Source organism: Mycobacterium neumannii (genome assembly GCF_002245615.1).
Taxonomy (GTDB): domain Bacteria; phylum Actinomycetota; class Actinomycetes; order Mycobacteriales; family Mycobacteriaceae; genus Mycobacterium; species Mycobacterium neumannii_A.
This window is the reverse complement of record NZ_NKCO01000001.1, coordinates 56,764-113,286: the sequence shown is the minus strand read 5'-3', so window position 1 is coordinate 113,286 and position 56,523 is coordinate 56,764. Positions and strand designations below refer to the sequence as shown.

Below are 56,523 nucleotides of genomic sequence, written 5' to 3'. Positions count from 1 at the left end.
CGCGCTTGGTCTCGCCGGCGACGTCGCCACCGATCTCTGGTGCCGGAGCCGCTTCGGCGGGCTGAATGCGGTGGATCGGCACCACGCCGCCGGTGCGCTGCACCCAGTCGACCAAGCCTTCGCGAACCGTGCACTGCAGGTCGTACAGCGCACCGGCGTTGTGTGCGCTGACCACGACGCGCACCCGGACCACACCGCCGACCGCGTCGGTCACCTGCAGGACGCCGCGCCGGCCGTCCCAGAGGTCGCTTTCGGACAGCAGCCGGTCCAACTCGGCGCGCATGTCGTTGAACGGCACGTTGAAGTCGACGTCGAACTCGACGGTGCCCATGATCTCGGTGGCGCTGCGGGTCCAGTTCTCGAACGGCTCGGTGGTGAAATAGGTGGACGGCAACACGAGCCGGCGCTCGTCCCAGATCCGCACGACGACGTAGGTCAGCGTGATCTCCTCGATGCGGCCCCACCACTGACCGTTCTCGAGCTGGACGATGTCGCCCACGCGGATCGCCCCGGAGAACGCGATCTGCATTCCGGCGAACACCGCGCCCAGCGACGTCTGCGCGGCCAGGCCCGCGACCACCGACAACACACCGGCGGAGGCGAACACCGTGGTGCCGATGTCGGAGAACGACGGGAACGTCATCAGAATCGCGGCACCGCCGAGGATGACGACGACCGCGATCGCCAGCCTGCGCAGCACGGTCACCTGCGTCCGAACCCGGCGCCACAGCCGGTCGGCGTCCGAGATCTCCTCACCGCCCCCGCCGTACCGGGCGATCATGCGCCGCTCGGCGACGCGGACAAAGCCCGTGACCAGCCAGGTGATGGAGACGATCATCAGGATCAGCAGCCAGTGGTCCACCCACCCGCGCCACGAGTCCGTGGTCTCCGACGTCCGTCGCACCGCGACCGTCGCCGCGATCACCATCAGCAGCATGCGCACGGGTTTGCGCGTGAGCACCTCGATGTCCTTGATCAGCGCGCTGCGGCGACTGACGCGTGCCATCACCCAGGTCAGCACCACCCCGAACACGTACACGGCGGCGATCGCTCCGGCCGCCCAGGCAAGGGTGACGGCGAGGTTGCTTGCGGTCTGCAGTTCGGTCTCGTCGGGCATGGGAATGAGGTCAACTCCACGAATCGGGATCAGGTCCTCAATCGACGGTAGCCCTGTTGCCGCGTGAGGAAACATCGGCTTCGGGGCGTCGAACGCGGATTCTGCCTTCTCACAAGCACAATTGGCGGGTGGCAGTGGTACGCGACACATTCGGCACCGAGTGGCAGATCAGCAGACGGTGGTGGCCGTTCCCGGGCGACGCCCTCGACCTGATGTTCGGCTGGCTGGAGATTCTCGTCGGCGCACTGTTTGTGGTGCTGTGGCCGTTCTGGTTGCTCGGCAAGGTCTGTGGTGTGCGCTGGGTGATCACCGTCGAGCGCGACGGGCATCAGGTGGGCCGCGAACTCGTCCGCGGGTGGAGCAGGTCGAAGCGCCGTATGAGCGAGATCGCGCTGGAGATCACCGCGGGCGGCCGCGGCGGTCAGTTCGTGATCTGAGCGGGCGTGTCCCTGCCGAGTGGCGAGCCTCCGGGCGGCTAAGCTCTCGAACAAGTGTTCACAGAAGGGCCGGACGTGCGGGTGATGGGAGTCGACCCCGGGTTGACGCGCTGCGGCCTGTCGGTCATCGAGGGCGGTACGGGTCGGCAGGTCACCGCGCTCGATGTCGACGTCGTCCGCACCCCGTCGGGCGATCCGCTGCACCGGCGGCTGTTGGCGATCAGCGAGGCCGTGGAGTATTGGATGGACACCCACAGACCCGACGTGATCGCGATCGAACGGGTCTTTTCCCAGCAGAACGTCTCCACGGTGATGGGCACCGCGCAGGCCGGCGGAGTGATCGCGCTCGCGGCCGCGCGCCGCGACATCGACGTGCACTTCCACACACCCAGCGAGGTGAAGGCGGCGGTCACCGGCAACGGCAACGCCGACAAGGCGCAGGTGACCGCGATGGTGACCAGAATCCTTGCGCTGCAGGCCAAGCCGACACCCGCCGACGCGGCCGACGCGTTGGCCCTTGCGATCTGCCATTGTTGGCGAGCACCGATGATCGCCCGGATGGCGGCGGCCGAGGCGCTGGCCGCCGAACAACAACGCAAGTACAAGGCCACGCTCAAGGCGAAAGCGAGGGCGGCACGATGATCGCATCCGTTCGCGGTGAGGTTCTCGACATCGCACTCGACCACGTCGTGATCGAGGCGGGCGGGGTCGGTTACAAGGTGATGGCCACCCCGTCGACGCTGGCCACCCTGCGCCGCGGGGCCGAGGCGCGGCTGATCACCGCGATGATCGTGCGCGAAGACTCCCAGACGCTCTACGGCTTCGCCGACGGCGACGCCCGCGACCTGTTCCTCACCCTGCTCGGGGTGTCCGGAATCGGTCCCAGCATCGCGCTGGGCGCGCTGGCGATGTACGACGGGCCGACCTTGCGCCAGGCCATCGGCGACGCCGACATCACCGCGCTGACCCGGATTCCCAAGGTGGGCAAGAAGACCGCCGAGTTGATGGCGTTGAGCCTGCGCGACAAGGTGGGCGCCGTCTCGCCGTCCGGTGCGGCGACCGCGACGGGCCATACGGTGCGTGGCCCGGTGGTGGAAGCGCTCATTGGACTTGGATTCGCGGCCAAACAGGCCGAAGAAGCCACCGACAAGGTGTTGGCCAACGACCCCGAAGCCAATCAGTCGACCGCGTTGCGGGCGGCGTTGTCGATGCTGGGTAACAAATGAGCCGATTCACCGACGACGACGACGCCGACGAGCGCGAGGTCTCGCCCGCGCTGACGGTCGGCGAGGGCGACATCGACGCAAGCCTGCGGCCGCGGTCGCTTCACGAGTTCATCGGGCAACCGCGCGTCCGCGAGCAACTGCAACTGGTCATCGAGGGCGCCAAGAACCGCGGCGGCACACCGGATCACATCCTGCTGTCGGGGCCGCCCGGGTTGGGCAAGACATCGCTGGCCATGATCATCGCGGCCGAACTCGGCTCCTCGCTGCGGGTGACGTCCGGGCCGGCGCTCGAGCGTGCCGGTGATCTCGCCGCGATGCTGTCGAACCTCGTCGAGCACGACGTGCTGTTCATCGACGAGATCCACCGCATCGCCCGGCCTGCCGAAGAGATGCTGTACCTGGCGATGGAGGACTTCCGCGTTGACGTCGTGGTCGGGAAGGGCCCGGGCGCGACGTCGATTCCGCTGGATGTCGCTCCGTTCACGCTCGTGGGGGCGACCACCCGCTCGGGTGCGCTGACGGGGCCGTTGCGTGACCGGTTCGGTTTCACCGCCCACATGGACTTCTACGAGCCCGCCGAACTTGAGCGGGTGTTGGCGCGTTCGGCGGGGATACTCGGTATCGAGTTGGGCGCCGACGCGGGTGCAGAGATCGCGCGCCGGTCGCGGGGCACACCGCGCATCGCCAACCGGCTGCTGCGCCGGGTCCGCGACTACGCCGAGGTCCGCGCCGACGGCGTGATCACCCGCGATATCGCCAAGGCGGCGCTGGAGGTCTACGACGTCGACGAACTCGGCCTCGACCGCCTCGACCGCGCGGTGTTGTCCGCGCTGACACGTAGTTTCGGCGGGGGACCGGTCGGTGTCTCCACGCTGGCGGTCGCGGTCGGCGAGGAGGCGACGACCGTCGAAGAGGTGTGTGAGCCGTTCCTTGTGCGCGCTGGGATGATCGCGCGCACGCCGAGGGGACGGGTGGCCACCGCGCAGGCCTGGACGCACCTCGGCCTGACCCCGCCGAGCGGAGTCACCGGTCTGGGGCAGGTGGGACTTTTCGACTGAGGAGGCGGCAATGGGCAGCGGCACGATCAGGCTGGGCGGGTTGCTCGGCGTGGCCTGCGCTGGTGTGGTGGTACCGGCGTATCTGGTCGGCTCGCCGGAGACGCCGAACGACGCCGACGGGCTGGGCGCCTATTTCGACAGCGCGGCAACGTTTCTCACGCTGAACGGCACGCTTCCGCTACTGCATCTGCTGTTCGGCCTGCTTTTCCTCGCCGTGCTCGTGTCGACGCTCCGGTCGGCCGCCGGGCCGACGGGTGCGGTGTACACCGCGGCGATCGGTGGGACGGTGTTTTTCGCACTGACCGCGGCCGGTCTGGCCGCCGAGGTGGCCGTGCCCGCCGCCATCGTGCGGTTCGACGACCTCACCGTGACGTCGTACTCGCAGCCGTTCCTCGGCCTGGCGGTATGGCTTTATCACTACAGCCATATCGGTTCGGCCGCACTGATATTCGCCACCGCCTACATCGTGTGGCGCACCGGCGTGCTGCCGAAGTGGTCGGCGTTTCTTGCGGTGCTCGGGATCCCACCACTGCTGCACACCTGGATCGGTCTGCCCGGTGCATACAGCGCGGTGGTTTGGATCGCGTTGACCGGTCTGGTGATGTTGGCCGTTCCGCCGGTGGTACGAGTGGAAAGCGTGGTCGCGTAATGGGTTTCGTCGGATTGTTCTTCGCGGGACTGGCCGCCCTCCTGCACATCTACATCTGGGTGATGGAGTCGCTGACATGGACGTCGGCGCGCACCAGAGCGACGTTCGGTCTCACCGAGGAAGAAGCGCTGGCCACCAAAAAGTTGGCCTTCAACCAGGGCTTCTACAACCTCTTTCTGGCCATCATCACGCTCGCTGGAATCGTGATCGGCGGCATCGGCTACAACTGGGTAGGCATCGCGTTGATCTTCGCCGGTGTCGGATCGATGCTGGCGGCGGCGCTGGTGCTGTTGCTGTCGTCACCGGACAAGGCGAAAGCCGCCCTCACCCAGGGCATCTTCCCGCTGATCGCGATCGTGCTGTTGGCGGTGGCCGTCACGCTGTAGCGCGCGTAGCGTCGAACGCACGCTCACCGTCGTCTTACAGCAGCCCCAACAGCTCCAGGTCGGTGGCGTACTTGACGATGACCTCGCGCGTCACATGCGGAATGTCCTTGTCCGGACCGATCTTCGCATCCTGCACCGCCGTGCGGAACCGCTCCGTGGGGGCAATCGAACCCTGGATCGGGGTCTCCGGCCGCTGGTAGTTGTGCAGCAGCGGGAGCAGCGATGCCTGTCGCTGCCGCTCGGGCAACCCGCGCATCGCGGTGTCGAATCGCGGCAGCCACGTGGCGTAGTCACCGACGCGTTCGACCGGATACCCCGCATCGATCAGCCAGTCGACGAACTCGTCGAGCCCGATGCCGTCGTCATAGGGGTTCATGACGTGGTACGTCTCGAAACCCGGTCCGCCGTCGTGGCCGACCTGCGCACCCAGCGTCGAGATGGCCTCGGCGATGAACTCGACGGGAAGCCCGTCGTAGTGCGCACGTTGGCGGTTGCCGTCCTCGTCGACCTCGTAGAACGAGAGCGGCGCGATGCCGGTCGCGACGAGGCTCAGGATCAAGCGCGTGAACATGTCCGGCACGTTGAGCTGACCGGCGTGTGTCGTGTCGGCCAAAATCATGTCGCACCGGAACACCGCGACCGGCAGCTCGCACAGATCGTGGGCCTCGCGCAGCAACACCTCACCGGCCCACTTGCTGTTGCCGTAGCCGTTGGCGTAGCTGTCGTCGAGCCTGCGTACCGGGCTGATCTGCCGGATGTCGCCGTCCTCGGTGAACTGTCCGGACGCGATGCCCGCACCGACGCCGATCGTCGACACATAGACGAACGGCTTGATCCTCGTGGTCAGGGCGATACGGATCAGCTCGGCGGTGCCGACGGCGTTCGGCCCGAACAGCTGGCTGTAGGGCAGCACGTGGTTGACCAATGCGGCCGGATCGACGATCAGGTCCACGGTGTCGGCGAGCCGCTGCCACGTCTGACGATCCAGCCCGAGGTCGGCCTCACCCTTGTCCCCGGCGATGACCTCGAGATGATCGGCGGCCAATCCCCGGTAGTGCCGCAGCAATTCGGGGTCTCCCGAGTCGAACGTCCGGTCCAACCGGTCCCTCGCCGACCGATCGTCCTTCGCACGGACCAGGCAGATCACCGTGCCGCCGACCATGGCCATCCGCTCGAGCCATTCCAGCGCCAGATAGCGGCCCAGGAAGCCGGTCGCGCCTGTCAGCAGCACCGTGCGCACCTCGGTGCTCGGCCCCGGTAGGGCGGGCGCTGCGGCCACGGTGCTGTCGTCGATGAACTTGTCCAACGTCAAGTCACTCGCATGGACCTCGGTGACATCGCGGCCGTGCACCGACGCGAATGTCGGCCTCTTGGAACCCGGTTCACGCGCGGATTCGATGTAGGCGGCGAGCGCGGCCAGGTCGGTGGCCGGGCTGACGATGACGCCGACGGGCACCTCGATGTCGTAGATCTCGTTCAGCAGGTTGCCGAAGGTCAACGCCGACAAGGAATCACCGCCGAGGTCGGTGAAGTGCGCGTCGGGCTGCAGATCGGTCGCGGTGGCGCCGAGCAGGGCACCCGCGGCCCTGCTGATCGTCTCGATGACGGGCCGTTCGGCGCCGTGCTGACGCAGTCCCCGCAATTCGGCGGCCTGGCTGTCAGCGAGTTCGGTGTAGAGCGCTTCGAGTCGATCGCCGTAGTGCTTCTTGAGCGTCGGGCGCGCGAGTTTGCGGATCCCGGTGAGCAGACCGTTCTCGAGCGTGAACGGCGTCGTCTCCACGATGAAGTCGCGGGGGATCTCATAGGACTGCAGCCCGGCGGTCCTGGCGACCTCCTGCAGGGATTCAGTGATCGCGGGCTTCAGGTCAGCACCGCCGTAACGCGCCAGCGCATCCTCGGTCGGCACGATCACCGCCAGCAGATAGGAACGAGCGCTGTTGCCGTACACGAAGATCTGGCGAATCAGCGGGCTGGTACCGAACGCCGCTTCGAGTTTGGCGACCGTGACGAATTCACCCTGGGACAGCTTGAGCACATTGTTGCGCCGGTCGAGGTAGACTAACTGGTCCGGTCCGACCTCGGCGACGATGTCGCCGGTCTTGTAGTAGCCGTCGGCGTCGAACACCGACGCGGTGATCTCCCGACGCTTGTAGTAACCCGGGAACATCGTCTCCGATTTGACCAGCAGTTCGCCGCGCGGATACGGGCGGTCGGTGCGGTAGTAGCCGAGGTCGGGAACGTCGACCAGTCGGTAGTCGATGACGGGCGGGCGGGTGACCTGACCGTCGGCGAATATCGAACCGGCTTCAGTGGATCCGTAACCGTCGGTCAGGTGGAGGTCCAGACGCGATTCGACGAACTCCTTCATCTCCGGCGAGATGGGGGCCGACCCCGTCATCGCGGAAATGAACCGCCCGCCCAGCAGGTGCCGCCGGAACTCGGCCAACACGTCGGTCTCGGCAACCCAGCGATCGACACCGTCCGCCGTGCGGCGGTCGACGTCACTTTGGAATCGCTGGAACATCATGTCCCAGATCCGCGGGACGAAGCTCAGCTGGGTGGGACGCACCAGCGACAGGTCCTCGAGCAGTGTCGACAGATCGCTTTTGGCAACGAAGTACCCGGTACCGCCGGCGCCCAGCGTGGCGTAAAGGACGCCGCGGCCCATCACGTGGCTCATCGGCATGAAGTTCAACGTGATCGACGGAAGCGCCGGGCCGCCACCCCACATGGCCATGCTCGAGCGACGCCAGGAGTTCGCCACCATCTCGCGCAGGTACATCGCGCCTTTGGGTGCGCCCGTGCTGCCCGAGGTGTAGATCAGCAGCGCGAGGTCGTCGGGGGCCAGGTCGGCGGGCCGAGGAACGGGCAGCGCACGGCCGCGAGCGAGGACGTCGGTCAATGTCTCGATGTGCACGCCGGTTCCGTCGAGGCGAGCCGTCGCGGCATCGATCGCCGCGCGGTGGCCGTCGTCCTCGCGGTGGTAGTCGAACACGATCAGGCGTTGTGGGACATGGCCGTCGGCGATCACCTCGACCGCGTCGTCGAGGAAGTCGACACTCGACGCCATGGCGACAGGTTCGGTTTCGGCGACGATGGGCCGCAACTGCGCCACCGCCGCGCTGGTCTGAAGCGGCACCGAGACCGCTCCCAGGTGGATCAGCGCCAAGTCGACGGTCACGTAGTCGACGCTGGTGAAGCCCACGATGGCCACGCGGTCACCGGGCTGGACCGGAGCCTGGTTCAGCGCGGCGGCGACGGCTGCGGCACGCTCGGACAGCTCGCGGTAGGTGATGGTGTCGAAGCGCGGAAGGAGCTGTGCGGAGGTGCGGCCGGTCACCGGGTCGGTGACGAACTCGACGGCGCGCTCACCGAGCGCGGGCCGGTCCGCGTAGCCGTCGAAGATCGTCTGGACCAGTTGGGGGAGAGGCAGACCGGGCTCTTCGATCGCGTTCGCGATCTTCACCAGAGGGCGCGCAGCGGCGAATTGCGGGTCGGTGTCGAACAAATGAGAGATACGGCGCTCGAGTCGCGCCTCACGGGTATCAGTCGTCATAAGAAATCCTTCGGACGAACGTGGACTGCAGGGCGCGCCATTGCGTCCACCAAAAACATCGATAAGCGATATAAAAACTATTCCCGGCGTGGCTGGGAGCTCGCTGTGAAAACCGGCAGCGCTTCCTGTGCGGGTTCGACGTGCCTGGTCAGCGAATCGCCGGTATCGCCCTCTCGGGGGCGGCGCGGCCGGAAAGCACCTCGACCGCTGACAGCGCATCGGGCACGCAGATCAAGAGGTCCCGGGCGGCGCACAACGCCGCCGCCGAGGGTTCGACACCGCCGACCGCATCGGCGAGGTCGAGCAGATGCACCGTCGCCTCCATCAGGGCGGTCTCGGCGACGACTGCCAGCGTCGTGCTGCCGACGACCGGATACGCGATCGTCGTCTCGGCGGACATCGGCGTGTCACGCAGAACCCGGGCACTTTCGACGAACCGCTGGGCGGCCGTGCGCGGGGTCAGCGCCGCAGCCTCCGAAACCGCTTGCTCGGCAACGCTTCCGGCGTCGGTGTTGGCGACACCGTCGGGTTCGTTGAAGCGGCGCAGCATTGTCGCCGCATCTGTGACGGCAGCGGGTCCGTCGACGACTGCTCCCGTGAGACGGTCGAACATCGACGGTTCGGGACAGACGTGGGCGAGCAGCGCGGCCACATTCCAACCCTCACAGCGCGTCGATGTCGACCACTCTTGCGCCGTCAACTGTTCGCACCGTCGTGCCCAGCGCTCCCACGCGTCGGCCAGGACGCGGCGGGCCGAGTCACCGTCGAAGTCACCGTCGAGTCGCATGGCGCCAACCTAGCCAACGACGGGTTACAGATCGCCAGCCTGGGTAATCACGCAGTACAACCAAGGAGGCATCATGACCGATACGCGTGTACACCCCCGCGGTGGCCGTCTGCGGATGCCGCGCAGTCGCGGCGCCACGAGTGGATTCCTGCTGATCCTGCTGGGCGCGTGGGGCGCACTGGCTCCCTTCATCGGGCCCCTGTTCAACTTCGCCTACAGCCCCGACCAGGCCTGGACGTGGACCACCGGCCGAGGCTGGCTGGAGGTACTGCCGGGCGTGGTGACCGTATTGGGCGGCCTGCTCCTGCTGATGTCACGAAACCGTGCGACGGCCTCGCTCGGCGGCTGGCTCGCCGTGGCAGGTGGCGTGTGGTTCATCATCGGCCGCGCTATGGCCGGCCCGCTGGGTATGGGTGACGCGGGTGTACCGGTCGCCGCCACCGAGGGCAAGCGCATCGCGCTGGAGCTGACGTATTTCTACGGTCTGGGCGCGCTGATCGTGTTCCTGGGCGCAGCGGCGCTTGGCCGCATCTCGGTGCGAAGCGTGCGCGACGTGGAGTGGGCGGATCGTCCAGTGGCCGCACACACCGTCGCCGACGAACACGCGCCGGCCACTGCCGCTCCGGTTGCTGCGGCCGACCCCGCTCCGGTCGCCGGTCACACTCCCCACACCGCCGGGCAGCCGGCAATGGCGGAGCAGCGAACCGAGGTCATCGGACCCACGGCCGAGGCCGCACAACAACCGCGTCGCCGCGGCTTGCTCGACAGGTTCCGCTCTCGCGGCCACCGTGGCGGCAAGCTCGCACACCGGTAAGCGTTAGCGGATCGCAAAGCGCCCCACACAGGTTGTGGGGCGTTTCGCGTGCCATGGGCTATGCGGGTGACGTAGATCCCAAATGTCCGCTCAAGCGATGAGTTTCACCGCCTCCCTGTGACGTGCATGACTGCCCGCGGCCTGGCCAGAAGCTAGCCTGACTATGTAATCCGCTCAACGTGCGCCTCCCGGTGATTCCGCGCAACGGCGTTCGATAGTGACTTGAAATCTTGTCAGGAGACCAACCATGTCCGACAGGCCTGGTATCACCGATTCCATTGGCGCGCGCCAGAATTCGGCCACCGCAGTCTGCGAGGCGTTCGGCTTCCCGCAAGAGGACTGGCCGCTGTTCGCGCGGTTGGCCAGCGGTCCGATGACGCCCCACGACGAAGAGGCGCTGTATCAGTACATCGACGTCAAGATCGGCGAGCGTTGCTGGAAGCCGACCGACGACCTGTTGTCCAACCTGATCGACGTCGAGGTCGACGGCACCGAACTGACCGTCGACGACATCTACCGATTCGTCTCCACGTTGATCGGCGTCAGGGTTTTCTAATCCTCCGCGATTTGTGGAGCCGCACCGGCGGTCAGCGCGCGGCTGCTCCACAAATCGCACGGACTGTCAGCCCGTGTAGGCCATGACGTGCTTGATGCGGGTGTACTCGTCGAACCCGTACATCGACAGGTCTTTCCCGTGGCCCGACGACTTGAACCCGCCATGCGGCATCTCGGCCACCAGCGGAATGTGGGTGTTGATCCAGACACAGCCGAAATCAAGGGCAGCCGAAACCCGTAGTGCTCGTGACACATCGCGGGTCCACACTGACGACGCCAACCCGTATTCGGTGCCGTTGGCCCACGCGATCGCCTCGTCCTCGTCGGTGAACGCCTGGACGGTGATGACCGGCCCGAAGATCTCCTGCTGAACCAGCCTGTCGTCCTGCCGAAGCCCGCCGATCACCGTCGGTTCGACGTAGAAGCCCTGGTCGCCCTGCCGTCCTCCACCGACCGCGACGGAGGCATGTGCCGGGACGTCTCCCAGGAACCCCAGCACCCGCTCCATCTGAGTGGAGTTGTTCACAGGCGGCACCCACGCGTCCTCGTCATCGACCGGCTTGCCGTACGTCGTGGTGGCAGCGCGCGCCTGCTCGGCCAGCGCCTCGGTCAGGTCCGAGGCCACCCGGGCCGTCGCGAGCACGCGCGTTGCCGCCGTGCAGTCCTGTCCGGCGTTGAAATAGCCCGCCGTGGCGATGCCTTCGGCCGCCGACGCGATGTCGCTGTCGTCGAACACGATCACCGGCGCCTTGCCGCCCAACTCGAGGTGCGTGCGCTTGAGATGTCCGCCCGCGCTGACCGCCACCGCACGGCCCGCCGCGACGGAACCGGTGATCGACACCATCTGCGGAGTCGGATGTGCCACGACCGCTGCGCCCGTTTCCCGGTCTCCGCAAACGACATTCAGCACTCCGGGCGGAAAATGCCTGGCCGCGATCTCGGCCAGCATCACTGTCGTCACCGGCGTGGTGTCGCTGGGCTTGATGACGACGGTGTTTCCCGCCGCGACCGCGGGCACGAACTTCCAGATCGCCATCATCATCGGGTAGTTCCACGGCGCCACCTGCCCGATGACGCCGACCGGTTCGCGACGGATCCACGAGGTGTGGTTCTCCATGTATTCGCCGGCCGACTTGCCCTCCAGCATCCGCGCGGCACCCGCGAAGAAGCGGATCTGGTCCACCATCGGGGGAATTTCTTCGGCCATCGTGACGTGGTTGGCCTTACCCGTATTGCGTCCCTCTGCCGCGACGAGCGCCTGGGCGCTTCGCTCGACGTCGTCAGCGAAGTAGAGCAGTGCCTTCTGCCGCACCGACGGCGTGGTGCGCTTCCAGTCAGCGAACGCTTTCGACGCGGCCGTGTACGCGTTGTCGATGTCGGCCTCGGTGGAGATCGGCGCGGTGCCGTACCGCTCACCGGTCGATGGATCGACGAGCGCCATGGTGGCGCCGCTGACCGAGTCGACGCTTTCACCGCCGATGAAGTTCTGGACCTTGAAGTCGCTGGCCATTCGATCCTCTCTTCGTCAGGAATGGGAGGCAGCGCAGCGCGTCGCCGACTATCCGCCGAACTCCGCGATACGCCGGGTCTGCTCGACGGTGATCATCGAGCAAGAGCCTAACCAAGACAGCACCGATCCGGTCGATAACTACGGGGGAGTGGGTTGTGATCCGCGGTCATCCGATGCAACGACGACGAAATCCGTTGACCACCGCAGCTCGGGCGTGTCCCGGCGTGCTCGCGACCCAACGATTTCGCGATCTCATTGCGGTGGGCTGGTCGCTGCCGAAGCCCGCAATGGCACACTGGTCACTTATGGGTGCGCGCCCCAACCGCGCTGCGCCGTGACCACATGACCTAACGAAAGACTTTGTCGCCATGGACTTGGTTGTCTTCCTTCCCCTGCTCATCGTGCTGGGCGCATTCATGTTCTTCGCGTCCCGCCGACAGAAGAAAGCCATGCAGGCCACCATCGACCTGCATGAATCTCTTCAGATCGACGACCGTGTGCACACCACGTCCGGTCTGGTCGGGACCATCAAGGGCATCACCGACGATGAGGTGGAGCTCGAGATCGCCCCGGGCGTCGTCACCACCTGGATGAAGCTCGCGGTGCGTGACCGCATCACCGACGATGACGAGTTCGAAGACGACGAGCCCGAGTCGACCGCGACCGAACTCACTGAAAGCCCGAACACCAAGACCGACGGCTGAGTCCGCGGGCGATCTTCACAGCTGAAGCCCGTAGTCTCTGCGGTGCTGACGAACCGATCCCGAGGAGACCTGACAAAACGTGGCATCGTCTTCGACGCCGGTGCACCCTGCCCGCTACCTCTCGCTGTTTCTGGTGTTGCTGGTCGGCGCCTACTGCCTGGTCTTCCTGACCGGAGACAAGAAGCCCGAACCCAAACTCGGCATTGATCTGCAGGGCGGTACCCGCGTCACCCTCACCGCCCGCACGCCCGACGGGTCGCCGCCCACCCGCGACGCGTTGAGCCAGGCGCAGCAGATCATCAACGACCGGGTCAACGGTCTCGGCGTGTCCGGCTCCGAGGTGATCATCGACGGCAACAACCTCGTCATCACGGTGCCGGGCAGCGAGAGCAGCGACGCCCGCAACCTCGGCCAGACGGCACGCCTTTACATCCGCCCCGTCGTGCATGTGATGCCCGCCGAGGTGCCCGGCCAGCAGCCGCCGACGGAGGGACCGGCCGGTATGCCTCCTGGTGGTCCGATTCCGGGGATGCCGGGCGGGATGATGCCGGGGATGCCGGGAACCGAGGCGCCCGCCGGCCAGCAGCCTCCCGCCGGCCAGCAGCCTCCCGCCGGTCAGCAGCCGCCTGCCGAGCCCGCCGCCCCTCCGGCCCCGCAGCCGCGTCCCTATCCCCAGGAACCGCCTGCCCAACCCGCACCGGAGCCGCCTCCGACGCCGGCACCGGGTAGCCCCGCACCGTCACCGGACGCTCCCGAGCCGACGCCGACTACACCCGCGTCACCGGAAAACGTTCCGCTGGCGCAGCGCATCGCCGACGAGAAGCAGTTGCGGCAGAGCACCGATCAGCAGATCCAGATCCTGGCGTTGCAGTTCCAGGCCACGCGCTGCGGCGAGGAGGACGTCCTCGCGGGCAACGACGACCCGAATCTTCCGCTCATCACCTGCTCGGCGGACGGCAACGAGGTGTACCTGCTGGATAAGGCGATCATCAACGGCGAGCAGATCCAGGACGCCACCTCCGGTCTCGACCAGCAGCGCGGTGAGTACGTCGTCGACGTCCAGTTCAAAAGCGATGGCGCGAAGACCTGGGCGGATTTCACCGCCGCCAACGTCGGAACGCAGACCGCGTTCGTGCTCGACACGAAGGTGATGAGCGCACCCGAGATCCGCGAGCCGATCCCGGGCGGGCGCACGCAGATCAGCGGCCAGTTCACCCAGCAGACGGCCCGCGAGTTGGCCAACGTGCTGAAGTACGGATCGCTGCCGTTGTCCTTCGAGTCGTCGGAGGCTGAAACCGTCTCGGCCACACTGGGTCTGTCGTCGCTGCGCGCGGGTTTGATCGCCGGGGCGGTCGGCCTGGCGCTGGTGCTGGCCTATTCGCTGCTCTATTACCGGATGCTGGGCGTGTTGACCGCCCTGTCGCTGGTCGCTTCCGGCGCAATGGTTTACGCGATCCTGGTGCTTCTGGGCAGATGGATCGGTTACACGCTGGACCTGGCCGGTATCGCCGGTCTGATAATCGGTATCGGTATGACGGCCGACTCGTTCGTGGTGTTCTTCGAACGCATCAAAGACGAGATACGCGAAGGGCGTTCATTCCGGTCGGCGGTGCCGCGCGGTTGGGCGAGGGCCCGCAAGACGATCGTGTCCGGCAACGCGGTGACGCTGCTCGCCGCGGCGGTGCTCTACGTCCTCGCCGTCGGACAGGTAAAGGGCTTCGCGTTCACCCTGGGCCTGACCACGATCCTCGACGTGGTCGTGGTCTTCCTGGTGACGTGGCCGCTGGTGTACCTGGCGTCGAAGTCGCCGACACTGGCCAAGCCTTCGTTGAACGGACTCGGTGCGGTGCAACAGATCGCCAGGGAGCGACGAGCGGCCGCGCACGCGACGGGACGGGACTGACATATGGCGCCCAAACAGTCATCGGAAGAACAGCAGAGCAGCGCCGTGGAGGCGCCGAACCTCGAGTCGACCGCGCCTCAGCACGGCTTCTTCGTCCGCCTCTACACCGGCACCGGCGCCTTCGAGGTCATCGGCAAGCGCAAGCTGTGGTACGCGGTCAGCGGTGCGATCGTGCTGGTGTGCCTGCTCAGCATGCTGCTGCGCGGCTTCACCTTCGGCATCGACTTCGAGGGCGGCACCAAGGTGTCGATGCCGACCGCGACCGAATCGGGCACCGTGACCGTCCAGCAGGTCGAGGACGTGTTCAGCAAGACGCTCGGTAAGAGCCCCGAGTCGGTGGTCGTGGTCGGCAGCGGCGGATCGGCCACCGTGCAGATCCGGTCCGAGACGCTGACCAACGAGGAGACCGAGGAGCTGCGCACCGCGCTGTTCGACGCGTTCAAGCCGAGGGGGGCGAACGGAGCGCCCAGCAAGCAGGCCATCAGCGATTCCGCGGTGTCGGAGACGTGGGGCGGCCAGATCACCCAGAAGGCGCTGATCGCGCTGGTGGTGTTCATCGTGCTGGCGACGGTCTACATCATGCTGCGCTATGAGCGCTACATGTCGATCGCCGCGATGGCGACGCTGGTGTTCGACCTTGTGGTGACCGCCGGTGTGTACTCGCTCGTCGGCTTCGAGGTCACCCCGGCCACGGTGATCGGCCTGCTCACGATTCTCGGCTTCTCGCTCTATGACACCGTCATCGTGTTCGACAAGGTCGAGGAGAACACCCACGGCTTCGAGCACACCACGAGACGCACCTTCGCCGAACACGCCAACCTCGCGGTCAACCAGACCTTCATGCGGTCCATCAACACCAGCCTCATTTCCGTGTTGCCGATCGTGGCGCTGATGGTCGTGGCGGTGTGGCTGCTGGGTGTGGGCACGCTGATGGACTTGGCGCTGGTGCAGTTGGTCGGCGTCATCGTCGGCACCTACTCGTCGATCTTCTTCGCGACCCCTCTGCTGGTCACGCTGCGCGAGCGCACCGACCTCGTGCGCAACCACACCCGCCGGGTGATGAACCGCCGCAAGAACGCGACCGCACGCGCTTCCCAAGCCGACGAGGATTCCGACGAACCCGAAACGGTCGGCGCGGCCGCGACGCCGCGCGCCGACGCTGCGACGCGAACCACTCCGCCGCCGGACAAGCCCGCACCGGGGGCACGTCCGGTGCGCCCGACCAGCAGCCGGACCGGACGCCCGTCGGGTAAGCGCGACACGCGGCGGCGGTAAGGGGATGAGCGCCGGTAAGCGGGCGGGCACACAGCCCGCGAGGGCAGTGAACCCGATCCGGCGTTGCGGGGTCCTGGCGGGCGTACTCGTGCTCGCCGCGTCGTTGGCGTCGGCGTGCACGCGCAGCCCCGCCGACAGCATCGACTACGCCGTCGACGGCACGCTGATCACCTACAACACCAACACCGTTGCGGGCGCCGCCTCGGCCGGTCCGCAGGCGTTCGCGCGGGTGCTGACGGGCTTCAACTACCACGGACCCGACGGCCAGATCGTCGGCGATCACGACTTCGGAACCATCTCGGTCGTCGGCAGGCAACCGCTGGTCCTCGACTACGAGGTCAACGCGAACGCGGTGTACTCCGACGGTAAACCGATCACCTGCGACGACGTCGTGTTGGCGTGGGCGTCACAGTCCGGGCGGTTCCCGAACTTCGACGCCGTCAGCCGCGCGGGTTACAGCGATATCGCCACGGTGGACTGCACGCCGGGGCAGAAGAAGGCGCGGGTGTCGTTCGCGCCCGATCGTGGGTTCGTCGACTTCGGACAGCTGTTCTCCGCGACGTCGATGATGCCGTCGCACGTCATCGCCGACCAGTTGGGTCTCGGCGACGGCGGAGTCACGCGGGCCATCCTCGAGAACGACGGCGCCGCGGTGGAGCGCATCGCCGCGGTCTGGAACACCGGTTGGGAACTCAAACCCGATCTCGACCTGAAGCGGTTCCCTTCGTCGGGGCCCTACAAGCTGGAATCGGTGACCGAGGACGGGGCCGTCGTGCTGGTCGCCAACGACAAATGGTGGGGCGCCGAGCCGGTCACCAAGAAGGTCACCGTGTGGCCGCGCGGCGCCGACATCCAGGAGCGCGTCAATCAGGGCGCCTACGACGTCGTCGACATCGCCACCGGATCGTCGGGCACGCTGAACATGCCCGACGACTACGTGCGAACCGATGCCCCGTCGGCCGGCATCCAACAGCTGATCTTCGCGCCGGAGGGGCCCTTGGCTGCCCCGCCGGCCCGCCGCGCGCTGGCCCTCTGCACACCGCGCGACGTGATCGCCCGCAACGCCGAGCAGCCCATCGCCAACTCGCGGCTCAATCCCGCCACCGAGGATGCCTACAGCGGGGCCGAGGCCGGTCCGGAGCCGGGACAGTTCGTCGCCGCCAACCCCGACGCCGCCCGCGCCGCGCTCAACGCGCGCCCCCTGACCGTCCGCATGGGGTATCAGACCCCCAACGCGCGGCTGGCGGCCACCGTCGGCGCCATCGCCAAGTCGTGTGCGCCCGCCGGCATCACCATCGAAGAGGCCGCAGGCGACGCGGTGGGCCCACTGTCGTTGCGCAACAACGAGATCGACGTGCTGATCGCCAGCACGGGTGGTGCCGCCGGCAGCGGGTCGTCCGGCTCGTCGGCGATGGACGCCTACCAGTTCCACACCGGAAACGGCAACAACCTGCCGCGCTACTCCAACCCGCAGGTGGACCGGGTCATCTCGGCGATCGCGATCACCAACGACCCCAAGGAAATGGCCCGGCTGCTCAGCGAGGGCAGCCCGGTGCTGTGGGCCGACATGCCGACGCTGCCGCTGTACCGGCAGCAGCGGACGGTGCTGACATCGAAGAAGATGTTCGCCGTGAGCACCAACCCGACGCGGTGGGGCGCGGGATGGAACATGGACCGTTGGGTGTTGGACCGGTGAGTGGCGGTGGCGAAGACATCTCGTCGCTGATCGCGAGGATGATGCGCGAGGTGCCCGACTTTCCAGAGCCTGGCGTCGCGTTCAAAGACCTCACCCCATTGTTGGCCGACGCGCACGGATTGGCCGCGGTGACCGACGCGTTCGCCGAGGTCGCCCGCGGCGCGGACCTGGTCGCGGGGATCGACGCGCGCGGCTTCCTGCTCGGTGCGGCGGTCGCATTGCGGCTGGGCACGGGCGTGTTGGCGATCCGCAAGGGCGGCAAGCTGCCGCCGCCGGTGTTCAGTGAGACCTATGCGCTCGAATACGGCACGGCCACGCTGGAAATTCCGGCCGACGGGATCGACCTCGGCGGCCGCAGTGTGCTCATCATCGACGATGTGCTGGCCACCGGCGGCACCGCGGCCGCGGCGGTCAAACTGCTGCAGAACGCGGGTGCCTCCGTGCCGGGCGCCGCGGTGCTGCTCGAGTTGACCGCGCTGGGTGGCCGCGGAGCGCTCGAACCGCTGCCGGTCACCTCGCTGTACACCGTCTGAGGGATATCCTCGAAAGCGCGTGTTGTGACGCAGCCGTACCAGACCGATGCGCGCTTTGCGTGAGGACCAGACCGGGAGGTGACCATGGCTGAAGAACCCGGCACGGGCCAGGCCGTGCAGTCAGCGCCGCCCGGCGCCCAGATCCCCGAGACGCAGCCGCTGGAGATGCCGAAGCCCTCCGCGAGCGCGTCGCGCCGCGTGCGAGCCCGGTTGGCGCGCCGGATGACGTCGCAGCGCAGTGCGATCAACCCGGTGCTCGAGCCGCTGGTGGCCGTCCACAAGGAGATCTACCCGAAGGCCAATCTGCAATTGCTGCAGCGGGCCTACGAGGTGGCCGAGCGGCGGCACGCCGATCAGCTTCGCCGCTCGGGTGATCCCTACATCACGCATCCGTTGGCGGTGGCCAACATCTTGGCCGAGCTCGGCATGGACACCACCACGCTGATCGCGGCGCTGCTTCACGACACGGTCGAGGACACGGGATACACCCTGGAAGCGCTGACCGAGGAGTTCGGCACCGAGGTCGGCCATCTGGTCGACGGCGTCACCAAGCTGGACAAGGTCGCGCTGGGCACTGCCGCGGAGGGCGAGACCATCCGCAAAATGATCATCGCGATGGCACGCGATGCTCGCGTGCTGGTGATCAAGGTCGCCGACCGGCTGCACAACATGCGCACGATGCGGTTCCTGCCACCCGAGAAGCAGCAACGCAAGGCGCGCGAGACACTGGAAGTCATTGCGCCGCTTGCGCATCGGCTGGGCATGGCGACGGTCAAGTGGGAACTGGAGGATCTCGCCTTCGCGATCCTGCACCCCAAGAAGTACGAGGAGATCGTGCGACTGGTCGCCGACCGTGCGCCGTCACGCGACACCTACCTGGCCAAGGTGCGCGCCGAGATCACCGCGACGCTGAACGCGTCGAAGATCACCGCGATCGTGGAGGGCCGGCCCAAGCACTACTGGTCGATCTACCAGAAGATGATCGTCAAGGGCCGCGACTTCGACGACATCCACGACCTCGTCGGGGTGCGCATCCTCTGCGACGAGATCCGGGACTGCTACGCGGCTTTGGGTGTGGTCCACTCGCTGTGGCAGCCGATGGCCGGGCGCTTCAAGGACTACATCGCCCAGCCGCGCTACGGCGTGTACCAGTCGTTGCACACCACCGTCGTCGGGCCCGAGGGCAAGCCCCTGGAAGTGCAGATCCGCACCCACGACATGCATAAGACGGCCGAGCTGGGGATCGCCGCGCACTGGCGTTACAAGGAAACCAAGGGCCGCAACGCCGTTCCCAACCAACACTCGTCGGCCGAGATCGACGACATGGCATGGATGCGACAGCTTCTGGACTGGCAGCGGGAGGCCGCCGACCCCGGCGAGTTCCTCGAGTCGCTGCGTTACGACCTTGCGGTGCAGGAGATCTTCGTGTTCACCCCCAAGGGTGATGTCATCACGCTGCCCACCGGGTCGACGCCGGTCGACTTCGCCTACGCGGTGCACACCGAGGTCGGTCACCGCTGTATCGGTGCACGGGTGAACGGCCGCCTCGTCGCATTGGAACGCAAGCTCGAAAACGGCGAAGTGGTCGAGGTTTTCACGTCCAAGGCACTCAACGCCGGGCCGTCGCGCGACTGGCAGACCTTCGTGGTCTCACCGCGCGCGAAGGCGAAGATCCGGCAGTGGTTCGCCAAGGAGCGCCGCGAGGAGGCGCTGGAAGCCGGTAAGGACGCCATCGCCCGCGAGGTTCGGCGGGGCGGACTTCCGTTGCAGCGCTTGATGAACGCCGAGTCGATGGGCGCGCTGGCCCGCGAACTGCGGTACGTCGACGTCTCGGCGCTCTACACCGCGGTCGGTGAGGGCCACGTCTCGGCGCGGCATGTGGTGCAGCGGCTGGTCGCTCAGGTCGGTGGCGACGAGGAGGCCTCCGACGAACTCGCCGAGCGGTCGACGCCTGCGACGATGCCGGTGCGCCAACGCACCAGCGACGACGTCGGGGTGGCCGTGCCGGGTGCTCCCGGTGTGCTGACCAAGCTCGCCAAGTGCTGCACGCCGGTGCCCGGCGACAACATCATGGGTTTCGTCACCCGCGGCGGCGGGGTCAGCGTGCACCGCACCGACTGCACGAACGCCGGGTCGCTGCAGCAGCAGTCGGAGCGGATCATCGACGTGAAGTGGGCGCCGTCGCCGTCGTCGGTGTTCCTGGTCGCCATCCAGGTCGAGGCGCTCGACCGGCACCGGTTGCTGTCGGACGTCACGCGGGTGTTGGCCGACGAGAAGGTGAACATCCTGAGCGCGTCGGTGACGACGTCCAACGACCGGGTGGCCGTCAGTCGGTTCACCTTCGAGATGGGCGACCCCAAGCATCTGGGCCACGTGCTCAACGTGGTGCGCAATGTGGAGGGTGTCTACGACGTCTACCGGGTCACTTCCGCGGCGTGAGCCGCAATTGGGCAGAAGCGGCGTGAGCCGCAATTGGGCAGAAGCGGCGTGAGCCGCAATTGGGCAGAAGCGGCGTGAGCCGGCGCAGTGGCAAATTTCGCTGAAGCGCGTCAATTTTTGCTCGTTCTGGGATACTGCGACGATGCGGCCCGCCGTCGTCGTCCTTCTCGTCTCCCTCGGAGTCGCCGTCGTCGGTTGCGGGTCGACGATCAAGCCCGAAGCAGCTGCGCAGTCCGTCGTCGACCTGGTCTCCGAGCAGACGGGGTTCACACCGACCGACGTGAAGTGCCCCGAGGACGTCGAGGCAGAAGAGGGCGCGAAGTTCGAGTGCACGTTCACTGGACCCGAAGGTGTGGCGTACACCGCGAACATGCGGGTGACCAAGGTCGAGGGCGAGGACGTCGAGTTCTACATCGAGACCGCCCCGGCCGAGTAGTCGCTCAATCCAGTCGGATCGACTCGACGACGACGTCGGCGACGGGCTTGCCGTCCTCGCTGCCGTCGGCCACACCCTCGGCCGCGATCTTGCCCAGTGTCGTCAGACCGGTCTGGTCGATCGTGCCGAACACCGTGTACGTCGGCGGCAGCTGCGAGTCCTCGTAAACGAGGAAGAACTGGCTGCCGTTGGTGCCGACGCCGGCGTTGGCCATCGCCAGCGTCCCGCGCGGATAGCGCACCGGCGATCGCAGCGCCGGATCGCTCAACCGGTACTGGTTGGTCGGGTATTCGTTCGGGAACTGATACCCGGGGCCGCCGATGCCGGTTCCGCTGGGGTCGCCGCACTGCAACACCCCGAGATGCACTGCCGTCGTCAGCCGGTGGCAGGGGGTGTCGTCGAAGAAGCCCTGCTGGGCCAGGTTGGCGAAGTTGTTGACCGTGCAGGGGGCCTTGGCGTTGTCCAACTGCAGGCCGATGTCGCCCTTGCTGGTGGTCATGCTGGCGCTGACCTCGGCGGGGTCCGTGGGTACGCGTCCGGTGCGCGGCGGCTTGGCCGGCTTGCTCGACGGCTCTGCGGTGCGGGGGTACTGGCAGTTCGAGCCGAGCGTCGCGGGCCGATCGAACTTCGGCAGTTCGTCGACCGCCAGACCGCCGGTCGCGGTGTCGTCGGGAACCGCGCCGTCAAACCTCTCGAGTTCACGGCCCAACGCCGCCAGGAAGACGACGCTGATGACGACCACCAGCACCGTCAACACCGACACCAGGTATCCGATGACCAGACCCGCGATGGCCAGCCCGCGACCCTCCTCGCCGGACTTCTTGATCTGCGACAGCGACACGTGGCCGAACACGATGCCCAGCGGCGCGAAGACGAACGCGCACACCAGCGCCGCGACGGCCAGCGTGTTGGTCTGCCTGGGTGGCGGATATCCGAACGAGGACTGCTGCGCGGGATAGCCGTAAGGCGGTGGAGGACCGCCGTAGGGCGGGGGCGCGCCCACGGCATTAGTCCAACAGGATCGACTTCACGGTGACCGGGGTGGCCGGCGCACCGTCCTGGCCACCGCCGGCAACGCCTCCCTGCGCGATCTTGTCCAACGTGGCCAGGCCGGTGTCGTCGACCCTGCCGAACACCGTGTAGTTCGGCGGGAGCTTGGAGTCCTGGTAGACGAGGAAGAACTGGCTGCCGTTGGTGTTCGGGCCGGCGTTGGCCATGGCCAGGGTGCCGCGGGGATAGGTGACGGGCTCTTGCAGCTTGGGGTCGTCGGGCTGGAACTGATTGGTCGGGTACTCGTTGGCGAACGAGTAACCCGGCCCGCCGGAGCCCTTGCCGGTCGGGTCGCCGCACTGCAGCACCTTGAGCTGTTCGGCGGTGGTCAACCGGTGGCACGGGGTGTTGTCGAAGTAGCCCTGCTGGGCGAGGCTCGCGAAGCTGTTCACCGTGCACGGCGCCTTGCCGTTGTCGAGCAGCAGGCCGAGGTTGCCCTGGTCGGTGGACATGCTGGCGCTGATCTCGGCGGGTTCGGTGGGCACCTTGCCTGCGCGGGGCGGATCAACGGGCTTGCTGGCCTGCTCGGCGGACACCGGGTACTGGCAGTTCTCGCCGAGTCCGGCCGGTGCTACGAACGCCGGAAGCGATCCTGCCGCCGACGGGGCCGCCGACGTGGGGGAGGTCTCGGTGGCGGCCGCGGTCTGGCTGTCGGAGTCGCGGTTGGTGACGACGAGCGCGACCACCGCGGCGACTACGACGATCGCGCCTGCGACCGAGCCGATGATCGTGTACTGGCGCCGCCTGCGTGCCTTCTCCGCGCGACGCTCCAATTGCCGCTCGAGCTTGCGCTTGGCCGTCGCCCGCCGCTGTTCGTTGGTCGGCACCGCTGATGTCCTCCTGTTGTCGGTCGATCGGCAACGAGTGTGCCAGGCATTGCTGAGTGTGGCGCCGCGACCCACGCCATCGGGTGGTGGGAAACTGGACGTCGTGTTCATCACCGGGTTTGCCGCCGGCATGCTGGCGTGCAACTGCTACGTGCTGGCCCCACGGGCCGGGGGCGACGCCATCGTCGTCGACCCCGGCCAGCGGGCGATGGGGCCGTTGCGCCGGATCCTGGACGAGAACCGGCTGACACCTGCGGCGGTGCTGCTCACCCACGGCCACATCGACCACATCTGGTCGGCCCAGAAGGTGGCCGACATGTACGGCTGCCCGGCCTACATCCATCCCGAGGACCGCTTCATGCTGACCGACCCGATCAAGGACTTTGGGCGGGGGTTCCTCGGGGGGCTGGCCAGCTCGGCGTTCGGCGCGTTGTTCCGCGAGCCCAAGCAGGTCGTCGAACTGGACAAGGACGGCGACAAGGTGGAGTTGGGCGGTGTGACGGTCACCGTCGACCACACGCCCGGACACACCCGCGGGTCGGTGGTGTTCCGCGTCGACGAGGCCATCGGGTCGGGGCCGGGTGCGGTCGCGTTCACGGGCGATACCCTGTTCCGGCAGTCGGTGGGCCGGACGGACCTGCCGGGCGGCAGTGGTCGGGACCTGCTCGGCTCGATCGTCAACAAACTGTTGGTGCTCGACGACGACACCGTGGTACTACCGGGGCACGGCCCGAAGTCCACGATCGGTCTCGAACGCCGCACCAACCCGTTTCTCGAAGGCTTGATCTAGTGAGTTCCAGTGAGTGAATTTCAGGCGCCCAAGGGCGTCCCGGACTACCTGCCGCCCGACTCGGCGCAGTTCGTCGGTGTGCGCGACGGTCTGCTCGACACCGCCCGGCGGGCGGGCTACGGCGATGTCGAACTGCCCATCTTCGAGGACACCGCGTTGTTCGCGCGGGGGGTCGGGGAGTCGACCGATGTGGTGTCGAAGGAGATGTACACGTTCTCCGACCGCGGTGACCGCTCGGTCACGTTGCGGCCGGAGGGCACGGCGGGGGTGATGCGCGCAGTCATCGAGCACGGCCTGGACCGTGGGCCGCTTCCGGTGAAGCTGTGCTACTCGGGGCCCTTCTTCCGGTACGAGCGACCGCAGGCCGGCCGCTACCGTCAGCTGCAGCAGGTCGGGGTGGAGGCCATCGGCGTCGACGACCCGGCCCTGGACGCCGAGGTGATCGCGGTCGCCGATGCGGGTTTTCGATCGTTGGGGCTCGACGGTTTCCGGCTGGAGATCACCTCGCTGGGTGACGAGACCTGCCGCCCGCAGTACCGGGAACTGTTGCAGGACTTCCTGTTCAAGCTGGACCTCGACGACGAGACTCGGCGGCGCGCGGAGATCAACCCGCTGCGGGTGCTCGACGACAAGCGCCCGAAGATCCGCGAGATGACCGCCGATGCGCCGGTGATGCTCGACCACCTCTCCGACGTCGCCAAACAGCACTTCGACACCGTGCTGGCACATCTGGACGCCTTGGGGGTGCCGTACGTCATCAACCCGCGCATGGTGCGCGGGCTGGATTACTACACCAAGACCACCTTCGAGTTCATCCACGACGGGCTCGGCGCCCAGTCGGGTATCGGCGGGGGCGGACGCTACGACGGCCTGATGGCACAGCTCGGCGGAAAAGACTTGTCGGGCATCGGATTCGGCCTGGGTGTCGACCGCACGTTGCTGGCGTTGAAAGCCGAGGGCAAGACCGTCGGCGGGACGGCGCGGGTCGATGTCTTCGGCGTGCCGCTGGGCGAACAGGCCAAGGTGACGCTGTCGGTGCTGGGCGCGCGACTGCGCGCCGCGGGTGTGCGCGTCGACCTTGCCTACGGCGACCGCGGGATCAAGGGGGCGATGCGCGCGGCGGACCGCTCGGGTGCGGCGCTTGCGCTGGTGGCCGGTGACCGCGACATCGAGGCGGGCACGATCGGTGTGAAGATTTTGGCGACCGGGCAGCAGACGGACGTAGCGGTGGACGACGTGCTGGCCGAAGTGCTGGCCCGCCTCAACCGCGCCTGACACTCCTTGCCCCTGTTGGCGCGAGCGTGCGTGTCTGCACACGACACGCCGCGAAATTCCGACAGTTTGCGCACATTCGTGGGCTATCGAGCGTGCTCAAACGCGGTGTACGGCGTCGGTGAGCACCCTGTCGAGCATCCCGACGCCGCCGCTGAACACGTTGCCGCGCATGAGGACTCGCGTCGATGACGGGGTGACGGCGACCAGAGTCGAGGTCAGCAACCGCGATCGCCGCTCGAACTGCACTTGGCTCAGCGGTGCCACGATCTCACCGGTGCCGTCGCGGTAAGTCTGGTTCCGGCGGTCAAAGACGGCCGCCGCGGGGTACGCGCTCAGCGGTGTCATCCGCATGTGCCGAAGTGCTGCACCGCCGCGGATCATCGCCCGGAACGCCACGATGCCGATGATGAGCAGCCCCGCCCCGATCGCCGCCGAAGGCCACACCATCGAATACGCGAACGCGTAAAAGATCGACACGACGCCGAAGCCGCCGAAGATCAACGCCGACATCGTCAACAGCAGCACCGTCATCTCCGTCGGCGCGCGTCCGCGGTCGATGAGCAGAACCTCAAAACCGCGCTCGGCCACCACGACAGGCCCCTGATCCGCCAGCGCGATCGGCTCGAGCGACGGGTTCACGCAGAGCCGCGGGCGACCGAGTTGAGAAGTTCGTCGATGTGCCCGACCCCACCGTCGAACGGGTTGCCGCGCTTGAGTGTCTTCGTGCCGCCGGGTGTGAGCGCAACGAGTTTCGGTGAGCTCGAACCGATTTGGAACTTACGTGCAAAGCGCACCTGATCCAGCTGCACCAGGGCACCACCGCGGTAGCTGAACAGCCCGAGCTTGCGGTCCAGCACCGCGGCGGGTCGGCAGTCGTGCAACGGTCGGCTGCGGTACTTGCGGATTCTGCGGACGACGAGAAACGCGGCCACCGCCAATACCACGCCGACGGCGAGGAAGACGGCGCCCAGCGCCCGCGACGGGGAACCGCCGATCAGAGCAATCAGCCCGAACCCGCCGACGACGATCGTCAGGACGCCAAGCACGAACGCCAGCACCGTCAGCGGTCCCGTGCCACGGTCCACGACCAACACCCGACGACCGTCGTCGGTGACGACAAGTCCGCCGGTGTCGGCCAGTACCTGCGGCTCCGAAGCTGTGTTCACGGGTGCACTGTGCCACTTCGGCGGCCTCGAGCGTGCGCAAACTGCTGGAAATGCGCGGCGTGTCGTAGGCAGACGCGCGCACTCGCGGAAGGGGGCACAGCGGAAGGGGGCACAGCGGAAGGGGGCACAGCGGCTAGATGGCCATGGCGGCGCGGACGTCGGCTTCAGAGGACGAGCCGCCTGCGCCGCTGGAGGTGACGCGACCGGACTCGAGAACGTAGTAGTGCTGTGAGGACTCCAGCGCGAAACCGATGTGCTGTTCGACCAGCAGCACGCCCATGTCACCCCGCTGGGTCAGCGACGTGATCGCCGCTTCGATCTCGCCGACCACCGACGGCTGGATGCCCTCGGTCGGCTCGTCGAGGATCAGGCATTTCGGCGTGGTGATCAGCGCACGGGCGATCGCCAACTGCTGGCGCTGACCCCCCGACAGCAGACCGGCGCGGCGAGCCAACAGCTCCTTCAGAGCGGGGAACAGGTCGAGTTGTTCGTCGATGAGCCGCTTGCCGTTCTTGCGTCCGTCCGCGACGACCTGCAAATTCTCCATTGTGGTGAGCTGGCCGAACGCCTGCTGGCCCTGCGGCACGTAGGCCAGTCCACGCGCGACGCGCGCGCTCGGGCGCAGCCTGCTGATGTCGTCGCCGTCGAAGAGCACCTTGCCCGCACTGCATCGCACCAGTCCGACCGCGGCACGCAGCAGCGTGGTCTTACCCGCTCCGTTGTGGCCCATCACCGCGGCCACCCCGTCGGAGGGCACCTCGACGCTGGCACTGTGGATGACCTCGGAACGGCCGTACCCGCAACGCACGTCGACCAGTGACAGCATCAGGACTCCTCGATGAGTTCGGCGGGGACATCGGCGGTGCCCGCCGCGGCGGTGCCGAGGTAGACCTCTTGCACCTTGGGGTTGGCCTGCACCTCGGCGACAGAGCCCTCGGCGATCACCTGTCCGCGTGCGAGCACGCTCACCGACGTGGCGAACGCGCGCATGAAGTCCATGTCGTGTTCGACGACGACGACCGTGCGCTGGGCGCCGATGCGGCGCAACAGCTTTCCGGTCTCTTCTCGTTCCTCGTGGCTCATGCCCGCAACGGGTTCGTCGAGCAGCAGCACGTCGGCGTTCTGCACGAGCAGCATGCCGATCTCCAGCCACTGCTTCTGCCCGTGGGCCAGCACACCGGCCGGCTTGTCGGCCAGGTCGCTCAGCCCGATGGTGTCGAGCGCCTCTTCGATCGCGGGAAGCACACCCTTGCGGCGGCGCAACAACGTCCACGCCGACCGTCCGGCACCCGCGGCGATGTCGAGGTTCTGCAGCACGGTCAACTGCTCGAAGACGGTGGCCGTCTGGAACGTGCGACCCACGCCGAGCCGGGCGATCTGATGCACCTTCTTGCCGAGCAGTTCGACGCCGGATTTGTTGACCGACCCGGTGGCGCTGACCAGGCCGGTGATCGCGTCGATGACCGTCGTCTTGCCCGCACCGTTCGGGCCGATCAGGAACCGCAGGTCGCCCTGAAACAGCGTCAAGTCGACATCGCTGACCGCTTTGAAGCCATCGAAATCGACTGTGAGTCCGCGTACTTCGAGGTACTCGGTGCCCATGCCGACGTTGCCGCCCGCGATCGGCTCCGCTTCCAGCGTCATGTGGCTGCACCCACCTTCTCGGTGTCGGGATCGGCCTGCGGTTGGGGCTCGACGGCGACGGGTTTCGTGCGCCTGCGGATCCGGCGCCGTTTGAACAGCACACCCAGACCGGCCAGCCCAGCCGGGAAGAAGCCGACCACGACGATGAACAGCAGACCCTGTGCGTAGGTCCATTCCGAGGGGAAGCGTTCGGAGAACAGCGTCTGCGCCCACGCGACCCCGATCGCGCCGAGCACCGGCCCAAGCAGCGTGGTGCGCCCACCGATCGCCACGCCGATCAGAAACGCGATCGAGGGCAGGATGCCCACCTGCGAGGGTGCGATGAACCCGACGATCGGGGCGAACAACGCGCCCGCGATGCTGGCGAACAGTGCCGCCACGGTGTAGGCGACCACCTTGATGTTCGCCGGGTCGTAGCCCAGGAAGCGGACCCGCTCCTCACCGTCGCGAACCGCGACCAGCAGTTCGCCGTACCGGCTCTGCATCAGTTGGCGGACCACCGCGACGACGGCGAGCAACACGCCGGCGGCGATGAAGTACAGCATGCGCCGGTTGGCCGGGTCGTTGAGCGTGAACCCGAAGAACGTGCGAAACCTGTTGAGTCCGTTGCTGCCACCCAGGCTGGTCTGCCCGACGAGCAGAATCGCCAGCGCGGCGGCCAGCGCCTGCGACAGGATGGCGAAATAGGCACCCTTGACGCGGCGCTTGAATACGCCGAGCCCCAGCGCGGCCGCGATCACCGTCGGCACAATTACGATCGCCGCCAGGGTGAAGACGGGGGAGGCGAACGGCTGCCAATAGCCGGGTAATTCGCGCACACCGGCGATCTGCATGAAGTCCGGCACATCGTCACCCCGCAGCTGTGCGTCGGAGATCTTCAGATGCATGCCCATCATGTAGCCGCCGAGACCGAAGAACACGCCCTGACCCAACACGAGCATTCCGCCGCGGCCCCAGGCCAGTCCGATCCCGACCGCGACGATCGCGAAGCACAGAAACTTGCCCAGCAGGCTGAGCCGGAAATCGGACAGCACCGCGGGCGCCACGGCGAACAGCAGCACCGCGGCCACCGCGAAACCGGCCCAGGTCTGCCAGCGGCCAACGAAGGTCCTCACGCGAGACTCCTTGTCCGGACGGTGAACAGGCCCTGCGGCCGAGCCTGCAGGAAGATCACGATGATCACGAACACGACCACCTTCGCCAGTGACGCGGTGGTGTTGTATTCGATGAACGAGTTCAAAAAGCCCAACGCGAACGCCGCGATCACCGTGCCCTTGATCTGGCCGAGTCCACCGACCACGACCACCAGGAATGCGTCAATCAGATAGCTCTGCCCGATGGTCGGGCTGGTCGACCCGATCAGCGTCAACGCGACACCGGCCACCGCGGCCAGCCCCGAACCGATGAAAAACGTTGTGATGTCGGTCTTCCGGGACGAGATTCCGCTGGTCTCGGCGAGGTCGCGGTTCTGGACGACGGCCCGGATCCGCCGTCCCATCGGGCTGACCTTGAGCGCGGTGGCCAGCGCCGCGACACAGACGACGGCCAGCACCAGGATGAAGATCCGCGTCTTGGGCACCACCGCACCGAACATCTCCACCCCGCCCGACAACCACGCCGGCGCCACCACGTTGACCGCGGGAGCTCCGAAGACGTCGCGAGTGACCTGCTGAAGAATCAACCCGACACCGAAGGTGACCAGCAGTGTGTCCAGCGGCCGGTGATACATCCGGCGGATCAGCGTGGTCTCTAGAAGCGCACCCATCGCGCCACCGATCACAAATCCGACGGCCAGCGAGATCAACAGCGACGCACCGGCGCTCGACACGATCTGCTGCACCACGTAGGCGGTGTAGCAACCGGCCATGATGAACTCGCCGTGCGCCATGTTGATGACGCCCATCTGGCCGAACGTCAGCGACAACCCCAGCGCCGCCAGCAACAGGATCGAGCCGAGGCTCAATCCCGTTGCCAGCTGCCCGATCAGGACATCCACTACGAAATACTCCCGTCGCTTCGCTGGCCCGAAGTCTCAGCTGGACAGGCCGGCCGCCCACGGATACGACTTGAGATAAGGATCGGGTTCGATCGGCCCCGGCGACTCCCAGATCGTGTAGATCAGCCCGTCGGGCCGGATCTCGCCGATGCGCGCGGTCTTGGTGATGTGGTGGTTTTCGCCGTCGATGGTGACCAGACCCTCCGGCGCGTCGAACGTCACGCCACCCGCATTGTCCTGAATCGCCTTGACGTCGAACGACTTCGCCTTCTCCACGGTGTTCTTCCACAGGTACACCGAGACGTAGGCGGCCTCCATCGGGTCCGACGTCGGCTTGTTGGCGCCGTACTTGTCCTTGTAGGCCTTGACGAACGCCTTGTTGGCCGGGTTGTCGACGGTTTCGTAATAGTTCCAGGCGGTGAGTTGACCGGTGATGTTCTGGATTCCGATTCCGCCGACCTCCTCCTCGGCGATCGACACCGACACCACGGGCATCGCCTCCGGGGTCAGGCCGACGTTGCGGTACTCCCGGAAGAAGGCGACGTTCGAATCGCCGTTGAGCGTGTTGAACACGGCGTCGGCGGCGGCGGTGCGGACCTTGTTGACGATGGTCGAGAAGTCCGTCGAGCCCAGCGGCGTGTAGTCCTCGCCCTTGATCTCGATGCCGTTGGCGCCCGCGTATGCCTTGATGATCCGGTTGGCGGTCTGCGGGAATACGTAGTCGCTGCCGACCAGATAAAGCGACTTGACGCCCTTCTCTTTGAGGTAGTCCAGCGCGGGCACGATCTGTTGATTGGTGGTAGCGCCGGTGTAGAAGATGTTCTTCGACGACTCCAGGCCCTCGTACTGCACGGGGTAATACAGCAGCGAGTTCGCGCTCTCGAAGACCGGCAGCATCGCCTTGCGCGACGAGGAGGTCCACCCGCCGAACACCGCTGCCACGCAGTCGCTGCTGATCAGCTTCTCGGCCTTCTCCGCGAACACCGTCGGCTCGGACGCGCCGTCCTCGCCGACGAGCCGGATCTGCTTGCCCATCACACCGCCGGAGGCGTTGATCTGCTCGACCGCGAGGTCGATGGCGTTGCGGACGGTCACTTCCGAGATGGCCATGGTGCCCGACAACGAGTTCAGCGCACCCACTTTGATCGTCGGGCCCGAGGTGTCGACGCACGATTGGGCGTTCGCCGAATCCGACTCGGTCGCCTTGCTTCCGCAGCCGGCCAGCACCAGGCTGGTCGCAGCGACGATTCCGCCGGCAACAAGGGCTGAACGTCTCACGGAGGACCGTCGTGGTAGTCGCATGAACAGCCTTTCCCTATATATCCGCAGCGCACATCGGCGATGAGCGTCGAGCCGGGCGCGGGTCCCGACATCGCGTGGTTGTCGAATCGGGACGTTAGAGCGGTGGTGTTTCTGGGAAATGTCTGCGTGTGACAAACAAATTAACCTGTGACTTCTCCGCAGGTCGTGTGCCGTTCAGCGGCGCATCGAAGGCGCTCGGCAGCGGCGGCGCTGCGGCTGTAACGGTTTGATACCGTCCGGCGATGTGACGAACATGCGAACAGCTATAACCAAGGTCGGGGCGGCTCTCATGGTGGCTGCGGCGTCAGTCGCGGTCAGCCATGCGACGGCGAATGCCCAGTCGGAAGGCCACGTGGTCCGGTACACGCTGACGTCAACGGCTCCTGCCGACTTCCAACTCAACTATCTGACGGCTCAGCCTCCGAGCAAGGAGGCGTACAACGCCGACGCGTATGCGTACCTGAAGAAGGAAGAAGTGGTTCTGCAGCCGGGCGTGCCGTGGGTCTTCGAGACGACAATGGCCGACCCGCAATGGGCGATCCTCACCGCGAGCACGGGCGTCCACGCCATGCAAGCCTCCCCGAATCCGCACTGCGAGATCGCGATCGACGGTGAGGTGGCGGTGCAGCAGGACGGTACCTACACGGTGCAGTGCCAGCTGAGCCAGTGGTGACCGCGCCGCTGTAGGTATCGCGGCCGCTCAGTCGGCCACGTTCTGGAGCTCGGACAATTTCAGCGTGGGTGGCAGCGGCTCGGTGTGCAGCACACCGAGCCGTTGTGTCGCGCGGGTGAGCGCGACGTAGAGGTCGGCCGCCCCGCGCGGACCGTCGGCGAGGATGCGGCCCGGCTCGACGACCAGAACCGCGTCGAACTCCAAACCCTTGATCTCCGACGGTGACACCGCCCCGTCCATTCCCGAAGGCCCGATCACGACGCTGGTCCCATCGCGGCCGTCTTCGTCGCGACGGAACTCCTCGATCGCGCCGGGTAGTTCGTCGGTATCGATGAAGCGCGCCCATGGCCGAACACCGCATGCGCGAACGGATTCGGGTGGCCGCACCTCGGGGGCGAACTCGGCGAGCAGGCCCGCGGCGACGTCCATGATCTCGGCTGGCGTGCGGTAGTTCACCGACAGCGGCCGGTAGATCCAGCGACCGGGCACATAGGGATCGAGCATCGAGCCCCACGACGTGGTGCCCGCGGCCGATCGGCGCTGCGCGAGATCTCCGACAACGGTGAAAGACTTGCTGGGACACCGACGCATCAGCACCCGCCAGTCCATCTCCGAGAGCTCCTGCGCCTCGTCGACGACGACGTGGCCGTACGTCCAATCACGTTCTGCGGCAGCACGTTCAGCGAGATCGCGGGTGTCGCGTTCGATGAATCGCTCGGCGAGGTCTTCGGCGCCGATGAGGTCGGTGGCGAGCAGATGATCCTCGTCGGCCATCAGGTCCTCACGGGCCACCATCAGGTCCAGCACACCGGCGGCGTACGCGGCCTCCTCCTGCCGCTGAGTCTCGGCCGCGGCGTCCGGTTTGCTCCCGCCCAACATGTCGACCAGCTCGTCGAGCAGCGGCACGTCCGGCACCGTCCAGGCATCGCCTTGGGCGCGCAGCAGGCACTCGTCGGCGCCTGCGGCACTGAGCCGTTCGACAGACTCGTAGAGTCCGGCCAGCAGAGCCTCCGGCGTCAGCTGCGGCCACAGATCGTCCAAGGCGGTGTTGAACGCTTCGTGATCACCGAGTTCGTCGAGAAGCTCGGCACGCAGGTGTTCCCACGCCGCCTTGTCGTCGCGGCTCAGCCAGCCCTTGCCGATGCGGGCGATCGCCCGCTCGGTGAGGACCCAGGTGATGACGTCGACGAACACCGCGCGCGCGTCGTTGTGTGGCAAGCCGCTGTCGCGGGCTTCCTGGATCGCCCACTCGGCCGTCTCGGCGTCGATCCGCACGGTGACGTCGGCCAGCTTGATCGGCACCGGTTCTGCGGGAGCCCGTTGCCGGTCGGCGATCGCCGCGGCCAGCACGTCCAGCATCGTCAGCGAACCCTTCGCGCGCGCCGCGTCGGGAGAGTCCTCGGCGGTGACCCGCAGGCCGGGAACGAGGTCACCGGTCGTCATGAACACGACGTTTGTTTCGCCGAGCGAGGGCAGCACCCGGTCGATGTGTCGTAGGAACGCGGTGTTCGGGCCGATCACCAGCACGCCGTGGCGTTCCATCCGCTCCCGCTGCGTGTAGAGCAGGTAGGCCACCCGGTGCAGTGCGACCACGGTCTTGCCCGTGCCCGGGCCGCCCTCGATCACCAACACGCCCGGGTGCTCGAGCCGAATGATCTCGTCCTGTTCGGACTGGATGGTCGCCACGATGTCGCGCATGCCCTCGCCGCGGGGCGCGTTGACCGCCGCGAGCAGCGCGGCGTCACCCTGGGCGCCTTCAGTGGGCCTGCCCAGAGTCTCGTCGGTGAAATCGGTGATGCGACGCCCGATGGAATGGAACTGGCGCCGGCGGCGCATGCCCTCGGGGTGGGCCGCGGTGGCGACGTAGAACGGGCGCGCCGCGGGAGCCCGCCAGTCCAGAAGCAGCGGCTCGTACTCGTTGGCCTCGTCCAGCAACCCGATACGACCGATGTAGAGACGGTCACCCGTGACGCTGTCCAGCCGACCGAAGCACAGCCCGTGGTCGGCCACGTTGAGCCGGTTCACCCGCTTGGCCACCGCGCGCACCTCGGCGTCACGGTCGACCAGTGAGCCGCCGTCACCGCGCAGCGCCGCGTCGTAGTGCGCCCGCACGCGTGCTCGTTCGGCGTCGAGTCGCGCATACAACCCGTCGATGTAGCGCTGCTCAGAGCGCAGTTCGTCCTCGTGGCTCTCGCTCGCCACATCGCCCCCAAATCTGTTCTGCAAAGCGTTCGCGCGCGTCGACCTTGACAACCCATCGAACGTGAGTTCGAATCGAGTGTATGCGGTGGGATGGTCAGGGTGTCGGCGTCGACGACGGCGCGCTGCCCGGCCTGCAGCGTATCGGTTTCGTGCGCAGCGTGCGGACGCCGCAGTTCGAGGGCATCACGTTCCACGAAGTGCTGTGCAAATCGGCGCTCAACAAGGTGCCCAACGGGGCCATGCTGCCGTTCCGGTTCACGGTCAACGGCTACCGCGGATGCTCGCACGCCTGTCGCTATTGCTTCGCGAGGCCCACGCACGAATATCTCGAATTGAACTGCGGCAGCGACTTCGACAGTCAGGTCGTGGTCAAGACCAACGTGGCCGACGTGCTGCGCCGCGAACTGTCGCGGCGGTCGTGGCAGCGCGAGACGGTGGCGTTGGGCACCAACACCGATCCGTACCAGCGGGCCGAGGGCCGCTATGCGCTCATGCCCGGGATCATCTCGGCCCTGACCGATTCCGGTACCCCGTTCTCCATCCTCACCAAGGGCACGCTGCTGCGACGCGACCTTCCGCTGATCTGCGAGGCCGCCCGTCAGGTCGATGTCAGCGTGGCGGTTTCGCTCGCCGTCGGAGACCTCGCGCTGCACAGGGAAGTCGAACCGGGCACACCGTCGCCGCAGGCACGGCTCGGGATGATCGCCGCGATCCGGGACGCCGGGCTGGACTGCCACGTAATGGTAGCCCCGGTGTTGCCGCATCTGACGGACTCGCCCGAGCAGCTCGACGCGCTGCTCGCCCAGATCGCGGCCGCGGGCGCCACCGGTGTCACGGTGTTCGGCCTACACCTGCGTGGTTCGACGCGCGGCTGGTTCATGAACTGGTTGGCCGGCTCGCACCCGGAGCTGGTGGGAAAGTACCGCGAGCTGTATCGCCGCGGCGCCTACCTGCCGCAGGACTACCGAAAGAGGTTGCACGACCGGGCGGCGCCGCTTGTGGCCAAGCACGGCCTGGCGCCCGACCGCCGGTCGTTCCGCGCCGCGGACACACCGCCGGCGCCTGCACCCGTCCCAGCGTTGCAACCCACATTGTTCTGAGAAAGGGTCAGCCCCTGTTGCGCTTGACCTCTTTGAACGGCACGTCGCGGTCGGCGGCGGGTTCGCGGGGGAAGCCGAGCACGCGCTCGCCGATGATGTTCCGCGCGATCTCGGTCGTGCCGCCGCCCAGGGCGGCGGCTTGGCGCGACAGGTACCGCTCGCCGTGACGGATCAGCACACCGTCGACGTCGACCACACCCGCGCTGCCGGTGATCGCCAGCGCCGTGTCGAACTCGACGTGATGGACGTCGGCGTGCGCGATGCGGATGATGGACCCGGCGGCCGGCGGTAGCGAGCCGTCGAGCACACCGTGGTAGACGTGGTCGATCAGCTGCTCGCGAACGGTCCGGTGCACCAGCGCGCGCCCGGCCATCTCCTGAAGCCGCGCGTTGTCGGCCTGACCCGCCTTCTCAAGCAGCTCAACGTAATTGGTCGGGACGTCGGATTTGCCCTCGGCGCCGATCCCGCTGGCGAACTCCGATCCGCCGCCGACCGCGCGCCGCTCGTGGTACAGCTGCCGGGAGGCGACGTGCCAGCCCGCGTCGACCTCGCCGACCACGGCGTCGTCGTCGAGCTCGAGGTTGTCGAAGAACTCCTCGCAGAACTCGACGGAACCGTTGACTTGCTTGATGCGGCGCAGTGTGATGCCGGGGCTGTCGATGGGCACCAGGAACATCGTCAAACCCTCGTGCTTGGGCACGTCCCAGTTGGTGCGCGCCAGCATCAACCCGTAGTCAGCGGCGAAAGCGCTTGTGCTCCAGGTCTTTGCCCCGTTGATCACCCACTTGTCGCCTTTGCGGTCGGCGCGGGTGATCACACCGGCGAGGTCGGAGCCGCCGCTCGGTTCCGACAGCAGCTGCACCAGCACCTCGTCGCCGCGCAGCGCCGCCGAGATGTGCTGTCGTTTCTGCTGTTCGCTACCGGTGTCGAGGATGGTGGCCGCGCAGATCGTGAACGTCGGAGTGTTGAGGATGATCGGCAGCTCATATGCACGCGAGACCCTGTCGAACGCCTTCTGATAGGCGATCGGCAGACCGAGCCCGCCGTACTCCTTGGGGAAACAGATGCCGGCGAATCCCCCCTCCCACAACCGCTTCTGGAGTTCCCGCGCGCGCAGCCACGGCTCCTCTTCACCGCGGTCGTGTTCGGGTGGGTTGTTCGGATCGATCGGGGGCATGTTTTCTGCCAGCCACGCCTGAGCCCGGGCGGCGAACTCCTCGACCGACTCCGTGGTGGCGGTCGCGGCGGGGGCCGATGTGGTCTCGGTCATGACGCATGCTCCAGGTTCTTGGTGAGGGAGTAGACGCGCAGGTTGTGCTCCTCGGGAGTGCCGAACATCGAGCGGTTCAAGGTGGTTCGTCGCAGGAACAGGTGCAGGTCGTGTTCCCACGTCACCCCGATGCCGCCGTGCAGCTGCACGCACAGCTGCAACATGCCCGGTGAGTATTCGCCCACGTACGATTTCGCGACGCTGACGGCCATCGCCGCACCGGGCGTCCGCGCTGCCACCTCGGCCACCGCTGCGTTGGTCGTGGCACGGCACCCTTCGAACCAGATCTTCAGGTCGGCGTATTTGTGCTTGAGCGCCTGATACGAGCCAAGGGGGCGACCGAAGGAAAGCCGGTCGAAGCCCCACTGAATCGTGAAGGCCAGCACCGTATCCAGGATGCCGACCACCTCCGCGCACTGCAGTACGCAGGCGATCTGGGTCTGCCGCTCGATCAGGGCCGGTGTCTGATCGGCGGTGCCCACCGCCGCGCCCGCATCGACCTCGACCCCGTCGAAGTGCACGCGGGCGTAGGTCTTCACCATGTCGATCGAGCGCTGCGGCTCCACGCGCACACCCGGTGCGTCCGCGGGTATGAGGAACTGGTGGATACCGTCGTCGGATTGTGCTGTGACCAAGAACAATGCGCTGTCGGCGCCGGCCTCGACCCGGTCTTTGACCCCGTCGATACGGAACCCGGTCGCGGTGGCGGTGGCGGTGACGGTCGGCGTCAGCGGTGACCACTGCTGCCCGGGCTCGTAGACCGCCCAGCTGGCCACCGCGTCGCCGGCCACCAGCGCCTCGATGGTGTCCTCGTGGCCGACGGGCGCCTCCACCAGTCCGGCGAGCACGGTGCTGACCGGGTGCAGCGGACCGGGAGCGACGGTCTTGCCGGCGATCTCGGCGACGAGCGCCAGGTCCTTGACGCCCTCCCCGGAGACGCTGCCGCCGCCGAGTTCCTCGGGAATCAGGAGGCTGGTCCAGCCCAGCTCGACGGCGCGACGCCACCAGTCGGCGTCGAACGACGTTCCGGCATCGTGCATCTCGCGTATCCGACTCAGCGGCACTTCCTTTTCGAGGAACGACTGCGTCGTCGAGGCGAAGAGCAGTACCTCAGGATTCGTGCCGTTGTTCGAGCTATCGGTCACGGGCTCTCTTTCGTAATCGTGCGAACGTGCGTGTCGACGCATCGACACGCACGTTTCGCGACGGTGCCTGAACTCAGGCGGGGATGACGAGCGCGGGCACGTCGGGGTTGTGGACGATCTCGTTGGGCACCTTGAACAGGTCGATCATGTTGCCGCCCATGACCTTCCGCTGGCCTTCCTCGTCGAGTCCCTGCAGGTCGTCGATCAGATGGGTCGGCTCGGCCAGCCCCTCCGGGTGCGGCCAATCCGACCCGAAGATCACCCGGTCGACGCCGATGAGGTCGGCCATCTTGGCGAAGTCGTCCTCCCAGAACGGTGCGACATACACCCCACGCTTGAACGCCTCGATCGGGTTCTCGGGGAACTCCTGCGGCATCTTCTTGTAGACGCCCTCGAACTGCTTGAACAGGTACGGCACCCAGTCGGCGCCGTTCTCGATGGACAGAATCCGCAGATCGGGATTGCGGGTCAGCGCGCCGTGGCACACCAGCGCGGCCATCGAGTCCTCGATCGGCCGCTTGCCCATCGACACCATCCGGAACGCGGTCGGCTTGAACGGCAGGTACTCATCGGCCGGTTCCCAGTCGTTGAGGTACTCGGCGTAGCCGGAGTCCGAGGCGTGCATCGACACCGGGATACCGGCCTTGACGCAGGCGTCCCAGAACGGGTCGAACTCGGGCAACCCGAACGACCGCGTGCCGCGCACACCGGGCACCGGCGCCGGCCGGACCAGAACCGTCTTGGCGCCGCGCTCCAGACACCATTCGAGTTCTTCGAGCGCGCGGTCGACGATGCCGAGGTTGATCACCGGGGTGGAGAAGATCCGGTCCTCGTAGTTGAACTGCCAGGTCTCGTACATCCACTCGTTGAGCGCGTGGATGACGTCGAGGATCAGTTCCGGATCGTCCTTCATCCGCTCCTCGACCAGGCTGGCCAGGGTCGGGAACATCAGCGAGTAATCCAGGCCGAGGCCGTCCATGACCTCGAGTCGCGCGGCGGGTTCGCGGAAGGCCGGAATCGCCTTCATCGGCTTGCCCATCACCTCCCGGAAGCTTTTGCCGCCGCTGCCGTGCTTGAAGTACTCCTCCTGGGCGCCCGGGCGCGCGACAACCTCGAAGGTGGGGTTCGGGATGTAGTCGCTGACCTGGTTGCGCACCATGATCTTGGTCCGTCCGCGCACCTCGATGTAGTCGATGACGTGCTTGCGGTGGTCCGGGAGGAACTTGGTCAGCGCCTCTTTGGGCTCGTAGAAGTGGTTGTCCGCGTCGAACACGGGATACGGAAGCTGGCGTGTCATGTTCGCCTCCTGCAAGTCTGATTGGCTGTTAGTGGTAATGACATTACCACTTTGGGACCAGCAGAAACAGCGGCGCCGGAGAAGCCTGTTCTCCGCCGGTGCGGCGCAGGTCAAGCGTTGTGGTCCGGGCCGGTGAGCCCGCTGAGGCAGAAGTCGTAGATGTCGTCTGCGCCGACCGGTATGCCGCTGAGTTCCGCGCCGAGCACCTGCAGCCGGATCGCGCCCAGCGACGACTGCATGATCAGTGCGGCCCGGGCGTCGACGTTGAGGTCCGACCGGAAGACGCCCTCGGCGATCCCGCGGTTGATGATGTCCTTGATCAGCTCGTAGACCGGTGAGAGCACGCGCGAGTATTCGCGCGGCAAGGTCTCGGCGAGGCGGTCGTTGTAGTTGGTCAGGCCGCGGTTGACCTTGTCCTGGGTGGTGGTCTCGGGCGGGGTGCAGATCCGGTCGATGAGCACGCGAAGGGCCGTCGCGGCGGGCAGGCCGGCGGTGTCTTCGCGCCAGCGGCGCGTCGACTCGGCCATGATCTTGTCGACGAGCGCGAGCAGCAGTTCGTCTTTGGTCGAGAAGTGTTGGTAGAAGGACCGCAGCGATGTCTTCGACCGTTCGACCACCTCGAGCACGGTGAAGTCGGTGCGCCCGGTCTCGCCGAGGATCGCCAGCGCCGACTTCATGAAGCGCTTGGGCCGGGGGTCGCCATCGGCGGCGTCGGCCATGCGTGTGGCGCCCGCGGCGGGGCGCCCGCTCGGCTTGGCCATGGTCGTCACCTTCCGGCTCGAGATCGACTGGTAACGACGTTACCGCTTTTGTAGAAGCTCGGTTACTGTTCCTTGTCATGACGACAGACTCAGCTCAGCAACAGTGGACCGTCGACACCCTGCTCGACCTGTTCGACGTCCGCCAGGACGGGGACAACCGATTCATCGCCGAGACCGGCCCGGCCGGTGAGGAGGACCGGCAGGTCGTCGAGGGCACCCAGGTGCTCGCCCAGGTGATCGTGGCGGTGGCCAAACGATTCGAGGGCAAGTCGGTGCGGTCGGCGCATGCGGTGTTCTCGCGGGCGGTCATGGTCGCGGCCGGGCCGGTCGAGTTGGAGGTCGACGTCGTCAACGAAGGCCGTTCCACCGCAACCGCTGTCGTCGCGGCCAAGCAGAACGGCAAGCGCTGCATCACCGTCACCGTGCTGACCGACGTCCCGACCGACGACGTCATCCGCCACGCCGTCGCGCGCCCCGAGGTCAAGCCGCCCGCCGAGGCGAACGACGCGCGCATGGCCATGGCCGGTCGCGAGATCCGGCTGGTCGATGTCGTCGACGTCAACAGCCCCGACGAGGTCGGCCCGCCGGAACTGTATGCCTGGGTGCACTACGACAAGACGCCCGAGCGTGACGAGCTCGCCAAGGCTCTCGTCGCGTATCTGACTGGACACCTGGGTATTTCGACGACCATGCGCGCCCACGAGGGCATCGGCACCGCGCAGTCCCACGTCACCGTGTCGACCGCACCGATGACGGTGTCGGTCAGCTTCCATGAGCCGTTCGGACTCGACGGGTGGCTGCTGTACAGCCACGAGAGCACGCAGGTGGGCGCAGGCATGTCGTATGTCCGCGGAACCGTGCACACCGAGGCCGGTGAGCTGATCGCATCGTTCACCCAGGGCGCGCTGATCCGGCCGCTGCGCACCAGCGACACGGCGATCAAGGAGCAGTCGCGCCTGTAACAAGGCCGGTGCCCGCCCGGCTGCCCGCCCGGCCGGTGCCCGCCCGCCGAAACTGAACTTCTGCACGAAGTTCGGCCGGATTTGACGCATAAGCTCAGACTCGCGGGAAGCTCAAATCTTCAGATAGCCCTTGTCCGCGGGGATTTGCGCCGCGGTCAGCAGTGACGAGGCGTCGCTGGCCAGCCAGACGACGATGTCGGAGATCAGATCCGGGTCCGCCAGCGACTCCGTCGGCAGCGCGCCGGGGGAGAAGCTGTGGATGTAGGTCTGGTGGTCGGCGAAGACCTGCCACATCGAGGTGTCGTTGCCCATCGGGGTGTCGGTGCCGTACGGATGCACCGAGTTGACCCGGATGCCGAACTCGCCGAGTTCGACCGCCAACGAGTTGGTGAGCCCGACGACGCCGAACTTGCTGGCGCAGTAGTGACCGCACCCGGGAACGGCTTTGATGCCGGCCGCCGAACTGATCGTGATGATGGAGCCGCCGTTGCCCGCCTCGATCATCGGCGGCACGGCGGCCTTGATCGTGTTCCACACACCGGTGAGGTTGACGTCGAGGACTTCCTGCCACTGCTGTGCCGAAATCTCCCACAGCCGACCCCAATTCATCACACCGGCGTTGGCGACGACGATGTCGAGGCGGCCGAACTGTTCGATCGCGTCGGAGACCACCCGCTGCTGGCCCGCGAGGTCGCGGACATCGACGCGGTCGGCGACGATCTTGCGGCCCTCACCTTCGACGAGGCTCACCGTCTCGGCGAGATCCTCCGGGAGCGCGGGCGGATAGCCGTTGTGCTCGGCGACCGGACCGCACGCGTCGATCGCGACGATGTCGGCCCCGGCGCGGGCCAACCGTATGCAGTGCGAACGGCCCTGTCCGCGAGCGGCGCCCGTCACGTAGGCAACTTTTCCGGCGAGGGGGGTATCGGGGTTGGTCATCGAGTTCTCCTGATCAATTGGCGCCGGCGGCGAGCCAGTCGTCGAACGTCGTCGGGGCGATGCGGGCATTCTCGCCCGGCAGCAACACATTTCCCGACATCGACAACCCGAACATGCCCGACCAGGTCGGCACCAGCTTGACCTGTTTGCCCCTTGCGGCCAGCGTCCGGCGGGCCATGTCGACGAGGTCTTGTGTCTCGGGCCCCGCGACATCCACGTACCGGCCCTGCGGTTGGCCGACGGCGACCTCGGCAAGAACCTCGGCGATGTCGTCGGGCGCGATCGGTTGTATGAGCAACGGCGCGATGGTCGACACCCCGTCCTGTTCGAACCAACCGGCGACCATGGCCGCGAAGTCGTGAAACTGGGTGGCGGGCACGATCGTCCACGGCACCGGTCCGTCGGCGACGAGACGCTCCTGCTCGCGCTTGCCTGAGTAGTGCGGATTGCCTTCGATGTCGTGGATGCCGACGATCGAGAGCAGGACGTGATGGCCGACGCCCGTGCGTTGTTCGGCGGCGAGCAGGTTGCGTGTGGTGGTGCCGAAGTACTCGACGGTTCGGTCCCGATCGGTGGGCGGTGCGCTGATGGCGTCGACGACGGCCTGCACGCCGGTGAGGGCGGCGTCCAGGCCTTCACCGGACATCAGGTCGACCCCTTGTGAGCGGCTGATGGGGACCACCTCGTGGCCGTCGCGCTCGAGCGCGGCGGCGGTGCGGGCGCCGATGTTCCCCGTCGCACCTGCGATTGCAATGCGCATGAATGTCTCCTTCGACCACGGTGACGGTACTCGTCGAGTGACTCGGATGGAGCCGGTCACGTCAACGTGGCGGCGATCTCGCGGAGCCGGTCGCCCGCGCCGGCAGCGATCGGGTCGCCGTGACCGAAACACGCCGTGTCGATGTCGAGCGCGGCAAGACGGCGGAATGACGCCACCGTGCGCGCACGGTCCTGGTTGAAGGTGCCGAGCATGAGCGTGCCGACGTTGGCGATGGTGTCGCCGGTGAGCAGCACGCCGTGGCGGGGCAGATGAATCGCGATGCTGCCCTCGGTGTGACCCGGTATCGACAGGACCTCGGCGCCGCCACCGAAATCCAGCATGTCGCCGTCGCACAGTTCCCGGGCGACAGGGACGGGCTCGGCAGCATCGGGCAATCCTGCTGCGACACGCGCGTGGATCGGCACCTCCCAGTCCTCGAACACCGGTGGGGGCAGCGCAGCTCCGTCGCGAATCGCGGCGGCATCCCCTGCGCCGGCGACAACCGGGGCGCCGGTCGATCTGTGGAGTTCGGCGGCCGAGCCGATGTGGTCGACGTGTCCGTGCGTCAGGATTATCCGATCGATTGATGGCACCGCCTCGGCGATGGCTGCGCCGGATCCCGGTGCCCCGGTGTCGATCAGCGTGACCGAGTCACCGTCGCGCCAGGCGTAGACCTGCCACCCGTTGACGACGAGCATGGTGAGGTTCGGCGTGACGGCCACGGAATCCATGCGTCCACGCTAGGGCGTACGAGCGGGCAGTGAAAGGGGCTCAGCCGGAGGCGAAATCGCGCGTCAGCGCGGACCGGAGCACGTCGAGCGGCAATCCGCCGAGGTCCAGGGCGCGGTCATGGAACTCCTTGAGCGGCACACCCCGGCCCAGCATCTCGTCGCGCAGCCGTTGCCAGATCCGCTGGCCGATCGCATACGACGGCGCCTGACCCGGCCAGCCGAGGTAGCGGTCGAGTTCGAACTGCAGGTGCTCCTCGTTCATCGCGCTGTGCGAGACCAGAAATTGCCACGCCTTGTCGACATCCCACACGGTGCCGTCGGGTGCGGTCATGGCGCAGTGCACACCGATGTCGATGACGACGCGTGCGGCCCGAAAACGTTGCGCGTCAAGCATTCCGATGTGGTCGCCGGGATCTTCGAGCCAACCGAGTTCGGCCATCAGCCGTTCGGCGTACAGCGCCCAACCCTCCCCGTGGCCCGATACGAAACAGCCCAGTCGCCGCCACCGGTTGAGTTGGTCGGCGCGCACGACCGCACGCCCGATCTGCAGATGGTGTCCCGGAACGCCCTCGTGGAACACCGTCGTCGTCTCCTGCCACGTATGGAAGGTGTCGATGCCGTGCGGAACCGACCACCACATCCGACCGGGTCTGCTGAAGTCTTCCGACGGACCGGTGTAATAGATGCCGCCGGTGTGGGTCGGCGCGATCCGGCACTCCAGCTCGCGCAGCGGTTCGGCGATGTCGAAGTGCGTGTCGGCGAGCGCCTCGACAGCGCGGTCGGAGAGGTCTTGCATCCATGCCTGCAGTGCGTCGACGCCCTGGATGAGGTAGCGCTCCTCGGTGTCCAGGCGCCGCAGCGCGTCCGCGATCGACGTTCCGGGGTACAACTGCTTGGCAAGCTTCTCCTGTTCGGCGACAATGCTTTCCAGCCGCTGAAGGCCCCACTCGTATGTCTCCTCGAAATCGACCTCGGCGCCGAGAAAGGAACGTGAGCACAACCGGTAGGCGTCGCGGCCCACCGCATCCTCGACGCGCGCATGTGGTGCGATCTCGTCTCCGAGAATCCTGCCGAGTTCGCGGTAGGCGTTCGCCGCATGGGCGGCGTTCTGTTGCAGTTCGTCGTGCAGCGTTGCGTTGTCGGGGACCGCGGCCGCGACCATGTCCACCAACAGGTGCTGGATGCTTGCGGACTGCTCGATGCCGCGCGCGACCTGGCGCACCGCGGGGGGACGGCCGATGGTGACCGCGGTCCGCAGCGCGTCGGCATATCCGGCGACACGGTCGGGCACGTGTGAGAGTCGGCGCGCGATCACCGCCCAGTCGTCGTCGGTTTCGGTAGGCATGAGGTCGAACACGTCGCGCATCGACTGCAGCGGGGAGGCGATCACGTTGAGTTCGCCCATATCGAGCCCGGCGTCGTTGATGTCGATCACGATGCCGAGGCGCTCGCGCATCGCCGCCACCGTCACCTCGTCGACGGCGTCCTCGGCGGTGACGTTGTCGAGCTCCCGCAGTGTGTGGCGCGCGGCGTCGGCACGTGCGGCGACGCCGTCGGGGGAGTAGTCGGTGATCTCCTCGTCGTAGTTGCGGTCGTGGCCGGTGATCCCCATTTCGGTTGCCGCACAAGGGTCGAGCGCGGCGAGGGTGTCCAGATAGCGTTCGGCGACGGCGTCGACGGCCGTGGGCGTCCTACCCAAGGTCGTTCGTGGAGAACGTGTCACAGGCCTTCGGATCACCGGTGCGGTAGCCCTCGGTGAACCACTTCTGCCTCTGCGCGGCCGATCCGTGCGTCCACGCCTCCGGGTTGACGCGGCCCGTGGTCTGCTTCTGGATGCGGTCATCGCCCACCGCGGCCGCGGCCGACAGCGCGTCGGCGATGTCCTTGTCCGTCAACGGCTGTAGGAACGTGACGTCGGTGCCTTCCTGCTTGGTGATGGCGGCGTAGTGCGCCCACACCCCCGCGTAGCAGTCGGCCTGCAGTTCGGTGCGGACGCCGCCGCCGGTGGGGCCCGCGGCGCCGGGACCCTGCGATTGCCGAAGCGTGCCGGTGAGGTTCTGAACATGGTGACCGTACTCGTGTGCGACCACGTACTCCTGCGCCAACGGGCCGCCGCTGGAACCGAATTGGTCGCGCAGCACGTCGAAGAACTCGACGTCGAAATAAGCGGTCTGATCCGCCGGGCAGTAGAAGGGGCCGACCTCGCTGGTCGCCGGGCCGCAGGCTGTGTTGACGCTGTTTCTGAAGAGATGAACGCCGGGCCGCGTGTAGTCCGGCATCAGTTGTGGCCAGATCGCGTCGAGCGAGTTGCCGGTGGCGAGCACCCGGCACTGGGGGATCTTGTTGGCGTCCGCGCCGGTCTTGCACTGGCTGAGGTCGAAACCCGGCGACTCGACGCCCTGGCTGTCGTACTGGCCCTGCTGAGGCACCGGCACCGTGCTGGGGTCGACGCCGAGGAACAGCGCCACCACGAGGATGAGCAGGCCGCCGACGCCCCCGCCGACCGCGATGCCCCGCCCGGGCCCGCCACCGCCACCACTGGACGAGGCGGTGCTGGTGTCGATTCGCATGCCTTCGTTGAAGGTCATGACGTTCAGCTTTGCACACTACGATTCGGTCGTGGCCACCGTTGTCGGACATTCGGTCATCGTGCACACCGACCTCGGTGATCTCCGCGGCACGAGCGAGGGTGGTGGCGTCGGGGTATGGCGCGGGGTGCCGTATGCCGAGCAGCCCGTGGGCGAGCGCCGGTTCCTTGGTCCCGAGCCGAAGCGACCGTGGGCAGGGGTGCGAGACGCGATCGAGCACGGGCCGCTGCCCCCGCAGGGCAAGTCGTTCGTCGGCGGCGGGCGCGACGATCCGAAAGTGCGTGACGAAGCCTGCCTGACCTTGACGGTGTGGTCGCCCGACACCAGTGCGTCGCTTCCGGTGATGGTGTGGATCCCCGGCGGCGCGTTCGTGTTCGGTGCCGGACAGTTCCAGCTGTACAACGGCTCGCGGTTGGCCGCCAACGGCGACGTGGTCGTCGTCAACATCACCTATCGCATCGGCGTCTTCGGTGGCTTCGAACTCGGCGACCTCGGCGACGGGTTCGACGACAACCTTGCCCTGCGGGACCAGATCGCCGCACTGCGGTGGGTCCGCGACCACATCGCGGCCTTCGGCGGTGATCCGTCCCGCGTGACGGTGTTCGGTGAGTCCGCGGGCGGCACATCGGTGCTCGCGCTGATCGCCAGCCCCGCCGCCGATGGTCTTTTCAGCCGCGCGATCGCCCAGAGCCCGGCGCTGCCGCTGATCGCCGATCGCGAGCTGCGCGCCGAGCAGGCACACGAGTTCGTGCGCCGACTCGGCGTGCCGGTCTCGGAGATCAAGGGCTTACCGCAACGCGAGCTGCGCAGAGCGGCGGGCAGGCTGCAACTCGAAAGCGCCGCGCGCACGCCGACGTTGGCCTACGGCTTGACCCACGGCGTCGAGCTGCTGCCGCGTCACCCTGTGGACGCCGCGCGCGCCGGAACCCTGCGGCGGGTGCCACTGATCATCGGAACCAACAGCCACGAAGCGTCGATGTTCGCCTGGACCAAACCGCCGATGCTGCCGACCACCCAGGCGTCCGTGGAGGCCTACTTCGCCCGCGTCGCGCCCGACGCCCAACAGCGCGTGCTGGCCGCGTACCCGCACTATCCGCGCCGAAGGGAGTTGCTGGCGTTCGCCTCCGACGTGATGTTCGGCGGGCCGGCGTGGGCGTTCGCCGATGCCTACAGCGCACACGCCCCGACCCACATGTACCGCTTCGACCACTTCGGCTTCAGCCTGCGCATGCTCGGCCTCGGCGCGACCCACGGCAGCGAGATCGTGCACATCCAGCACAGCTACGCGTCATATCTCGGACGCAAGATCCACCCGCTGGGGCGGCGGCTGCAGCCTGCGGTCGGCAGGCGCATGCAGCGGGCGTGGCTCGACTTTGCTTCTCAGGGGTGGGACACCGGCGAGATCCACTGGTCGAACGGACACGACTGGCCCGTCTACGACTCCGAACGGCGCTGCACCCGGATCATCATGAGTGCGCGCGACACGGTGGTCTCCGATCCCGACGCCGAGCGCCGCGAAGCCTGGGCGGGCCTGTATTAACCGCGAAATGGAATTCCAGCAGCGAAAGTGCGAGTAGACGCCTGCGGGAATGCTATTTCGCGAACTTCAGACCCCGAAGCGCTTCGCGGAGTAGTCGCGCAGGTTGTAGAGAAACTTCTGGAACAGCCAGCCCATCACCGGCCCGCCGAACGTCATTCCGATCCGGGCGGCGGCGCCGTTGGGTTTCATCGCCATCACCCACGTCAGGTGGCAGCCCTGCGGCGTCCGAACCACCCGGTAGTCCTCGGCGAACGCGCCGATACTTCCGGTCGAGGCCTCGTTGAACCGAAACGCCATGTGGCTGTATGGCTCCCAGGCCAGGAACTCCTCGTCGCCGACGATGCCGCCGCGCATCTTCACCGTTCGGGTGGTGCCGACGCCGCGTGGTTCGGGGCTGGTCCACGTCACCTCGGTGATCACGGTGGCCCAGTGCGGCCACGACTCCGCATCGGCGAGCACGTCGAAGAGCTGCTCGGGCGTGATCGCGAGGTCGACGGTGCTGACGAACCGAAACGGCGCGTTCTCGACGAAGTCCAGGTCGACGCGTTCACACTGCTGCATGGGCATACACAGTAAAGGACGCTGTCTAGTCAGAGCCCAAGCCTAGCCAGGCCGGTCGCTGGCCGCGGCCAGCAGCGGCACCAGTACGTCGCTGATCGGCGTGCTCAGCCCGTGCTCGGCGCCCTTGCGGGCGATCACCCCGTTGCGGATGTCCCACTCCAACTCCCGGCCGGCCTCGCGGTCGGTCAGCATCGAGGTGGTGATGTCCTCCGGCGACTTGGCGAGCAGGCCGACGATGTCGTCGATCACCTCATCGCTCAGCTGTGCGCCCTCTGCCCGCGCCACCGCGAGGCATTCGGCCAGATAGCGACGCGCCAGGCCGTCGACGTCGTCGCGCCGGAACATGCCCGAGCGGCGCCCACTGAGCACCATGAACCCCACGACCGCATTGACCAGAAGCTTGTGCCACGCCGCGCTGAGGAAGTTCGGGTCGATCTCGACCGTGACGGCGCTGTCGGCGAACAGTGCCGCCAGTGTCCGCGCCCCGTCGGTGTCGGGCAGCACGAGGCGGGCCCCGGTGCGCAACCGGACATAACCCTGCTCCGTCGGCTCCGCCGAAACCCAGACGGCCGCAGGCACAACCGTCGATGAAGGGCAGTAGCGTCCGACGCGCTCGACCTGTTCGACACCGTTCTGCAGCGCACACACCACGGTGCGCTCGTCGCACAACTTCGCCAGCCACCCGGCCGACTGCTCGTTCTGGGTGTCCTTGACCGCCAGCAACACGACATCGGCCGGTTCGGAGATGTCGGCCGGGTCGGTCAGCACCGGGCCGGGCACCACAATCGGCTCGCCGTCGTCGGACCTGACCTCGATCGCGTCGCGCGGCGTGCGCCCGCACAGCATCACCGGGTGGCCGGCCGCGTGCAGCAGAGCCGCGACCGTCGATCCGATCGCCCCGGGTCCGACGAGCGCGACGCGACTGGGCATGAACGCCAAACTACCGGCGGATCCGACCCCTCTACACTTGTGCAGTTGTCTTGTCAGGCGAATTCCAGGAGTTTCAGTGCTGCGCAGTCATGCCGCCGGATCGTTGCGGCCCGCCGACGCGGGTCAGAAGGTGACGTTGGCCGGGTGGGTGGCGCGTCGGCGCGACCACGGCGGCGTCATCTTCATCGATCTGCGCGACGCGTCCGGGGTGTCGCAGGTCGTGTTCCGTGAGGCCGGCGTCCTCGAGGCGGCGCACCGGCTGCGCGCCGAGTTCTGCATCGCGATCGACGGTGTGGTGGAGATCCGCCCCGAAGGCAACGCCAACCCCGAGATCGCCACCGGTGAGATCGAGGTCAACGCGACGTCGCTGACCGTGCTCGGGGAGAGCGCGCCGCTGCCGTTCCAGCTCGACGAGCAGGCCGGCGAGGAGGCGCGCCTGAAGTACCGCTACCTCGACCTGCGGCGCGACGGCCCCGGCCACGCGATCCGGCTGCGGTCCAAGGTGAACGCCGCCGCCCGCGAAGTGCTGGAACGGCATGACTTTGTCGAGATCGAGACCCCGACGATGACGCGCTCGACCCCCGAGGGTGCGCGCGACTTCCTGGTGCCCGCACGGCTGCAGCCCGGGTCGTTCTACGCGTTGCCGCAGAGCCCGCAGCTGTTCAAGCAGCTGCTGATGGTCGCGGGCATGGAGCGCTACTACCAGATCGCGCGCTGCTACCGCGACGAGGACTTCCGCGCCGACCGCCAGCCCGAGTTCACCCAGCTCGACCTCGAGATGAGCTTCGTCGACTCCGAGGACGTGATCGCGGTCTCCGAGGAGATCGTCGCGGCGCTGTGGCGGTTGATCGGCTACGACGTACCCCTGCCGCTGCCGCGGATCACCTACGCCGACGCGATGCGTCGCTTCGGTTCGGACAAGCCCGATCTGAGGTTCGGACTCGAACTCGTCGAGTGCGCCGACTATTTCAAGGACACCCCGTTCCGGGTGTTCCAGGCGCCGTACGTGGGCGCCGTGGTCATGCCCAGCGGCGCTTCTCAGCCCCGCCGCACGCTCGACGCCTGGCAGGACTTCGCCAAGCAGCGCGGGCACAAGGGGCTTGCGTATGTGCTCGTCGGCGAGGACGGCACTTTGGGCGGCCCGGTGGCCAAGAACCTCTCCGACGTCGAGCGCGACGGCCTCGCCGCGCACGTCGGCGCATCCCCGGGTGACTGCGTGTTCTTCTCGGCGGGCCCGGCGAAGAGTTCGCGGGCGCTGCTCGGCGCGGTGCGCATCGAGATCGCCAAACGGCTCGACATGATCGACCCGAAGGCCTGGGCGTTCACCTGGGTGGTGGACCCGCCGCTGTTCGAGCCCGCCGACGAGGCGACGGCGCACGGTGACGTCGCGGTCGGATCCGGCGCGTGGACCGCGGTGCACCACGCGTTCACCGCGCCCAAGCCGGAGTTCGAGGACCGCATCGACACCGATCCCGGCAGCGTGCTCGCCGACGCCTACGACGTGGTGTGCAACGGCAACGAGATCGGCGGCGGCTCGATCCGTATCCACCGTCGCGACATCCAGGAGCGGGTGTTCGCGGTGATGGGTATCGACAAGGCCGAAGCCGAGGAGAAGTTCGGATTCCTGTTGGGGGCGTTCACTTTTGGCGCGCCGCCACACGGCGGTCTGGCGTTCGGGTGGGATCGCACCACCGCCCTGCTGGCCGGTGCGGACTCGATCCGCGAAGTGATCGCGTTCCCGAAGTCCGGTGGCGGTGTCGACCCGTTGACCGGCGCGCCCGCGCCGATCACCCCGCAGCAGCGCAAGGAATCCGGGATCGACGCCAAGCCGAAGACCGACTGATCCCAATCCGCGTCGGGTTCGGCGCGACTGAGGCTACGATCCGCGCGTGACAGGTGCGGCGCCATCAGGCACGCCCAGGCGGCGACGGGTCACCGTCGTGACGACGGTCGTGGCGGTGATGGCTGTCTACGTCGGATCCCTCTTCGGATATGCGTTGTTGGAGCCGCGGCCTCGCAACTTCGAATTCTCGGAGCCGTCGGTCACCGGTGAATCCGTCGTCATCATCCGCTTGCGGCAGATGGACGCGATCCAGAACCGCCTGGCGGTCGACGTTCTCATACACCCGGGCCCCAACCTGCAGCAGTACGAGCCCGCCGATTTCACGGTCCGGTTGAGTTCATGGACCGCTTCCGGCGAGTTGATCTATGTGCACGGTGACCTGTCTGTCAGTGAATCGGCCACCCACCTCGTCGCGGTCGGCGACCCCGACGACTGGCCGTTCGACAAGTTCACCACCGACACCATCGGCGTGGAGGCCTTTGCGGGCTACGGTGCCGAACAACGCCGCATCCCGGCGGGAATCGTCGCGGCGGGTCAGATCAACGGATGGGACTTTCGTGCCCAGAACGGCACCATCGATTCGGCGCCGGACCCGATTCCGACCGTACGTTTCACCATGGAGCGCACCAGGGGAGCGCTCGCGTTCGACCTCGGGGTGTTGCTGGTGCTGCTGGCACTGCCTGCAGCGGCGTTGTTCGTGGCGATCGAGACGGTGCTGGGCCGCCGAAAGTTCCTGCCTCCGTTGACGACCTGGTTCGCGGCGATGTTGTTCGCAGTGGTGCCGCTTCGCAACCTGTTGCCCGGCGCGCCGCCGGCGGGCGCCTGGATCGATCTGGCGGTGGTGCTGTGGGTGCTGATCGCGTTGGCGGCGGCGATGGTGCTGTACGTCGTCGCGTGGTGGCGACAGCGGGACTGATCAGCGCGGCCAGTCGCAGCCGGTGAGTTCGGCCGACGCGTCCCACAGTCGGCGGGCCGTCGCCGGATCGACGGCCTTGCGTCGCAACCGGGTGACCTTGGGCCTGCCGAGCTGATTGAACCGCGGCGCCAGATAGGTCCCGCTGGGCAGGTCGGTCGTCACCGCCTGCAAGGTGGCACGGGCGCCCTGGGCGGGGGTGTGCATCAGGCGCCGAATCCGTTGATGCTCGCCCATTCCGAGCGATCGGGTGATGTCGGTGTCGGTGGCGCCCGGGTCGGTGGCATACGCGCGCACACCTCGGTTCGCCAACTCGGCGACGAACAGCAGGTTGGCTAATTTGGACTCGCCGTAGGCGTTCCACTTCGAGTACTTTCGGCGCTGCCAGTTCAGGTCGTCGAGATGCAAAGTGGCGAACAGATAGGTCGCGCTGGCCACCGAGATCACCCGGTCGGTGATCCGGTCGGCCAGCAGCGACGTCAACGCGAAGTGGCCGAGATGGTTGATGCCGATGTGGGATTCGAAACCGTCGGCCGTGCGCGTCAGCGGCATGCCCATCACGCCGGCGTTGTTCACCAGCACGTCAACGGATTCGACGGAGTCGGCGAACGCGCGCACGCTGGCCAGGTCGGCGAGATCGAGGGCGGCCACGTCGACGTCACCGGTGATCTCGGCCGCCGCGCGGCGCCCCTTGTCGACATCGCGACAGGCAATCAGCACGCTATGGCCGTCGGCCGCGAGAGCCGCCGCCGTGGCCTTGCCGACACCGCTGTTACCGCCCGTCACTATCACCCGCATGGTCGTCGATTATGCGGATGCGGAATACCGGGCGTCCGCCGGGACTTGGAGAGGGAATGACCGAGATCTCCAACATCAAGGACTTCAACGCAAGCATCGTCGATGAGTTCCGCGCCAACGGCGGCAAGGTCGGCGGGCCGTTCGAGGGCGGAAACCTCCTGCTGCTGCACACCACCGGCGCGAAGTCAGGTCAACGGCGGTTGTCGCCGCTGGCGTACTTGCGACACGAGGACAGGATCTACGTCGTCGGCTCCTACGCCGGCTCCGACAAAGATCCAGCGTGGGTGCACAACCTCCGGGCGAATCCGAAGGTCCACGTCGAGGTCGGGACCACCGACTACGACGCCACCGCTCGGGAGCTGCCGCACCAGGAGCGCGACGAGCTCTACCCGAAGCTCGTCGAGTATGCGCCGGTGTTCGCCGAGTACCAAGCGAAGACGAGTCGGGTCATCCCGGTCTTCGAGCTCGCCAGGGCGTGACTTCGGTGTAGTTGGGCGCGGTCAGCGCGACCAACTACACCGAAGTCGTTCGGTTCAGAGGCGTTCGATGATCGTGGCGTTGGCCATGCCGCCGCCCTCACACATCGTCTGCAACGCATACCGTCCGCCGCGCTGCTCCAACGCGTTGACGAGAGTCGTCATGATGCGCGCGCCGCTGGCACCCAGGGGGTGACCGATCGCGATCGCGCCGCCGTTGACGTTCGTCTTGGCGAGATCGGCTCCGGTGTCGTGTGCCCACGCCAGGACGACGGGCGCGAACGCCTCGTTGACCTCGAATAGGTCGATGTCGGCGAGGGTGAGGCCGGCGCGCTGCAGCACCTTCTCCGTCGCTGGGATGACACCGGTCAGCATGTAGAGCGGGTCAGAGCCGACGACGGTCATCGAGTGGATCCGGGCCAGCGGCTGCAAACCTGAATTCGCGGCCACCTCGCTAGTCGTGATCAGCACCGCGGCGCTGCCATCGGACAGTGGCGACGAGTTGCCCGGGGTGATCTCCCAGCCGATCTGCGGGAACCGCTGCTCGTAGGCCGGGTTGTAGAACGCCGGCTTCAGCACGGCCAGCGTGTCGACGGTCGTGCCCGGCCGGATGATCTCATCGGTGGTCAGACCGGCGATCGGGATCAGTTCGTTGTCGAAGCGGCCCTCTTTGGTCGCGGTCGCGGCCTTCTCATGGCTGCCCGCCGAGAACTCGTCGAGCTGCTGACGCGACAGACCCCACTTGGCGGCGATCAACTCAGCGCTGATGCCCTGCGGCACAAGTCCTTCGGGGTAGCGCTGCGCCATCGCGCCGAACGGGTCACTGCCGGGTAGCACGCTCGAACCCATCGGAGCCCGCGACATCGATTCCACGCCGGTGGCGACGACGATGTCGTAGGCGCCCGAGATGACGCCCTGGGCGGCGAAGTGGATGGCCTGCTGGCTGCTGCCGCACTGCCGGTCGACCGTCGTACCCGGTACCGATTCGGGGAATCCCGCACCGAGTAGCGCGTTGCGCGCGATGTTGACCGCTTGGTCGCCGACCTGGGTGACCGCCCCGGCGATGACATCGTCGATCTGTACCGGGTCGATGCCTGTCCTGGCCACCAGTTCCTTCAGACTGTGGGCGAGCAGGTCCACGGGCAGCACGTCGTGCAGCGCCCCGTTCTGCTTGCCTTTGCCGATCGGTGTGCGAACCGCTCCGACGATGACGGCGTCCCGACCTGAGAATCCGGACATTGCTGCCTCCTACCCTCCACGCTGAGTGGACTTGTCTATACCCAGCTATACCAGCTAGGTATAGGTAGAACAACTCAGGGGTAGGGTGAATTCCATGACAGTTCTGCAGGGGAGGCTGGCCGACCGGGACGCCTGGTCGGCGGTCGGGGAGTGCCCGATCGAGAAGACGATGGCGGTGCTGGGCACCAAGTCGGCGATGCTCATCATGCGCGAGGCCTATTACGGCACCACCCGCTTCGACGACTTCTGGCGCCGGGTCGGCATCACCAAAGCCGCCGCGGCGGCCCGGCTTTCGGACCTGGTCGAGGCCGGTCTGCTGGAGCGGCAGCCCTATCAGGAGCCGGGCCAGCGCAGCCGCGACGAGTACGTCCTCACTAACGCCGGCCGGGAGTTCATGCCGGTGGTCTGGGCGATGTTCGAGTGGGGCCGGCGCCATCTGCCCAACCGCACGCCGTTGCGCCTTGCGCACCGGGGGTGTGGCGCCGAGGCCACCGTCGAAATTCGGTGCGCCGACGGTCACCGCGTACCGCCGGAGGAATTGGCGGTGCGGCTGAAGCGATGAGCATCGATCGCCGGCACAGCGCACTGCGCCGCATCCCGGGCTGACCGGTTACCGTTCTGCACTGATGGCACTACCGGCACCGAACGTCCCTGACGACCTGCTGGGCAGGTACCGCACCGCACGCATTCAGCAGGCGCTGTTCGACGTGCGACCGGGCGCAGGCAGCGGCTACGACGAGTTCGTCGATGCCGCAGGCGAAGTCCGCCCGGGGTGGCAGGACCTGGCCGACTGCGTCGCCGAGCGCGGCCGCCCCGGTCTGGCGCAGCTGCGTGAGGTGGTGCGCAGCCTGGTCGACAACGACGGCATCACCTATGTTCGGGTCGACGGGCGCGGTTCGGTGGTCGGTCAAACCGGCCCGAACGGTCACGAGCCCACCGAACCCGGGCCGTGGCATCTCGACGCGCTGCCCCTTGTGGTCTCGGCCGACGAGTGGAACGTGCTGGAATCCGGTCTGCTGCAGCGCTCCAGACTTCTCGACGCGGTCCTTACCGACCTGTACGGGCCTCAGCTGTCGATCACCAGCGGCGTGCTGCCGGCCCAGCTTCTCTTCGCCCATCCTGGCTACGTGCGGGCCGCGCGAGGCATCGACGTCCCCGGCCGCCACCAACTGTTCCTGCACGGCTGCGACGTCAGCCGCGTCGCCGACGGCGACTTCCTCGTCAACGCCGACTGGACACAGGCACCCTCGGGGGCGGGTTACGCGCTGGCGGACCGGCGCGTCGTCGCGCATGCGGTTCCCGACCTCTACGAAAGGATCGGCCCGCGACCGGCGTCCCCGTGGGCCCAGGCGCTGCGACTGGCGCTCATCGACGCCGCTCCCGAGTCGGCCGAAGAACCCACTGTGGTGGTACTCAGCCCGGGCATCCACTCCGAGACCGCCTTCGACCAGGCATACCTGGCAAGCGTGCTGGGCTTTCCGCTGGTGGAGAGCGACGACCTGGTCGTGCGTGACGGCAAGCTGTGGATGCGCTCGATGGGAACGCTCAAGCGTGTCGACGTCGTGCTGCGCCGGGTGGACGCGGACTTCGTCGATCCGCTGGATCTGCGTTCGGACTCACGAATCGGTGTCGTCGGCCTCGTCGAGGCGCTGCGCCGTGGCACGGTAGCGGTCGTCAACACGTTGGGCAGCGGTGTCCTCGAAAGCCCGGGGCTGCAACGGTTTCTGCCCGAACTCTCGCAACAGTTGCTCGGCGAGGCACCGATGCTCGACACCGCGCCGATGTACTGGGGCGGCATCAGCACCGAACGCTCGCATCTTCTCGCCCACCTGTCGTCGCTGTTGATCAGACCGGTGACCGGCGGCCGTGGGATCGTCGGCCCCGCCCTGTCGGCCGATCAGCGCCGGCAGCTCACCGAGTGCATCGAAGCCACACCGTGGCAGTGGGTCGGCCAGGAGCTGCCCCAGTTCTCCTCTGCGCCAAGCGTTGTCGTATCCGGCAGCTTGTCGGCGACGAATGTCGGCATGCGCCTGTTCACCGTCGCTCAGCGCGGCGGCTATGCGCCCATGATCGGCGGCCTCGGCTATGTCCTGGCGCCGGGCGATGCGGCGTACACACTGAACACCGTTGCCGCCAAAGATGTCTGGGTTCGGGCACCGGAGCGGGTCACCGTGGAGCGGGTGCCGCCGGTCGAATTGCCCGCGGTCCGGCCGAGCCCGACGCGCGCGGTGAGCTCGCCGCGTGTACTGGCCGACATGTTCTGGGTGGGACGCTACGCCGAACGCGCCGAGCACATGGCGCGGCTGCTCACGGTGACCAGGGAGCGTTACCACGAATTTCATTACCGCCGAGACATGGACGGCAGCGAATGCGTGCCGGTGTTGCTGGCCGCGCTGGGCCACCAAACCGGTACCGACACCGGCGCCGGCGGCGACGACGCGGAGATGGTCGCCACCGCGCAGTCCACCCTGTGGTCGTTGACCGCGGACCGGTACCGCCCGGGATCGCTGGCCCAGTCCGTCGAACGCCTCGGCCTGCTCACCCGTTCGGTGCGCGACCAGATGTCCAACGACACCTGGATGGTGCTGGCCGCTGTGGAACGGGCGCTGCTTCATCCACCCGCGTCATCGGCCGGCCGTACCGCCAACGAGCCGCCCGATTCGC

The 56,523-nt window shown here is 67.2% G+C and carries 53 protein-coding genes (2 of these 53 cut by a window edge); 26 read left to right on the top strand and 27 right to left on the bottom strand.

Translation table 11 applies throughout. From position 1 onward, the window contains the following. Window positions 1-1,117, bottom strand: partial view of a mechanosensitive ion channel family protein gene (locus tag CEX88_RS00555; protein WP_066841365.1) — the 5' portion only. The gene continues 113 nt to the left of window position 1, outside the view; only the first 1,117 of its 1,230 coding nucleotides appear in the window; its start codon is at window positions 1,115-1,117; its stop codon lies off the left edge, out of view. Between the two features lie 128 nt (window positions 1,118-1,245). Here CEX88_RS00555 and CEX88_RS00550 point away from each other — a divergent pair, with 128 nt between their 5' ends. The 6 genes from CEX88_RS00550 (at window position 1,246) to CEX88_RS00525 (ending at window position 4,873) form a co-directional block, all read left to right on the top strand. Beyond that, entirely contained in the window at window positions 1,246-1,554 is a 309-nt protein-coding gene (locus CEX88_RS00550; RefSeq protein ID WP_094292035.1) for a hypothetical protein, read from the top strand. A gap of 75 nt (window positions 1,555-1,629) precedes the next feature. Next, on the top strand, window positions 1,630-2,196 hold the full coding sequence (gene ruvC, locus CEX88_RS00545; RefSeq protein ID WP_064395616.1) for a crossover junction endodeoxyribonuclease RuvC: 567 nt from the start codon (window positions 1,630-1,632) through the stop codon (window positions 2,194-2,196). Continuing rightward, window positions 2,193-2,780, top strand: coding sequence for a Holliday junction branch migration protein RuvA (ruvA, locus tag CEX88_RS00540; protein ID WP_094292034.1), 588 nt, complete (start codon window positions 2,193-2,195; stop codon window positions 2,778-2,780). Before ruvC ends, ruvA begins: the two co-directional genes overlap by 4 nt. Then, entirely contained in the window at window positions 2,777-3,838 is a 1,062-nt protein-coding gene (gene ruvB / locus CEX88_RS00535) for a Holliday junction branch migration DNA helicase RuvB (RefSeq protein WP_094292033.1), read from the top strand. The genes ruvA and ruvB overlap by 4 nt, the downstream gene beginning before the upstream one ends. Window positions 3,839-3,848: 10 nt before the next feature. Then, on the top strand, window positions 3,849-4,487 hold the full coding sequence (locus CEX88_RS00530) for a hypothetical protein (RefSeq protein WP_094292032.1): 639 nt from the start codon (window positions 3,849-3,851) through the stop codon (window positions 4,485-4,487). Beyond that, window positions 4,487-4,873, top strand: coding sequence for a DUF1304 domain-containing protein (locus CEX88_RS00525; protein WP_094292031.1), 387 nt, complete (start codon window positions 4,487-4,489; stop codon window positions 4,871-4,873). Before CEX88_RS00530 ends, CEX88_RS00525 begins: the two co-directional genes overlap by 1 nt. A 34-nt stretch (window positions 4,874-4,907) precedes the next feature. Here the strand turns inward: CEX88_RS00525 and car are convergent, their stop codons facing one another. After that, a complete protein-coding gene (gene car / locus CEX88_RS00520) occupies window positions 4,908-8,429 on the bottom strand; it encodes a carboxylic acid reductase (protein WP_094292030.1) in 3,522 nt (1,173 codons plus the stop codon). Between the two features lie 148 nt (window positions 8,430-8,577). After that, on the bottom strand, window positions 8,578-9,216 hold the full coding sequence (locus tag CEX88_RS00515) for a maleylpyruvate isomerase N-terminal domain-containing protein (protein ID WP_094292029.1): 639 nt from the start codon (window positions 9,214-9,216) through the stop codon (window positions 8,578-8,580). Window positions 9,217-9,289: 73 nt separating this feature from the next. Between CEX88_RS00515 and CEX88_RS00510 the strand changes: the two genes are divergently transcribed. Both CEX88_RS00510 and CEX88_RS00505 read left to right on the top strand, forming a co-directional pair. Beyond that, window positions 9,290-10,030 carry a hypothetical protein gene (locus tag CEX88_RS00510; protein ID WP_094292028.1) on the top strand — a complete coding sequence of 247 codons (741 nt, stop codon included), beginning with the start codon at window positions 9,290-9,292 and terminating at the stop codon, window positions 10,028-10,030. A 247-nt stretch (window positions 10,031-10,277) separates the two neighbouring features. After that, entirely contained in the window at window positions 10,278-10,586 is a 309-nt protein-coding gene (locus CEX88_RS00505; RefSeq protein ID WP_094292027.1) for a cytochrome P450 family protein, read from the top strand. Window positions 10,587-10,652: 66 nt separating this feature from the next. On the opposite strand, the gene CEX88_RS00500 is transcribed toward CEX88_RS00505, so the two are convergent. Further along, a complete protein-coding gene (locus CEX88_RS00500) occupies window positions 10,653-12,095 on the bottom strand; it encodes a gamma-aminobutyraldehyde dehydrogenase (protein ID WP_094292026.1) in 1,443 nt (480 codons plus the stop codon). Between the two features lie 368 nt (window positions 12,096-12,463). Here CEX88_RS00500 and yajC point away from each other — a divergent pair, with 368 nt between their 5' ends. The 7 genes from yajC to CEX88_RS00465 all read left to right on the top strand — a co-directional run bounded on the left by yajC (window position 12,464) and on the right by CEX88_RS00465 (window position 21,081). Then, a complete protein-coding gene (gene yajC / locus CEX88_RS00495) occupies window positions 12,464-12,799 on the top strand; it encodes a preprotein translocase subunit YajC (RefSeq protein ID WP_064415788.1) in 336 nt (111 codons plus the stop codon). A 79-nt stretch (window positions 12,800-12,878) separates the two neighbouring features. Next, complete coding sequence (secD, locus tag CEX88_RS00490; RefSeq protein ID WP_066841355.1) at window positions 12,879-14,702, top strand: protein translocase subunit SecD; 1,824 nt, start codon at window positions 12,879-12,881, stop codon at window positions 14,700-14,702. A 3-nt stretch (window positions 14,703-14,705) separates the two neighbouring features. Continuing rightward, window positions 14,706-15,977 (top strand): protein translocase subunit SecF, encoded by a 1,272-nt coding sequence (gene secF / locus CEX88_RS00485; RefSeq protein WP_066841354.1) that lies wholly within the window; start codon window positions 14,706-14,708, stop codon window positions 15,975-15,977. 4 nt (window positions 15,978-15,981) lie between these two features. Continuing rightward, window positions 15,982-17,673 (top strand): ABC transporter substrate-binding protein, encoded by a 1,692-nt coding sequence (locus CEX88_RS00480; protein WP_094292025.1) that lies wholly within the window; start codon window positions 15,982-15,984, stop codon window positions 17,671-17,673. Further along, window positions 17,640-18,206, top strand: a complete 567-nt coding sequence (locus CEX88_RS00475; protein ID WP_094292272.1) for an adenine phosphoribosyltransferase — start codon at window positions 17,640-17,642, stop codon at window positions 18,204-18,206. Before CEX88_RS00480 ends, CEX88_RS00475 begins: the two co-directional genes overlap by 34 nt. An 84-nt stretch (window positions 18,207-18,290) precedes the next feature. Beyond that, window positions 18,291-20,645, top strand: coding sequence for a RelA/SpoT family protein (locus CEX88_RS00470; protein ID WP_094292271.1), 2,355 nt, complete (start codon window positions 18,291-18,293; stop codon window positions 20,643-20,645). Between the two features lie 142 nt (window positions 20,646-20,787). Then, window positions 20,788-21,081, top strand: coding sequence for a DUF4333 domain-containing protein (locus tag CEX88_RS00465; protein WP_066841353.1), 294 nt, complete (start codon window positions 20,788-20,790; stop codon window positions 21,079-21,081). 4 nt (window positions 21,082-21,085) lie between these two features. On the opposite strand, the gene CEX88_RS00460 is transcribed toward CEX88_RS00465, so the two are convergent. Both CEX88_RS00460 and CEX88_RS00455 read right to left on the bottom strand, forming a co-directional pair. Then, a complete protein-coding gene (locus CEX88_RS00460; RefSeq protein WP_094292024.1) occupies window positions 21,086-22,084 on the bottom strand; it encodes a peptidylprolyl isomerase in 999 nt (332 codons plus the stop codon). A 4-nt stretch (window positions 22,085-22,088) separates the two neighbouring features. Then, entirely contained in the window at window positions 22,089-22,958 is an 870-nt protein-coding gene (locus CEX88_RS00455; RefSeq protein ID WP_094292023.1) for a peptidylprolyl isomerase, read from the bottom strand. A gap of 103 nt (window positions 22,959-23,061) precedes the next feature. Here CEX88_RS00455 and CEX88_RS00450 point away from each other — a divergent pair, with 103 nt between their 5' ends. Continuing rightward, window positions 23,062-23,748 (top strand): MBL fold metallo-hydrolase, encoded by a 687-nt coding sequence (locus CEX88_RS00450; protein WP_066841523.1) that lies wholly within the window; start codon window positions 23,062-23,064, stop codon window positions 23,746-23,748. A gap of 9 nt (window positions 23,749-23,757) precedes the next feature. Beyond that, on the top strand, window positions 23,758-25,023 hold the full coding sequence (hisS, locus tag CEX88_RS00445; protein ID WP_094292022.1) for a histidine--tRNA ligase: 1,266 nt from the start codon (window positions 23,758-23,760) through the stop codon (window positions 25,021-25,023). Between the two features lie 96 nt (window positions 25,024-25,119). On the opposite strand, the gene CEX88_RS26235 is transcribed toward hisS, so the two are convergent. From CEX88_RS26235 to urtA, 7 genes are all read right to left on the bottom strand, one after another. Continuing rightward, the gene (locus CEX88_RS26235; RefSeq protein WP_238381909.1) at window positions 25,120-25,662 is read right to left on the bottom strand and encodes a hypothetical protein; all 543 of its coding nucleotides are present in this window, start codon (window positions 25,660-25,662) and stop codon (window positions 25,120-25,122) included. After that, entirely contained in the window at window positions 25,659-26,189 is a 531-nt protein-coding gene (locus CEX88_RS25970) for a hypothetical protein (RefSeq protein ID WP_197696700.1), read from the bottom strand. Before CEX88_RS25970 ends, CEX88_RS26235 begins: the two co-directional genes overlap by 4 nt. 133 nt (window positions 26,190-26,322) lie before the next feature. Then, window positions 26,323-27,015, bottom strand: coding sequence for an urea ABC transporter ATP-binding subunit UrtE (gene urtE, locus CEX88_RS00430; RefSeq protein WP_094292021.1), 693 nt, complete (start codon window positions 27,013-27,015; stop codon window positions 26,323-26,325). Further along, window positions 27,015-27,833, bottom strand: a complete 819-nt coding sequence (gene urtD / locus CEX88_RS00425; protein ID WP_066841348.1) for an urea ABC transporter ATP-binding protein UrtD — start codon at window positions 27,831-27,833, stop codon at window positions 27,015-27,017. The genes urtE and urtD overlap by 1 nt, the downstream gene beginning before the upstream one ends. After that, window positions 27,830-28,948, bottom strand: coding sequence for an urea ABC transporter permease subunit UrtC (urtC, locus tag CEX88_RS00420; protein ID WP_094292020.1), 1,119 nt, complete (start codon window positions 28,946-28,948; stop codon window positions 27,830-27,832). The genes urtD and urtC overlap by 4 nt, the downstream gene beginning before the upstream one ends. Continuing rightward, the gene (gene urtB, locus CEX88_RS00415; RefSeq protein WP_094292019.1) at window positions 28,945-29,829 is read right to left on the bottom strand and encodes an urea ABC transporter permease subunit UrtB; all 885 of its coding nucleotides are present in this window, start codon (window positions 29,827-29,829) and stop codon (window positions 28,945-28,947) included. The genes urtC and urtB overlap by 4 nt, the downstream gene beginning before the upstream one ends. Window positions 29,830-29,865: 36 nt before the next feature. After that, window positions 29,866-31,131, bottom strand: coding sequence for an urea ABC transporter substrate-binding protein (gene urtA / locus CEX88_RS00410; protein ID WP_094292018.1), 1,266 nt, complete (start codon window positions 31,129-31,131; stop codon window positions 29,866-29,868). A 253-nt stretch (window positions 31,132-31,384) separates the two neighbouring features. Between urtA and CEX88_RS00405 the strand changes: the two genes are divergently transcribed. After that, on the top strand, window positions 31,385-31,804 hold the full coding sequence (locus tag CEX88_RS00405) for a hypothetical protein (RefSeq protein WP_231987586.1): 420 nt from the start codon (window positions 31,385-31,387) through the stop codon (window positions 31,802-31,804). A 27-nt stretch (window positions 31,805-31,831) separates the two neighbouring features. Here CEX88_RS00405 and helR read toward each other — a convergent pair whose 3' ends face one another. Then, window positions 31,832-34,006, bottom strand: coding sequence for an RNA polymerase recycling motor ATPase HelR (gene helR / locus CEX88_RS00400; RefSeq protein WP_202931338.1), 2,175 nt, complete (start codon window positions 34,004-34,006; stop codon window positions 31,832-31,834). An 80-nt stretch (window positions 34,007-34,086) separates the two neighbouring features. Here helR and CEX88_RS00395 point away from each other — a divergent pair, with 80 nt between their 5' ends. Then, complete coding sequence (locus CEX88_RS00395; RefSeq protein WP_094292017.1) at window positions 34,087-35,106, top strand: Rv2578c family radical SAM protein; 1,020 nt, start codon at window positions 34,087-34,089, stop codon at window positions 35,104-35,106. 7 nt (window positions 35,107-35,113) lie between these two features. Here the strand turns inward: CEX88_RS00395 and CEX88_RS00390 are convergent, their stop codons facing one another. From CEX88_RS00390 to CEX88_RS00375, 4 genes are all read right to left on the bottom strand, one after another. Then, complete coding sequence (locus tag CEX88_RS00390; RefSeq protein ID WP_094292016.1) at window positions 35,114-36,376, bottom strand: acyl-CoA dehydrogenase family protein; 1,263 nt, start codon at window positions 36,374-36,376, stop codon at window positions 35,114-35,116. Continuing rightward, a complete protein-coding gene (locus CEX88_RS00385) occupies window positions 36,373-37,521 on the bottom strand; it encodes an acyl-CoA dehydrogenase family protein (RefSeq protein ID WP_238381908.1) in 1,149 nt (382 codons plus the stop codon). The genes CEX88_RS00390 and CEX88_RS00385 overlap by 4 nt, the downstream gene beginning before the upstream one ends. 73 nt (window positions 37,522-37,594) lie before the next feature. Continuing rightward, window positions 37,595-38,818: an amidohydrolase family protein gene (locus CEX88_RS00380; protein ID WP_064395393.1), complete on the bottom strand. Its 1,224-nt coding sequence runs from the start codon at window positions 38,816-38,818 to the stop codon at window positions 37,595-37,597. A 110-nt stretch (window positions 38,819-38,928) separates the two neighbouring features. After that, window positions 38,929-39,579 (bottom strand): TetR/AcrR family transcriptional regulator, encoded by a 651-nt coding sequence (locus CEX88_RS00375; protein WP_064426131.1) that lies wholly within the window; start codon window positions 39,577-39,579, stop codon window positions 38,929-38,931. Between the two features lie 77 nt (window positions 39,580-39,656). Between CEX88_RS00375 and CEX88_RS00370 the strand changes: the two genes are divergently transcribed. Next, window positions 39,657-40,541, top strand: a complete 885-nt coding sequence (locus CEX88_RS00370) for an acyl-CoA thioesterase (RefSeq protein WP_094292015.1) — start codon at window positions 39,657-39,659, stop codon at window positions 40,539-40,541. Between the two features lie 111 nt (window positions 40,542-40,652). Here the strand turns inward: CEX88_RS00370 and CEX88_RS00365 are convergent, their stop codons facing one another. From CEX88_RS00365 to ypfJ, 5 genes are read right to left on the bottom strand one after another with little or no spacing between them, the layout of a single operon-like run. Further along, window positions 40,653-41,480 carry a mycofactocin-coupled SDR family oxidoreductase gene (locus CEX88_RS00365; RefSeq protein ID WP_066841339.1) on the bottom strand — a complete coding sequence of 276 codons (828 nt, stop codon included), beginning with the start codon at window positions 41,478-41,480 and terminating at the stop codon, window positions 40,653-40,655. Window positions 41,481-41,493: 13 nt separating this feature from the next. Then, a complete protein-coding gene (locus tag CEX88_RS00360; protein ID WP_094292014.1) occupies window positions 41,494-42,240 on the bottom strand; it encodes an SDR family oxidoreductase in 747 nt (248 codons plus the stop codon). 56 nt (window positions 42,241-42,296) lie between these two features. Further along, window positions 42,297-42,971 carry an MBL fold metallo-hydrolase gene (locus CEX88_RS00355; RefSeq protein ID WP_094292013.1) on the bottom strand — a complete coding sequence of 225 codons (675 nt, stop codon included), beginning with the start codon at window positions 42,969-42,971 and terminating at the stop codon, window positions 42,297-42,299. A 40-nt stretch (window positions 42,972-43,011) separates the two neighbouring features. Beyond that, entirely contained in the window at window positions 43,012-44,670 is a 1,659-nt protein-coding gene (locus tag CEX88_RS00350; RefSeq protein ID WP_094292012.1) for a DUF885 domain-containing protein, read from the bottom strand. Continuing rightward, window positions 44,663-45,559 (bottom strand): KPN_02809 family neutral zinc metallopeptidase, encoded by an 897-nt coding sequence (gene ypfJ / locus CEX88_RS00345; RefSeq protein ID WP_094292011.1) that lies wholly within the window; start codon window positions 45,557-45,559, stop codon window positions 44,663-44,665. Before ypfJ ends, CEX88_RS00350 begins: the two co-directional genes overlap by 8 nt. A 31-nt stretch (window positions 45,560-45,590) precedes the next feature. Between ypfJ and CEX88_RS00340 the strand changes: the two genes are divergently transcribed. Beyond that, window positions 45,591-47,099 carry a carboxylesterase/lipase family protein gene (locus CEX88_RS00340; protein WP_094292267.1) on the top strand — a complete coding sequence of 503 codons (1,509 nt, stop codon included), beginning with the start codon at window positions 45,591-45,593 and terminating at the stop codon, window positions 47,097-47,099. Between the two features lie 66 nt (window positions 47,100-47,165). On the opposite strand, the gene CEX88_RS00335 is transcribed toward CEX88_RS00340, so the two are convergent. Both CEX88_RS00335 and CEX88_RS00330 read right to left on the bottom strand, forming a co-directional pair. Then, the gene (locus tag CEX88_RS00335) at window positions 47,166-47,666 is read right to left on the bottom strand and encodes an SRPBCC family protein (protein ID WP_066841335.1); all 501 of its coding nucleotides are present in this window, start codon (window positions 47,664-47,666) and stop codon (window positions 47,166-47,168) included. Between the two features lie 36 nt (window positions 47,667-47,702). Continuing rightward, on the bottom strand, window positions 47,703-48,590 hold the full coding sequence (locus tag CEX88_RS00330; protein WP_094292010.1) for an oxidoreductase: 888 nt from the start codon (window positions 48,588-48,590) through the stop codon (window positions 47,703-47,705). A gap of 76 nt (window positions 48,591-48,666) precedes the next feature. Here CEX88_RS00330 and aspS point away from each other — a divergent pair, with 76 nt between their 5' ends. Both aspS and CEX88_RS00320 read left to right on the top strand, forming a co-directional pair. After that, window positions 48,667-50,433, top strand: coding sequence for an aspartate--tRNA ligase (gene aspS, locus CEX88_RS00325; protein ID WP_094292009.1), 1,767 nt, complete (start codon window positions 48,667-48,669; stop codon window positions 50,431-50,433). Window positions 50,434-50,479: 46 nt separating this feature from the next. Beyond that, window positions 50,480-51,349 (top strand): DUF4436 family protein, encoded by an 870-nt coding sequence (locus CEX88_RS00320; protein WP_238381907.1) that lies wholly within the window; start codon window positions 50,480-50,482, stop codon window positions 51,347-51,349. Here the strand turns inward: CEX88_RS00320 and CEX88_RS00315 are convergent, their stop codons facing one another. Continuing rightward, entirely contained in the window at window positions 51,350-52,144 is a 795-nt protein-coding gene (locus CEX88_RS00315) for an SDR family NAD(P)-dependent oxidoreductase (protein WP_094292008.1), read from the bottom strand. 56 nt (window positions 52,145-52,200) lie between these two features. Here CEX88_RS00315 and CEX88_RS00310 point away from each other — a divergent pair, with 56 nt between their 5' ends. Next, entirely contained in the window at window positions 52,201-52,623 is a 423-nt protein-coding gene (locus CEX88_RS00310) for a nitroreductase family deazaflavin-dependent oxidoreductase (protein ID WP_094292007.1), read from the top strand. A 54-nt stretch (window positions 52,624-52,677) separates the two neighbouring features. On the opposite strand, the gene CEX88_RS00305 is transcribed toward CEX88_RS00310, so the two are convergent. Further along, the gene (locus CEX88_RS00305) at window positions 52,678-53,859 is read right to left on the bottom strand and encodes a thiolase family protein (protein ID WP_094292006.1); all 1,182 of its coding nucleotides are present in this window, start codon (window positions 53,857-53,859) and stop codon (window positions 52,678-52,680) included. A 94-nt stretch (window positions 53,860-53,953) separates the two neighbouring features. Between CEX88_RS00305 and CEX88_RS00300 the strand changes: the two genes are divergently transcribed. Both CEX88_RS00300 and CEX88_RS00295 read left to right on the top strand, forming a co-directional pair. After that, window positions 53,954-54,421, top strand: a complete 468-nt coding sequence (locus CEX88_RS00300) for a winged helix-turn-helix transcriptional regulator (RefSeq protein ID WP_094292005.1) — start codon at window positions 53,954-53,956, stop codon at window positions 54,419-54,421. A 64-nt stretch (window positions 54,422-54,485) separates the two neighbouring features. Further along, a protein-coding gene (locus CEX88_RS00295) for a circularly permuted type 2 ATP-grasp protein (RefSeq protein WP_094292004.1) crosses the window boundary here: on the top strand, window positions 54,486-56,523 show its 5' portion. It continues 623 nt past the right edge of the window; the window shows 2,038 of its 2,661 coding nt (coding positions 1-2,038); its start codon is at window positions 54,486-54,488; its stop codon lies beyond the right edge, outside the window.

Excerpts from the sequence above, each read along its gene's own strand:
- CEX88_RS00365 (WP_066841339.1), bottom strand. The coding sequence starts at position 41,480 with ATGACCAACCCCGATACCCCCCTCGCCGGAAAAGTTGCCTACGTGACG.
- CEX88_RS00355 (WP_094292013.1), bottom strand. The coding sequence starts at position 42,971 with ATGGATTCCGTGGCCGTCACGCCGAACCTCACCATGCTCGTCGTCAAC.
- CEX88_RS00335 (WP_066841335.1), bottom strand. The coding sequence starts at position 47,666 with ATGCCCATGCAGCAGTGTGAACGCGTCGACCTGGACTTCGTCGAGAAC.
- CEX88_RS00395 (WP_094292017.1), top strand. The coding sequence starts at position 34,087 with ATGCGGTGGGATGGTCAGGGTGTCGGCGTCGACGACGGCGCGCTGCCC.
- urtA (WP_094292018.1), bottom strand. The coding sequence starts at position 31,131 with ATGCGACTACCACGACGGTCCTCCGTGAGACGTTCAGCCCTTGTTGCC.
- CEX88_RS00465 (WP_066841353.1), top strand. The coding sequence starts at position 20,788 with ATGCGGCCCGCCGTCGTCGTCCTTCTCGTCTCCCTCGGAGTCGCCGTC.
- ruvA (WP_094292034.1), top strand. The coding sequence starts at position 2,193 with ATGATCGCATCCGTTCGCGGTGAGGTTCTCGACATCGCACTCGACCAC.
- urtD (WP_066841348.1), bottom strand. The coding sequence starts at position 27,833 with ATGACGCTGGAAGCGGAGCCGATCGCGGGCGGCAACGTCGGCATGGGC.
- CEX88_RS00315 (WP_094292008.1), bottom strand. The coding sequence starts at position 52,144 with ATGCGGGTGATAGTGACGGGCGGTAACAGCGGTGTCGGCAAGGCCACG.
- CEX88_RS00470 (WP_094292271.1), top strand. The coding sequence starts at position 18,291 with ATGGCTGAAGAACCCGGCACGGGCCAGGCCGTGCAGTCAGCGCCGCCC.
- secF (WP_066841354.1), top strand. The coding sequence starts at position 14,706 with ATGGCGCCCAAACAGTCATCGGAAGAACAGCAGAGCAGCGCCGTGGAG.
- CEX88_RS00380 (WP_064395393.1), bottom strand. The coding sequence starts at position 38,818 with ATGACACGCCAGCTTCCGTATCCCGTGTTCGACGCGGACAACCACTTC.
- CEX88_RS00510 (WP_094292028.1), top strand. The coding sequence starts at position 9,290 with ATGACCGATACGCGTGTACACCCCCGCGGTGGCCGTCTGCGGATGCCG.
- CEX88_RS00360 (WP_094292014.1), bottom strand. The coding sequence starts at position 42,240 with ATGCGCATTGCAATCGCAGGTGCGACGGGGAACATCGGCGCCCGCACC.
- yajC (WP_064415788.1), top strand. The coding sequence starts at position 12,464 with ATGGACTTGGTTGTCTTCCTTCCCCTGCTCATCGTGCTGGGCGCATTC.
- urtE (WP_094292021.1), bottom strand. The coding sequence starts at position 27,015 with ATGCTGTCACTGGTCGACGTGCGTTGCGGGTACGGCCGTTCCGAGGTC.
- CEX88_RS00330 (WP_094292010.1), bottom strand. The coding sequence starts at position 48,590 with ATGCCCAGTCGCGTCGCGCTCGTCGGACCCGGGGCGATCGGATCGACG.
- CEX88_RS00310 (WP_094292007.1), top strand. The coding sequence starts at position 52,201 with ATGACCGAGATCTCCAACATCAAGGACTTCAACGCAAGCATCGTCGAT.
- CEX88_RS00405 (WP_231987586.1), top strand. The coding sequence starts at position 31,385 with ATGCGAACAGCTATAACCAAGGTCGGGGCGGCTCTCATGGTGGCTGCG.
- CEX88_RS00525 (WP_094292031.1), top strand. The coding sequence starts at position 4,487 with ATGGGTTTCGTCGGATTGTTCTTCGCGGGACTGGCCGCCCTCCTGCAC.
- CEX88_RS00480 (WP_094292025.1), top strand. The coding sequence starts at position 15,982 with ATGAGCGCCGGTAAGCGGGCGGGCACACAGCCCGCGAGGGCAGTGAAC.
- CEX88_RS00505 (WP_094292027.1), top strand. The coding sequence starts at position 10,278 with ATGTCCGACAGGCCTGGTATCACCGATTCCATTGGCGCGCGCCAGAAT.
- ruvB (WP_094292033.1), top strand. The coding sequence starts at position 2,777 with ATGAGCCGATTCACCGACGACGACGACGCCGACGAGCGCGAGGTCTCG.
- CEX88_RS00370 (WP_094292015.1), top strand. The coding sequence starts at position 39,657 with ATGACGACAGACTCAGCTCAGCAACAGTGGACCGTCGACACCCTGCTC.
- CEX88_RS00390 (WP_094292016.1), bottom strand. The coding sequence starts at position 36,376 with ATGACCGAGACCACATCGGCCCCCGCCGCGACCGCCACCACGGAGTCG.
- CEX88_RS00300 (WP_094292005.1), top strand. The coding sequence starts at position 53,954 with ATGACAGTTCTGCAGGGGAGGCTGGCCGACCGGGACGCCTGGTCGGCG.
- CEX88_RS00530 (WP_094292032.1), top strand. The coding sequence starts at position 3,849 with ATGGGCAGCGGCACGATCAGGCTGGGCGGGTTGCTCGGCGTGGCCTGC.
- ypfJ (WP_094292011.1), bottom strand. The coding sequence starts at position 45,559 with ATGACCTTCAACGAAGGCATGCGAATCGACACCAGCACCGCCTCGTCC.
- CEX88_RS00375 (WP_064426131.1), bottom strand. The coding sequence starts at position 39,579 with ATGGCCAAGCCGAGCGGGCGCCCCGCCGCGGGCGCCACACGCATGGCC.
- CEX88_RS00500 (WP_094292026.1), bottom strand. The coding sequence starts at position 12,095 with ATGGCCAGCGACTTCAAGGTCCAGAACTTCATCGGCGGTGAAAGCGTC.
- CEX88_RS00515 (WP_094292029.1), bottom strand. The coding sequence starts at position 9,216 with ATGCGACTCGACGGTGACTTCGACGGTGACTCGGCCCGCCGCGTCCTG.
- car (WP_094292030.1), bottom strand. The coding sequence starts at position 8,429 with ATGACGACTGATACCCGTGAGGCGCGACTCGAGCGCCGTATCTCTCAT.
- CEX88_RS00305 (WP_094292006.1), bottom strand. The coding sequence starts at position 53,859 with ATGTCCGGATTCTCAGGTCGGGACGCCGTCATCGTCGGAGCGGTTCGC.
- CEX88_RS00475 (WP_094292272.1), top strand. The coding sequence starts at position 17,640 with ATGGAACATGGACCGTTGGGTGTTGGACCGGTGAGTGGCGGTGGCGAA.